The organism is Alphaproteobacteria bacterium (assembly GCA_016722515.1).
GTDB lineage: Bacteria > Pseudomonadota > Alphaproteobacteria > Rickettsiales > JADKJE01 > JADKJE01.
Genome location: JADKJE010000001.1, coordinates 692,057 through 749,727 on the forward strand (window position 1 = coordinate 692,057; position 57,671 = coordinate 749,727).

At 41.8% G+C, this 57,671-nt stretch carries 47 protein-coding genes, 1 tRNA gene and 1 pseudogene (2 of these 49 running past the window's edge); 16 read left to right on the top strand and 33 right to left on the bottom strand.

The annotated features are described in order from the left end of the window. Positions 1 to 1,652: the 3' portion of an ankyrin repeat domain-containing protein gene (locus IPP74_03120; GenBank protein MBL0318284.1), read on the top strand. It extends 838 nt beyond the left edge of the window; only the last 1,652 of its 2,490 coding nucleotides appear in the window; the start codon falls outside the window, past its left edge; the stop codon is at positions 1,650 to 1,652. Between the two features lie 450 nt (positions 1,653 to 2,102). Here the strand turns inward: IPP74_03120 and IPP74_03125 are convergent, their stop codons facing one another. Both IPP74_03125 and uvrA read right to left on the bottom strand, forming a co-directional pair. After that, positions 2,103 to 3,425 carry a DUF1338 family protein gene (locus IPP74_03125; GenBank protein ID MBL0318285.1) on the bottom strand — a complete coding sequence of 441 codons (1,323 nt, stop codon included), beginning with the start codon at positions 3,423 to 3,425 and terminating at the stop codon, positions 2,103 to 2,105. Between the two features lie 35 nt (positions 3,426 to 3,460). After that, a pseudogene (gene uvrA / locus IPP74_03130) lies at positions 3,461 to 6,360 on the bottom strand (excinuclease ABC subunit UvrA). Between the two features lie 179 nt (positions 6,361 to 6,539). On the opposite strand from uvrA, the gene ssb reads away from it, so the two are divergent. Then, a complete protein-coding gene (gene ssb / locus IPP74_03135) occupies positions 6,540 to 7,031 on the top strand; it encodes a single-stranded DNA-binding protein (protein ID MBL0318286.1) in 492 nt (163 codons plus the stop codon). A 45-nt stretch (positions 7,032 to 7,076) separates the two neighbouring features. Here the strand turns inward: ssb and IPP74_03140 are convergent, their stop codons facing one another. From IPP74_03140 to rfbB, 8 genes are all read right to left on the bottom strand, one after another. Next, the gene (locus IPP74_03140; protein MBL0318287.1) at positions 7,077 to 7,262 is read right to left on the bottom strand and encodes a hypothetical protein; all 186 of its coding nucleotides are present in this window, start codon (positions 7,260 to 7,262) and stop codon (positions 7,077 to 7,079) included. A 136-nt stretch (positions 7,263 to 7,398) separates the two neighbouring features. Beyond that, positions 7,399 to 9,201: a hypothetical protein gene (locus tag IPP74_03145; GenBank protein ID MBL0318288.1), complete on the bottom strand. Its 1,803-nt coding sequence runs from the start codon at positions 9,199 to 9,201 to the stop codon at positions 7,399 to 7,401. Between the two features lie 134 nt (positions 9,202 to 9,335). Next, entirely contained in the window at positions 9,336 to 9,779 is a 444-nt protein-coding gene (locus tag IPP74_03150; protein ID MBL0318289.1) for a DedA family protein, read from the bottom strand. After that, on the bottom strand, positions 9,745 to 10,674 hold the full coding sequence (locus IPP74_03155; protein MBL0318290.1) for a glycosyltransferase family 2 protein: 930 nt from the start codon (positions 10,672 to 10,674) through the stop codon (positions 9,745 to 9,747). Before IPP74_03155 ends, IPP74_03150 begins: the two co-directional genes overlap by 35 nt. Before the next feature lie 45 nt (positions 10,675 to 10,719). Continuing rightward, complete coding sequence (gene rfbC, locus IPP74_03160; GenBank protein ID MBL0318291.1) at positions 10,720 to 11,271, bottom strand: dTDP-4-dehydrorhamnose 3,5-epimerase; 552 nt, start codon at positions 11,269 to 11,271, stop codon at positions 10,720 to 10,722. Then, a complete protein-coding gene (rfbD, locus tag IPP74_03165; GenBank protein ID MBL0318292.1) occupies positions 11,268 to 12,140 on the bottom strand; it encodes a dTDP-4-dehydrorhamnose reductase in 873 nt (290 codons plus the stop codon). The genes rfbC and rfbD overlap by 4 nt, the downstream gene beginning before the upstream one ends. 50 nt (positions 12,141 to 12,190) lie before the next feature. Further along, positions 12,191 to 13,075 carry a glucose-1-phosphate thymidylyltransferase RfbA gene (gene rfbA, locus IPP74_03170; GenBank protein ID MBL0318293.1) on the bottom strand — a complete coding sequence of 295 codons (885 nt, stop codon included), beginning with the start codon at positions 13,073 to 13,075 and terminating at the stop codon, positions 12,191 to 12,193. 2 nt (positions 13,076 to 13,077) lie between these two features. Further along, a complete protein-coding gene (gene rfbB / locus IPP74_03175) occupies positions 13,078 to 14,115 on the bottom strand; it encodes a dTDP-glucose 4,6-dehydratase (protein ID MBL0318294.1) in 1,038 nt (345 codons plus the stop codon). Between the two features lie 173 nt (positions 14,116 to 14,288). Here rfbB and IPP74_03180 point away from each other — a divergent pair, with 173 nt between their 5' ends. Then, a complete protein-coding gene (locus IPP74_03180; protein MBL0318295.1) occupies positions 14,289 to 15,218 on the top strand; it encodes a DMT family transporter in 930 nt (309 codons plus the stop codon). Positions 15,219 to 15,298: 80 nt separating this feature from the next. Next, positions 15,299 to 15,454 (top strand): hypothetical protein, encoded by a 156-nt coding sequence (locus IPP74_03185; protein ID MBL0318296.1) that lies wholly within the window; start codon positions 15,299 to 15,301, stop codon positions 15,452 to 15,454. 16 nt (positions 15,455 to 15,470) lie between these two features. Here the strand turns inward: IPP74_03185 and IPP74_03190 are convergent, their stop codons facing one another. Together IPP74_03190 and IPP74_03195 are read right to left on the bottom strand one after the other, a co-directional pair. Next, entirely contained in the window at positions 15,471 to 16,820 is a 1,350-nt protein-coding gene (locus tag IPP74_03190) for a 3-deoxy-7-phosphoheptulonate synthase class II (protein ID MBL0318297.1), read from the bottom strand. 185 nt (positions 16,821 to 17,005) lie between these two features. After that, positions 17,006 to 17,605 (bottom strand): hypothetical protein, encoded by a 600-nt coding sequence (locus tag IPP74_03195; GenBank protein MBL0318298.1) that lies wholly within the window; start codon positions 17,603 to 17,605, stop codon positions 17,006 to 17,008. 387 nt (positions 17,606 to 17,992) lie between these two features. Here IPP74_03195 and IPP74_03200 point away from each other — a divergent pair, with 387 nt between their 5' ends. The 7 genes from IPP74_03200 (at position 17,993) to IPP74_03230 (ending at position 22,603) form a co-directional block, all read left to right on the top strand. Beyond that, positions 17,993 to 18,886 carry a hypothetical protein gene (locus tag IPP74_03200; protein ID MBL0318299.1) on the top strand — a complete coding sequence of 298 codons (894 nt, stop codon included), beginning with the start codon at positions 17,993 to 17,995 and terminating at the stop codon, positions 18,884 to 18,886. Between the two features lie 42 nt (positions 18,887 to 18,928). Next, positions 18,929 to 19,561 carry a hemerythrin domain-containing protein gene (locus IPP74_03205; GenBank protein MBL0318300.1) on the top strand — a complete coding sequence of 211 codons (633 nt, stop codon included), beginning with the start codon at positions 18,929 to 18,931 and terminating at the stop codon, positions 19,559 to 19,561. 236 nt (positions 19,562 to 19,797) lie between these two features. Next, positions 19,798 to 20,007 (top strand): site-specific DNA-methyltransferase, encoded by a 210-nt coding sequence (locus IPP74_03210; protein ID MBL0318301.1) that lies wholly within the window; start codon positions 19,798 to 19,800, stop codon positions 20,005 to 20,007. Between the two features lie 264 nt (positions 20,008 to 20,271). Further along, positions 20,272 to 20,664, top strand: coding sequence for a hypothetical protein (locus tag IPP74_03215; GenBank protein ID MBL0318302.1), 393 nt, complete (start codon positions 20,272 to 20,274; stop codon positions 20,662 to 20,664). A 627-nt stretch (positions 20,665 to 21,291) separates the two neighbouring features. Next, positions 21,292 to 21,486: a hypothetical protein gene (locus tag IPP74_03220; protein ID MBL0318303.1), complete on the top strand. Its 195-nt coding sequence runs from the start codon at positions 21,292 to 21,294 to the stop codon at positions 21,484 to 21,486. 441 nt (positions 21,487 to 21,927) lie between these two features. After that, a complete protein-coding gene (locus IPP74_03225) occupies positions 21,928 to 22,071 on the top strand; it encodes a hypothetical protein (protein ID MBL0318304.1) in 144 nt (47 codons plus the stop codon). 343 nt (positions 22,072 to 22,414) lie between these two features. After that, positions 22,415 to 22,603, top strand: coding sequence for a hypothetical protein (locus tag IPP74_03230; protein ID MBL0318305.1), 189 nt, complete (start codon positions 22,415 to 22,417; stop codon positions 22,601 to 22,603). A 742-nt stretch (positions 22,604 to 23,345) separates the two neighbouring features. Here the strand turns inward: IPP74_03230 and IPP74_03235 are convergent. Next, on the bottom strand, positions 23,346 to 24,545 hold the full coding sequence (locus IPP74_03235) for a cation:proton antiporter (GenBank protein ID MBL0318306.1): 1,200 nt from the start codon (positions 24,543 to 24,545) through the stop codon (positions 23,346 to 23,348). A gap of 220 nt (positions 24,546 to 24,765) precedes the next feature. Next, positions 24,766 to 24,853: transfer RNA gene (locus tag IPP74_03240), tRNA-Leu, on the bottom strand. 119 nt (positions 24,854 to 24,972) lie between these two features. On the opposite strand from IPP74_03240, the gene hisI reads away from it, so the two are divergent. The 5 genes from hisI (at position 24,973) to IPP74_03265 (ending at position 28,113) form a co-directional block, all read left to right on the top strand. After that, positions 24,973 to 25,305 carry a phosphoribosyl-AMP cyclohydrolase gene (gene hisI, locus IPP74_03245; protein MBL0318307.1) on the top strand — a complete coding sequence of 111 codons (333 nt, stop codon included), beginning with the start codon at positions 24,973 to 24,975 and terminating at the stop codon, positions 25,303 to 25,305. Further along, positions 25,305 to 26,102: a molybdate ABC transporter substrate-binding protein gene (gene modA, locus IPP74_03250; protein ID MBL0318308.1), complete on the top strand. Its 798-nt coding sequence runs from the start codon at positions 25,305 to 25,307 to the stop codon at positions 26,100 to 26,102. The genes hisI and modA overlap by 1 nt, the downstream gene beginning before the upstream one ends. 53 nt (positions 26,103 to 26,155) lie before the next feature. Beyond that, on the top strand, positions 26,156 to 26,620 hold the full coding sequence (locus tag IPP74_03255) for a hypothetical protein (protein ID MBL0318309.1): 465 nt from the start codon (positions 26,156 to 26,158) through the stop codon (positions 26,618 to 26,620). Positions 26,621 to 26,744: 124 nt separating this feature from the next. Further along, positions 26,745 to 27,080: a DUF2610 domain-containing protein gene (locus IPP74_03260; GenBank protein ID MBL0318310.1), complete on the top strand. Its 336-nt coding sequence runs from the start codon at positions 26,745 to 26,747 to the stop codon at positions 27,078 to 27,080. Further along, on the top strand, positions 27,073 to 28,113 hold the full coding sequence (locus IPP74_03265) for a hypothetical protein (protein ID MBL0318311.1): 1,041 nt from the start codon (positions 27,073 to 27,075) through the stop codon (positions 28,111 to 28,113). Before IPP74_03260 ends, IPP74_03265 begins: the two co-directional genes overlap by 8 nt. 150 nt (positions 28,114 to 28,263) lie before the next feature. Here the strand turns inward: IPP74_03265 and IPP74_03270 are convergent, their stop codons facing one another. The 19 genes from IPP74_03270 to IPP74_03360 all read right to left on the bottom strand — a co-directional run. Beyond that, entirely contained in the window at positions 28,264 to 29,169 is a 906-nt protein-coding gene (locus IPP74_03270) for a hypothetical protein (protein ID MBL0318312.1), read from the bottom strand. A 48-nt stretch (positions 29,170 to 29,217) separates the two neighbouring features. Next, complete coding sequence (locus IPP74_03275; protein MBL0318313.1) at positions 29,218 to 30,219, bottom strand: M23 family metallopeptidase; 1,002 nt, start codon at positions 30,217 to 30,219, stop codon at positions 29,218 to 29,220. A 20-nt stretch (positions 30,220 to 30,239) separates the two neighbouring features. Then, positions 30,240 to 33,128 (bottom strand): type IV secretion system protein, encoded by a 2,889-nt coding sequence (locus IPP74_03280; protein MBL0318314.1) that lies wholly within the window; start codon positions 33,126 to 33,128, stop codon positions 30,240 to 30,242. A 134-nt stretch (positions 33,129 to 33,262) separates the two neighbouring features. Then, positions 33,263 to 35,833 (bottom strand): type IV secretion system protein, encoded by a 2,571-nt coding sequence (locus IPP74_03285; GenBank protein MBL0318315.1) that lies wholly within the window; start codon positions 35,831 to 35,833, stop codon positions 33,263 to 33,265. A 96-nt stretch (positions 35,834 to 35,929) separates the two neighbouring features. Next, positions 35,930 to 36,721: an indole-3-glycerol phosphate synthase TrpC gene (gene trpC / locus IPP74_03290; GenBank protein ID MBL0318316.1), complete on the bottom strand. Its 792-nt coding sequence runs from the start codon at positions 36,719 to 36,721 to the stop codon at positions 35,930 to 35,932. 323 nt (positions 36,722 to 37,044) lie between these two features. Then, positions 37,045 to 39,105 (bottom strand): type IV secretion system protein, encoded by a 2,061-nt coding sequence (locus IPP74_03295; GenBank protein ID MBL0318317.1) that lies wholly within the window; start codon positions 39,103 to 39,105, stop codon positions 37,045 to 37,047. A 35-nt stretch (positions 39,106 to 39,140) separates the two neighbouring features. Further along, positions 39,141 to 41,663: a type IV secretion system protein gene (locus tag IPP74_03300; protein MBL0318318.1), complete on the bottom strand. Its 2,523-nt coding sequence runs from the start codon at positions 41,661 to 41,663 to the stop codon at positions 39,141 to 39,143. Positions 41,664 to 41,832: 169 nt separating this feature from the next. Continuing rightward, positions 41,833 to 43,722 (bottom strand): type IV secretion system protein, encoded by a 1,890-nt coding sequence (locus IPP74_03305; GenBank protein MBL0318319.1) that lies wholly within the window; start codon positions 43,720 to 43,722, stop codon positions 41,833 to 41,835. A gap of 44 nt (positions 43,723 to 43,766) precedes the next feature. After that, complete coding sequence (locus IPP74_03310) at positions 43,767 to 46,064, bottom strand: type IV secretion system protein (GenBank protein MBL0318320.1); 2,298 nt, start codon at positions 46,062 to 46,064, stop codon at positions 43,767 to 43,769. 8 nt (positions 46,065 to 46,072) lie between these two features. Next, positions 46,073 to 48,277 carry a type IV secretion system protein gene (locus tag IPP74_03315; protein MBL0318321.1) on the bottom strand — a complete coding sequence of 735 codons (2,205 nt, stop codon included), beginning with the start codon at positions 48,275 to 48,277 and terminating at the stop codon, positions 46,073 to 46,075. Further along, complete coding sequence (locus tag IPP74_03320; GenBank protein MBL0318322.1) at positions 48,261 to 50,678, bottom strand: VirB4 family type IV secretion/conjugal transfer ATPase; 2,418 nt, start codon at positions 50,676 to 50,678, stop codon at positions 48,261 to 48,263. The genes IPP74_03315 and IPP74_03320 overlap by 17 nt, the downstream gene beginning before the upstream one ends. Next, positions 50,678 to 50,980, bottom strand: coding sequence for a VirB3 family type IV secretion system protein (locus IPP74_03325; protein ID MBL0318323.1), 303 nt, complete (start codon positions 50,978 to 50,980; stop codon positions 50,678 to 50,680). Before IPP74_03325 ends, IPP74_03320 begins: the two co-directional genes overlap by 1 nt. A gap of 183 nt (positions 50,981 to 51,163) precedes the next feature. Next, entirely contained in the window at positions 51,164 to 52,471 is a 1,308-nt protein-coding gene (locus IPP74_03330) for a replication-associated recombination protein A (GenBank protein MBL0318324.1), read from the bottom strand. A gap of 26 nt (positions 52,472 to 52,497) precedes the next feature. Then, the gene (locus tag IPP74_03335) at positions 52,498 to 53,874 is read right to left on the bottom strand and encodes a Do family serine endopeptidase (protein MBL0318325.1); all 1,377 of its coding nucleotides are present in this window, start codon (positions 53,872 to 53,874) and stop codon (positions 52,498 to 52,500) included. Between the two features lie 71 nt (positions 53,875 to 53,945). After that, entirely contained in the window at positions 53,946 to 54,773 is an 828-nt protein-coding gene (gene lpxI, locus IPP74_03340) for a UDP-2,3-diacylglucosamine diphosphatase LpxI (protein MBL0318326.1), read from the bottom strand. After that, positions 54,770 to 55,573 carry an acyl-ACP--UDP-N-acetylglucosamine O-acyltransferase gene (lpxA, locus tag IPP74_03345; protein ID MBL0318327.1) on the bottom strand — a complete coding sequence of 268 codons (804 nt, stop codon included), beginning with the start codon at positions 55,571 to 55,573 and terminating at the stop codon, positions 54,770 to 54,772. Before lpxA ends, lpxI begins: the two co-directional genes overlap by 4 nt. Before the next feature lie 24 nt (positions 55,574 to 55,597). Then, positions 55,598 to 56,089, bottom strand: coding sequence for a 3-hydroxyacyl-ACP dehydratase FabZ (fabZ, locus tag IPP74_03350; GenBank protein ID MBL0318328.1), 492 nt, complete (start codon positions 56,087 to 56,089; stop codon positions 55,598 to 55,600). Between the two features lie 6 nt (positions 56,090 to 56,095). Then, positions 56,096 to 57,178, bottom strand: a complete 1,083-nt coding sequence (gene lpxD, locus IPP74_03355; GenBank protein MBL0318329.1) for a UDP-3-O-(3-hydroxymyristoyl)glucosamine N-acyltransferase — start codon at positions 57,176 to 57,178, stop codon at positions 56,096 to 56,098. A 2-nt stretch (positions 57,179 to 57,180) separates the two neighbouring features. Next, positions 57,181 to 57,671: the 3' portion of an OmpH family outer membrane protein gene (locus IPP74_03360; protein ID MBL0318330.1), read on the bottom strand. 160 nt of this gene lie beyond the right edge of the window; only the last 491 of its 651 coding nucleotides appear in the window; its start codon lies off the right edge, out of view; the stop codon is at positions 57,181 to 57,183.

The window sequence follows — 57,671 nt, forward strand, 5'->3', positions numbered from 1 at the left end:
GACTAGCATATCAACTGCACTTTTCATATATTGCTCCGTATAAATCATATTTAGATTCTATTAATTTATTAAATGACTATTTATGTATAAATCCAGACTCAGAATTTAAAATTGAAAACAAAGAATACCAATATACCATGCTACATGCCGCAGCGGAAAATGGTGAGATTAACCTTGTTAAAGAACTTATTGGCAAATACAATATTAATGCACAAGATTATAAAGGAAACACCCCATTACATTATGCGGTTGCAAGTGAAAATAAAGATGTTATAAAATTATTAATTGAGGAAGGTGCAGATCAAAACATTGAAAATTTTAAAGGAATAACACCTAGATTCTTTAATCCAACTCTAAAAGATGCCGTAAAAGATTATACCAGAACATGCGTTTTACCCCTTTTGTTACAATCAACGGATTTAAATACAGATCCCAGCACATTAACCAAACAATTATCCCAACAAGTTCGAGACGTTCTCTTATTGAATGTAAATACGTTGCACGTTATGCGCTTTAATCATCACTGGCATGATCCAGCCCAGCAGGCATCACTTAATAAAGTAAAAGACTTAGGTGGAAAAACATGGGAACCTCTTTTTAACGTCTCAAACATTCAAGTGAATGTATCAGGGAAAAACTGGTCCGTAGTCCCTTTAAATACAACCTCTTTATTAAAAGATGAAGAGAAACGATTAGGCCACTGTGTTGGTGGATACACGAATAAATGTTTTAGTGGATATTCCCATATTCTTTCCATTCGTAATGAGAAGGGAGAATCACAATCTACCTTTGAAATATTAACCGAATATGGCAAAAAAACCTATCATCTTCAACAACATTATGGCCCTAAAAACGCTAGCCCCTCATCAGAAAGTGGAATTGTACTTAAATCTATTTTTGATCACCTTGACAAGGGAATATTACAGATTGATTACGATTATCTTAATCAAAAATTAAATGAAAGATTAAAAGAGAATGAGGCTAATAAGTATATTAACGAAGTAGGATATGATTATAAATCCCCCGGTAAAATAGAAGAGGCACAAAATGCCTACCGTGCTTCACTCAAAGGAAAGACAATTATTAATAATTTTAAAAGGTTAACTCTATCAACCTTTGAATGTGGCTCCAGTATGTTTAAATCAACAAACGAAATACAGACTTATAATATTAAATTAATACCAGCACCTATTACTGCTCCTGTCCGAGCACTTCATAAAACAGCCAAACACCCATTAACGGATGAACATGCCGCTTGTTACTATAGCCTGTATTATAAAGTAAAAGATTTCTTTGGTGATAAGTTTGATGACACCAAGACAAAAGTGATCTTTCCGGAACAACCACTTGGGCAAATGCAGTTACATACCACACTTACCAGTGGAGAAACGAAAATCATTAGCTTTACGCATAATAGCGTATTAAGCTACAGCAAAATAATGCCAGCACAAATGGCTAATTTGCCAAAACCAACTGCTTTCCAACAGGATAATAAGTTAGAAGCCAACCCTATTAAAAGTAAGTCAGATATTAGAACGTCACAAAACCTAGGGGGAGAAATACTCAAGTGGGAAGCTGGAAATACAGCAGCAAACCGCATTCTTAACCAACGAAACGCCCCCGCTATTCAGCAAGGTGGAATTGGTGCCTAGTGTATTTTCTTTTTAGTTGTGCACAAAGTATCAACTGTTTAGCGGCCTTTTGATTTAGCAATCAGCACCGTTTTAATTGAGTAACTGATCTGTTCAACAAAAGCGAGATTTAAAATTATAGATCAATATGTTATTGATTTATAAAATTAGATTTGGGTGTCCGGCGTAGATTTGGTATGTTCCTTTGATGTATATACGATCCAAGAAGAACAAGAGTGGTAGCCTTGACCGAGCCCCTTCACACCACCCCAGATTCATGCCAAGGAGGGGTGGCCGAAGGCCGGGGTGGTGTGAAGGCCAAGCACTCTTAAATAGATTAAGTCACACATCCCTGTACGTAAATCATCATTCGATTCAAAAAGCTATGTTTCAATACCCAACACGCCCATTACATTACGTAATGATTCCAGCTCTTCATGTGCATAGATATCATCAGCTTCTGTAATTTTCTTACCCATGATCTCTTCCAGTAATGCTTTTATGATACTGGCGATGGTTGGCATTTTCGCTCTCTGTTCCATATTGATTCAAGTTAGAAGCAAAAATACCTGCTGCACTCACAGGAAGGAAATCTTCATAGCGAATAGGCACATAATGGATTAATTCGGCTGCAATACATGACTCAATGTCACCTGGAACAGATTCCTTTGCGTGGATGGTTTCGTATCCTTTATCGGTCACTTCATAACGGTAAAAAGCCAATTGCCTGTTGCGTAATTCAGTATGAGTTCTTGGAATTTCGGTAAAGCAATCGGCATAAGCCTGCATATAGGCATCATAATCTTTAACCGCCAGCTGTGCATCGATCGCTTCTGCCTTTTTAATTGCCTCATCATAGAGTTTCCGCCCCTTTTGGGTCATCGCCACTCCACGCTGCTCAATCTCGCCAAACCGTGCAGTATGCGTTGCCTGGGTTTCTGAACCATCAACAGGATTCTTGAATATCACTTTTTCGGTCAGAGCCTTATACGAAGTCTGCCTTAAAAAAACCAGAGCGGGCGATGAAGGTGGACCTTCAATACTGTCTTTCATACCTTTATGGTCATACATTTTATACTGATCACCTAAACGCTGTTTCATTTCTTGATATAACCGCTCAATATCTAGTGAATTAGGCGTTAAGTGATTGAGATGCGGATTAGGGAAACAGGCAACATCCGCCGCTATGTTTACTTTTTTAGCAACGAGGTCTTGATAGAGCTGATAGTCCGTTGCTTGCCCCCTCCAACCAAAAAGCGTTTGACCTTCTTCTATAAATTGCTGAGCCTGCTTTTCGTCAAAACCGCCTTGGGATTCGCCAATTTCAATGAGCGCCACCAATGTTTCAGAAAAAATCTCGCGAGCTTCCAACGCGTCTTCAATCCGTTTGCGTATCTCATCCTCAAAGTAATCTGTCATTAATAATGAACAGAAAATGCGATGATCCGCGTGCTTTAAGGGTCTGAATGCCGTAGAAATTACCGGCTGGCTCTTGGCCCCGGCATCCGCGAGATTATAAAAATTAACCGGCTGCATTCCAAGTTGGTTAAAGAACCTGGCCATCATCTTTAATTCAGAAGGTTTACCCAAGCGGATAGCGCCATGACGCTCACTACTGAGATTCCGCAACTGCTCATCAGTGAGGCCCCATTCAGGATGCTGGGATGCTACAAGCTGGTTTATATCCTTTACCGTTTCCAACAATTTGTCGTATAACGGCACTTCTTTAGCATACATCTCCGATAGCTGTTTAAAAAACCGCTTACGCAACGTATTTGCAGAAACCAAGGCCATAGATCCTCCTTTTCCTCAATCAGCAACCAACGATATTAGGCAGTCTCCACTTCACCTGCATACTTACGCGTAAGGTAAGGTTTCAAATACTTTCCTGTAATACTTTCCTTGCACTGAACCACAAGTTCTGGCGTCCCTTCGGCAACGATGTAGCCCCCTTTATCACCGCCTCCTGGACCCACATCGATAATCCAATCTGCTGTTTTAATCACATCCAGATTATGTTCGATGACCAAGACGGTATTCCCGGCTTCCACCAGTTTATGCAGTACTTTAAGCAAGCGGCTTATGTCATGGGTATGCAATCCAGTCGTAGGCTCATCGAGAATATAAAGGGTACGGCCTGTAGAACGCTTCGACAATTCTTTGGCCAATTTCACCCGTTGCGCTTCACCGCCAGAAAGAGTCGTGGCAGACTGGCCTATTTTAATATAGCCAAGCCCCACTTCCTGCAATGCATCGAGCTTTTCTTTAATGAGCGGCATATTCGTGAAGAACGCGGCAGCATCATCCACAGTCATATCCAATACTTGCGCAATGGATTTACCTTTGAAAGTAACTTCTAACGTTTCACGATTATAACGAGCTCCTCCACATGCGTCACAATTAACATAGACATCCGGCAAGAAGTGCATTTCAATCTTGAGCATGCCATCACCCTGACAAGCTTCGCAACGTCCACCTTTGACGTTGAAAGAGAATCTGCCCGATTTATAACCGCGTGCTTTGGATTCTGGCAACGCTGTATACCAATCACGAATCAATGAAAATGCTCCGGTATAGGTAGCAGGATTCGACCTTGGTGTACGACCAATAGGTGATTGGTCAATTTCGATAATTTTGTCGATACGCTCAATCCCGTGAATGGCATCATGCGGTCCAGGAACCGTTTTAGCACCATTCATTAAACGCGCCAGGGTTTTATATAACGTATGGATAACCAAACTGGATTTTCCACCACCGGATACACCCGTCACGCAGGTAAAGGTTCCCAACGGAATATCCACGGATACGTTCTTAAGATTATTAACACGTGCACCTTCAATGCTGATAGCTTTACGCCCATCGGTTTTGCGACGTATTTTAGGTACAGCAATATACTGCGTACCTTTCAAATACTGTCCAGTGATACTTTCGGCCACTTCCTGTACTTCCAGCGGAGTACTTTTGCGCCAACATAACCACCGTGAATACCGGCACCAGGCCCTACGTCAATCAGATGGTCTGCGTTACGAATGGTATCTTCATCATGCTCCACAACAATCACCGAATTTCCTAAATCACGCAATTGTTTGAGGGTATGCAGCAATTTATCATTATCGCGCTGGTGAAGACCAATCGAAGGCTCATCCAGTACATAAATCACACCACTTAATCCCGAACCAATTTGGGACGCCAGACGGATACGCTGGCTTTCACCACCCGAGAGTGTTCCCGATTCACGGCTTAGAGTCAGGTAATCAAGCCCCACATTATAGAGGAATCCCAATCGCTTTTGCAGCTCCTTAATAACCCGCTCTCCAATTTTGTTGTGTGTTTTATTTAATTTGCTAGGCAATTGCTCAAACCATTCAATGGCTTCAGTAATCGTCAAACGGCAGACTTCGCCCACATGTTTATCGGCGATTCGAATACATAAAGCTTCGGGACGCAGACGATAACCATCACAAACGTGGCAACGGGTTGTGCTTTGGTATTTTTCGTTTTCCTCGTGCATATGGTCGGTATTATACTCAGCCGCCAAACGCTTAACATTGGCGATCACCCCTTCAAATTTCTTTTTGACACGGTAATGCTGCACACCATCATTATAATCCATTTGCACTTGTTCTTCGCCCGTGCCATTCAATAGAACGTCCTGTGCTTCCTGGGTCAATTCAGAATAGGGCACATCAACACTGAATCCGTAATGCTTACCAAGACTTTCAAGAATTTGCGTATATAAACGTTGCTGGCTCCCTGTCCATGGCGAAATAGCGCCTTCACGTAGCGTTTTGGTTTTATCTGGGATAATCAACTCGGCGTCATAAACCAGCTCAGTTCCCAAACCATCACATGCAGGGCATGCACCATAGGGGCTGTTGAATGAAAATAAACGCGGCTCAATTTCCGATAACGTGAATCCAGAAATCGGGCAGGCAAATTTTTCAGAGAAAATCATTTTCTCTTCTAAAGTCACACCATCAGGAAGTTTTTTGCCTTCTGGCACTTCCACCAATTCCACATAAACTAACCCACCTGCTAGTTTACAGGCTGTCTCTAAACTATCAGGAAGACGATTGCCCAGTTCCGCATTAATTACCAGGCGGTCAATCACGACTTCGATATTATGTTTCTTGTTTTTATCAATCGGGGGGAAATCATCAATTTCAAAAATTTCATTATCGATTTTGATGCGGGTGTAGCCTTGTTTTTTAAGTTCTAATATTTCACGGCGATGTTCCCCTTTATGACCACGTACGATTGGAGCCAGGATATAAAACTTTGTTCCTTCAGGCAATTTAAGCACTGCATCAACCATCATGCTGATGGTTTGGCTTTCAATAGGTTTACCGGTTGCAGGCGAATATGGCACACCGATACGCGCGTACAACAAACGCATATAGTCATAAATTTCAGTTACTGTTGAAACCGTCGAGCGCGGATTTTTCGATGTGGTTTTTTGATCGATGGCAATGGCGGGTGACAATCCGGTGATTGATTCAACATCCGGTTTGCTCTGTAATTGCAAGAACTGACGGGCATAAGCAGATAAGCTTTCGACATAGCGACGCTGCCCTTCCGCATAGACTGTATCAAAAGCAAGAGACGATTTTCCTGAACCAGACGGGCCAGTGATCACCACCAACTGTTTCGTGGGAATATCAACGTCAATTCCTTTTAGATTATGCTGTTTGGCATTACGTACCCGAATGAATTCCGCTGTATCAGACATAGTGCTCCTTCATAGTTATTCATGTTTCCGATCCCCTATGATATGCGCTCCACAGCCTACACTCAACTAAAAAATCTTTATTTTTCGCAAGCTTCGTACTTGCAGCGGCCTTTGGAAACGGTTAGAATCAGGAAACTGCCCACATTTAATGAAATAGCAGTATTGCAAAAGGAAGCGTTATGGCTGGAAGTTTAAACAAAGTCACCCTCATTGGTAACCTGGGTCGCGACCCAGAAATTCGTAGCACACAAAGTGGCGGCGAAATCGCTAATATCACCATTGCCACCTCTGAATCATGGAAAGATAAAAACACAGGTGAACGTAATGAACGTACCGAATGGCACCGGGTTGTCGTCTTCAATGAAGGCCTCGTTCGCGTCGTTAAAAATTATTTGCGCAAAGGTTCAAAAGTGTATATCGAAGGCCAGTTGCAAACACGCAAATGGACCGATCAAACGAATATCGAGCGCTACACAACTGAAATTGTTTTACAAAATTTCAGCGGCCAATTAATCATGCTTGATGGCCGCAGTGGCGGTTCTGAAGGTGGGGTAGGTGATGAGTCTGCTTATCAAGCACCAGCTCCTTCTGCTGCCCCTTCCCCGTTTGCATCCAGCCCATCCGCTCCCTCTTTTGGCGGAAAAATGATTGATGATGATATTCCGTTTTAGATAAGAAGACAGACCGAAAGATACGACTCCCCCTTTCGTTTTAGTTCATTCTAGGCTGAGCTTGCTGGTCTTGCTGGCTGTACCCCCGCATACATTACTTATACGCTTGGGACCATAACGTTTTACCTTCCATCTCATAGGTACGATAAACAAATCCAGATCCTCTGCATGGAGGAGATATTTTTCATCAATCCCATCTGGATGCCGATACCGCGCAATGGAGGTCATCATAAACACACCTCCTAAACACACCCTACGAGTGCGCCTCTACGGCAATAGTACACGTGCCCGGGGTAACGATAAGACACGTGCAATTCCTCGGTATTTCCTACATAGTCTAAAACGTTAGGTGGTATGGATACCCCTCTTATAGGCCTATGAACTTACCGGGACAACGAACTCTGACATCTTCAGCATGAGTGAGCTTTATTGTATCCGACTTTCTTAGTTTATAGTGTTGCGCCCGATCAAGGTAGAAACCATCAATGGCTTTAATACTACCGATTCTCTCATCGTGAACTTTCAATTGTCCCTTTTCCTGGTGGAAATTAGTGGGCTTTTTGACCGCCAACAGGTTGACTGAACTTTTATATCCTGCAGGACAATTAGTATCTCCGCCAATAATTGTCAGCCGTTTACTCATTGTTTGGCTTTGTGAAAGATATTCATCTATCTGTGGGCTGTGGTCAAACGCATAATCCAAATGGACATTTGTAAGAGCAACCTGTCTATTGGCTGCGTTATAATCAAAACAAGCTTCAAAACCGCGTTTCTTACTAGGTTGCCCTTCAATCTGACTTTCAAAAAGACCGCGCTCGCTACCAGGGATAAGTTTTAGCTTATTATGATTATAAATGGTTACTAGAAATTGCTGATCTTTTGGTCCATTGGGTTTAGATTTGATAAAGGTTATAGAATAGCCAAGCTGTGATAAATCAGCTTTAAACTGCTTGTTAATGGGAGCAAATAATTTACCTCTGCCAAACCAGGTAGCCTCCTGTAACATCAAAAAATCTTCTCTTCCACGAATCAGACACTTTTTAATATAATCGAGTTGTTTGATAAGGCGTGTTTTATATTCGTGGTCTGTTTCATTTATTTTTAAGGGGTTATTACTGAAGTCACTAGTAGTCTTGCATTGCTGCATCATATTCCAGATACCGCCTTTCAGTGCATGCATTCCTTCTCCGACTTTGATTCGCTGCATACCATGGTCTGAACCATACTCAGCATATGAAATTTTTTGAAATTTACTTTCACGAACCGTTGATACGTAAGAAACGTTCTCTGACTCCTCTGACTCCTCTGATTTCTCGGCTTTTCTTTCAGCAGTGCTGTGATTTACAGGGTATTGCGAAGGCAAAGAAACGTTAGTTTGAACGTTAGTTTGAGGTGCCACATCATTTTTTTGAGTCATCCTTCCCCATAACTGGATAGGTTGATATGTCGCTATGGATTCTTTCTCACAATAAACATTGAGCGTTTCTATATCGCTAGGGAGTAACATTATGAAATGTGGTTCTTCCCTCGTTTCACCGTCTTGGATCGTTTTCATATCCTTTGGATTTGTACGACTCATGACTCCGGCATCTTTTAATAAGGCATTAAAATTTTCTGCGTCTTTTTTGTTAGCAAAATAAAATTTCTTGCGCACATCATTTGGGTTTTTTGGATTATAAAGCTTGCTAGCCACAGGGTTAGAAACCACACGTGATGCAGACAAGATCTCTGCTTCCTCTGATTTTTCTGCTTTTCTTTCATCGGCTGTTAGATCTACAGGTACCACATCTAGCGAAGGCAAATGAACTTCAGTTTGAGGTGCCTCATCATTTTTTTGAGTCAGCTTTCCCCATAACTGGATAGGGAGATATGACGCTATCGATTTTTTCTCACAATAAACATTAAACTCCATTATTTCGGCAGGGAGTAACGTTATGAAATATGGTTTTTTCTTCGTTTTGTCCTTCTCGACTGCTTTCTTTTTCCCTGGATTTGCATTGTCCATGACTCCAGCATGTTTTAATAAATCATTAAATTTTTTCGCGTCCTTTCTGGTATCGAAATAAAATTTCTTGCGCTCATCCGTTGGATCACTAGGCTTATAAAGCTGGCTTTCCACACTCATTGCAGTTTTTTTTCGTGACCTTGTTACGCCAAAAAAAGCTTTCATTGTCCGTCCTTTTCTATTTACATCATAGCTTTATATTACAAGAAAAATGCTGTATAAATATGACACAAAGAAAGATATTTCATTATTCATACACAATAATAGAATATAAAACCCAACCACGAAAGCAATTTTACTTAATGAAGCAGAGCCGTTACCACAAAACTATAATAAATAGCATGCCCAATCAGGCTGGCGATGAATATTTCATAGAAGCGTACCCTGAAAACACCCGCACCAAAGGAAATGACATTACCAAAAACCGGAAAACCACTTGTCAGCAAAATAAGCCAGCGAAAGCGGTACAGGCGCAGCATTGAAACTTTGGAATGATCTGAATTGCGCTCCAACCAGCCAGAACGATCAATGGATCTAAATACATGCCCCAATAACCAGTTAATAAGATTCCCGCACACAGCCCCAAGGCTTGCTATGCCAATAATTTGCCACACCGGAAAAACATGAAACAAAACCATGACGTCATGGATAAAAGGCCGATGGATGGGCACCAGCATCGCTCCCATAACCGAATCGCCAAAGAGAAAACTATACGCCTCTGCTAGACTCATTGCGGGATTCATGCTTACTCCTTATAGTTTCAATTAATTGTTGGGTTGATAAAACAACGCAAATCACACCAAAACGAGTCAATAATAACAGATTGGCAATCAATAACCATCCTGGAAAATAGCGGTATTTAAAATGCTTACGAAAATACCGCATAATCCCCCTGGTTTTATGCCACTCAACCTTAAACCTACTTTTTCTACTGGTCTGGCCAATATGGGTCACTTCAACAGCAGGTACAAAAAATATCTTACCTTCCATTTCTTGGACGCGGTAACACAGATCCATATCTTCAACGTGGAGAAAATATTTCTCATCCATCCCTCCCACATGCCGGTACTTTGCCACTGGCATCATCATAAATGCTCCCGATATAGCCTGTACAGGGACCGGATACGCTGGTAAGGATGATAAGCGATAATTGACACCGTCTATTTTGAGAAATCGATACAGCCTAAGAGCTTCAACCACGGCATTAACCGGCGTAATAAGATTACGAATGCACGTTTCCTGGAAAGTACCATCATGATTGCGCAGCAAACACCCAACCATCCACACATGGGAATCGGCTTCAAATGCCTGCAACAAAGGTGCAAATGCATGCGGCGGTAACACTGTATCTGGGTTCAATAACAGAATATATTTTCCGGACGAAAGCTTAACACCCTCATTACAGCCTGCGGCAAAACCAAGGTTTCTTGGCTGGCTCAACCACAGTAGACGTGCATCATGGTTGGTGAGATTTTTGATCCTACCTTGAATTTCATCGGGATTGCCATTATCAACAAGAATAAGTTCTTTAAGGTAATCCTGGGATAAAATTGAAGAAACCGCCTGCGACAGCACTTCCCATCCAGTAAAATAACTTACTACCACCACACTTACGGAAGACAGCCCATCTGGAACCATATTAAAATTTATTTCACTCCATCTTGCATCAAGACTAACCGGGATTTACGCAAATTTAGGATTATTTTTATACTCGGCAAACGATGGAAGCTGTTCATCTCGCTCTGAAATAATTGGATTATTGAGCGGCCATTGAATAGCAAACTCAGGATCATTCCAGCGTATGCCCTTTTCACCATGCGCCTGATAGACAGCCGTTACCTTATAAAAAACATCCGCTATCTCATCACCCACTACACAAAAACCATGGGCGAATCCTGGACTTATCCACAATAAGCGTCCATTCTCAGCGGATAATTCAACACCGTAATATTTTCCAAATGTCGGCGATGATGGGCGAATATCAACCGCCACATCCCAAATGCTTCCGCGAACCACGCCTACCAGTTTTCCCTGTGGCCAATCAAATTGATAATGAAGGCCACGTAACACTCCAGGCTTTGACTGCGAATGGTTATCCTGTGCAAAATACGCAGGAAGTCCAAGTTCCGCAAAACGTTGCTCATTATAGCGTTCCATGAAAAATCCACGGTTATCTTCAAAACGCTTAAGTTCTATGAGTTTTAATCCATCAAAGCCAGTATCGGTAACTTTCATATAACTCTCTCCATGCACAATGTAAGGCCTTCCTGCCATAACGGCAGTGAGACCCCTAATAATTGTTTGGCTTTCGAACAATCCAAACGCGAATTGGCCGGTCGTTTCGCCGGTGTTGGATATTCGGTTGATTTAATCGGATCGAGTGTTTCGATCACTAACGGTATCCCAGCTTGTTTAGCATGATGAAAAATCATATCGGCAAAATGATACCATGTCGTTACCCCACCATGGCACAGATGATACATTCCCCAGGGGAAATTTTCTTCTCCTATTGCATTCATAACGACTTGTAAGGATGCTTGGGCTAAATCACGCGCATAGGTAGGCGCTCCATATTGATCGTTTACGACTTTAAGGTGCAAACGCTCTTTGCCTAAGCGCAGCATCGTGGTCAAAAAATTCTTTCCAACATGGTCATAGACCCATGACGTTCTAAAAATAAGATATTTCCCGCCAACGGCTTCAATCAATTGTTCACCTTTTAACTTGCTGCGCCCATAGGCGTTAAGAGGTTCCGTTACATCGGCTTCAGTCCAGGGTCTTTCACCCTTCCCATTGAAAACATAATCGGTTGAATAATGGATAAATGGGATTGCATGATCGTAACAATAACCGGCAATCAAACCCGGAGTAACGGCATTAATCTGAATAGCCAGGTCTTCTTCCTTTTCAGCCATATCCACATGTGTATAGGCTGCAGCATTGATGACACAACGCGGCTTTATGGTTTCAAGAACCCTAATAACCGAATCAGGCTGGCTAAAATCAGCTTCAAATCTGGTAAAGCCAACACCGCTCACACCTAATATATCAACTAAACTAGCTCCCACCTGACCATTAGCACCGAAGACTAATACCGGCGACATTGCCTCATAACGTGCCATGCTTTTTACTCCCACTCATTGAGCTCTCCCACTTAGGTACTGGTTGGTATAGCCTCAATCGAAACGTCCATCAAATACCTGCCATAATCATTTTTTCCGTATAAAGATGCTAATGCTTTTAATTGGTTTTTATCAATAAATCCGCAACGGTAGGCAACCTCTTCGATAGCGGCAATTTTGAGCCCTTGCCGCTCTTCAACCGTTTGCACAAATACCGAGGCTTTAAGCATAGAATCATGCGTTCCCGCATCCAGCCAGGCAACACCTCGGCCAAGAAACTGTACCTGCAATTCTTTTTGTTCCAAATAACGTTGATTCACATCGGTAATTTCAAGTTCACCACGCTCAGAAGGCGCAAGAGATTTAGCAATTTCAACCACGAGCGGATCATAAAAATAAAGACCAGTCACCGCCCAGGAAGAAATGAATTCCTTAGGTTTTTCAATAATGCGTAATGCTTTACCCTGTGCGTCCAATTCAACCACACCGTATCTTTCTGGATCTTTCACGTGGTACGCAAAAATGCAGCCACCTGTTTTAAGTTTGGCAACTTGCTTAAGCGAATTAACTAAACTCTCACCATAAAAAATATTATCACCTAAAATCAACGCAACGGAACTATCGCCGATAAATGTTTCTGCCAGGATGAACGCTTGGGCAATGCCTTCAGGTTTTAACTGTTCCTGGTAGGTCAGTTTAATACCAAATTGATCTCCATTCCCGAGCATTTCCCTAATAACCGGTAAATCCCGTGGAGTACTTATAATAAGGATATCCCGAATACCTGCCTGCATTAATACTGACAACGGGTAATAGATCATCGGCTTATCATAAATAGGCAAAACCTGTTTACTGACCGATTTGGTAAGAGGCAAAAGCCTGGTTCCGCTCCCACCAGCAAGAATAATTCCTTTCATAGTCACTCTCCGCTGCTTTGAAGAATAGTTCGACACCATTCTTGATTATCTAAATACCATCGCACCGTCTGTTCAAGACCAGCCTCCAGTGACGCATAACGGTTCTGATAGCCCAAATCACGCTCGGCCTTACTACTAGCTAATGCGTACCGTCTGTCATGCCCCAAACGATCATCCACGTGGTGAATAAGCGCAGCGTAACTACTGCCATCTTCGTTGGGTTTGATTCTATCCAACATAGCGCAGATCGCCGACACGACCTGGTTATTCTGCCGTTCACAATTACCGCCAAAACCATAGGTCTCACCCGCCACTCCACGCATCAATGCCAGATAAATACCCTGGCAATGATCCTCAACATGGATCCAATCTCTGATATTTTTACCATCACCATACACGGTTAAGGCTTGCTTGCTGAGTGCGCGTGAAATCATCTTAGGGATCAGTTTCTCAGGATGCTGACGCAAACCATAATTATTACTGCAATGGGTCGTAATAACCGGCATACCATACGTATGAAACCATGCCCTTGCCAGTAAATCGCCACCTGCCTTGGAAGCAGAATACGGGGAATTAGGTTGAATAGGGCTGCTTTCGGTAAAAATTCCAGATTCTCCCAATGAACCAAAGACCTCATCCGTAGAAACATACACCATTCTCAATTGGTCACGCCGCTTATTATCCAATGACAGCCAATATTGCCGGGCACTTTCAAGCATCGTGTAAGTACCAATCATATTCGTTTCGATAAAGGCTGAAGGCGATGAAATTGAATTATCGACATGTGACTCGGCGGCCATATGCACAATTGCATCAATATTATATTCATTCAACAATCGTAACACCAAAGCACCATCGCAGATGTCACCTCTAAAAAAACGATAACCAGGATGATCATTGACGTGGATTAAATTAACCAGGTTACCTGCATAGGTAAGTTTATCCAGGACAAGCACCTGGTGCCCCTGCGATAATGCGTACTCCACAAAACAACTGCCGATAAACCCTGCCCCACCCGTTACGAGGATATGCTTGTTCATATTACCACTGCCCACATGACCTATTTTTGACCAGCACTATAACGGCTTTACTCCCAAAAATAAAGCATAACCTCATGTTGAAGTATCAACCATTTATGGCAAAAATTTGAGTATAGATTCTTAATAAAATAGCTCTATAGTACGTGTAAAAATACAGTTCTATGATCCAACATTTGAAAAAACCCTTTGATTATCTCCAGGGACATACCCCTGAAATTCAAGCCATTGTCTGGAGTGTTTCCAGCTCGTTTTGGTTCGCACTTATGGCTGTGTTCATTCAACATTCCTCAAACTTAATGAACCCTATGGTGATGGTCTTTGGCCGCAATGTGTGCAGCTTATTATTTTTAATGCCTTTTATTCATGGCAATTTTAAAAAATTGATCTTTACCAAACGGCTTCATTTTCACTTTGCACGCTCTTCTATTGGCGCAGTAGGGATGATGTTATGGTTTTACAGTTTAACGATTATGCCGGTCAATAATGCGATAGCCTTGAGTTTTACAGCACCTTTATTTACGACCATTCTAGCTGTCATATTTTTATCTGAAAAAGTGGGGTATCACCGTATGATTGCCCTAGTCATTGGCTTCTTGGGAGCCCTTATCATACTTCGTCCTGGAACAAGCGCTTTTCATGTTCAATCCCTTATCGTCTTGGTTACAACCTGTTTTTGGGCGCTTGCCTCCGTTTTCATGAAAATGCTTTCACGAACAGAAAAACCAATCACAATCGTCTTTTATTTTACGCTTATTATGATTCCCGTTTCGTTTCCTTTTGCGTATATGCACTGGGAAACGTTAACCTTAACCGATATGCTCGTATTACTGGCAATTGGTGTTTCATCGAGCCTGGGACAATTAAGTTTAACCACAGCCATTAGTAAAACAGATACTTCATTTGTGGTTCAATTTGACTTTTTCAGGCTTATTTTTGCTTCCATTTTTGCCTATATTGCCTTTCATCAAACCCTCGATCAACCTGTACTTATCGGGGCTGTCATCATTACCGTCAGCACCATATACATAGCCCGTCGGGAAGCAAAACTATCTCATAGAAAAAAAGCAAAAATCGAATCTATTAAGACAGAAATATTACAGTAAAATACAATAAAATACTTATTAAATTGAATACATTAAATAATTATCGTATAATAGATCGATTAACTTTATATGGATCTCCTATGGTTGTCCGCAAAAAATTCTTATTATCCCTTGCCGTTATCATGTCTGCTATGTTTGTTCTGGAAATCGTAACCTTAATCCATATTGTACGGGACAAAGACGCGATACTTGATCGCCTGGCTGTTTCTTACGGGCATAGCCAACCGAATTCGTAATGAGACGTCCCAATACTTATTGGGCTTTCAATTCTTCAGAAATCAAAAAAGCCAATTCCAAACTTTGCGACCCGTTTAAGCGCGGATCACACAGGGTTTGATATCTGTCTTTTAGATTCACTTCCGAAATAGCCTGGGCACCTCCTGTACATTCAGTAACATCCTGTCCTGTCATTTCAAAGTGAACGCCACCAGCAATAGTGCCTTCTGCTTTATGGATTTCAAAGAAACTCCTGATTTCAGCCAGAATAAGATTGAATGGACGCGTTTTCAAACCGTTAGGAGATTTAATGGTATTACCATGCATTGGATCACATGACCACACTACTTTTTTACCAGCCTGGTGAACGGCTCTTACGAGTGGTGGCAATAAAACACCGACTTTTTCAGCTCCCATCCTTGAAATAAGGACTAACCTGCCAGGGGTATTCTGAGGATTTAATACATCAATCAGTTTCAATAGATTATCGATCTTCATGGAAGGCCCGACTTTCACTCCGATTGGATTTTCAATCCCACGAAAATATTCAACATGGGCACCGTCTAGATCGCGGGTACGATCGCCTATCCACACCATATGCGCCGAACAATCATAATAGCCGCCATCGCTTTCATCCCTGCGTGTCAAGGATTCTTCATAATTGAGCAATAACGCCTCGTGGGATGAATAAAAATCAGCTTCATTAAATTGCTCGATCTGATCTAATTTAAGTCCGCAAGCCTCGATAAAGACCAGGCATTCATTAATACGATTGGCAATATCTTTAAAATGCTTCCCTTGAGGAGAGCGATCGATAAAATCTTTGTTCCATTGAGTCACCGTAGACAATGCAGCATAACCACTTTGCGCCAAAGCTCGCAGATAATTCAGGCTCATAGACGATTGCTGGTAGACGCGGATGAGTCTTTCTGGGTCTGGTACGCGCGCCTCAGCATTAAATTCAACGCCATTAACCATATCCCCGCGATAACTGGGAAGGGTAACTCCGTCAATGGTTTCAATATCTTCGGAACGCGGCTTGGCAAACTGCCCGGCAACCCGTCCCACTTTAACCACAGGACGACCAGTCCCGTACATAAGCGCTACGGTCATTTGGAGCATTACGCGGAAAAAATCCCGAATATTTTGATCACTGAATTCGGCAAAGCTTTCGGCACAATCACCACCTTGTAATAAGAAAGCATTGCCTTCACACACATCGGCAAGCTGTCGTTTCAGCCGACGAATTTCATTAGGTAGAACCAATGGAGGCAACTGTGCTAAACGCTGCTCAACATCCAGCAATTTGACCTGATCTGTATAGATAGGCTGCTGTTTAATAGGCAATCGGCGCCAACCGGATGGAGTCCATGAAGTATTAACCATAAAAATCCTTAACTTAACGAGTGCCCCAGTATAGCACGTCATAATGCTTGTATGCAATGATGGGTTTATAAAGGGGCTTTTTTCGACTCTGGATGGAGAGCATATAATATTATTTGCTCCAAGTTCAAGCCACAACGTTGCTATTAAAAATAGCAAAAGAAGCGTTATCAGACACGTGATAGCCCCTATTGATCAAGACCTTTTTCGCCTTTATCCATAAATTTTATTGTTCGCAATATAATGACCTGCTGATGTTGGTCAAACCACTCGTAAGCGTCTAATAACCGAAATCTTGGCTTAGAGGTAGGCAAATCCAGTGCATAAACCGTGTTAACGTCTGTGGGTGAAAGAAGCAATATATTCCCCTTTGCCAAGGTGCCCAAGGTTTGCAACCTCATGCTTGAATGACTTTCCTTACCATGCAACTCAAGCCATCTGGCACTCTGGACCCCGACAATATTATTATGTAGATCCTTCTTTATTTCGTCGGTTGAATCTCTGCGGCGCAGTGGATTTAAGACAAGCTCCGCGCATTCGTTCATTTTTCCTAAAAAAACCACTACGCTCTGCGATGATGAATCGGTAACATGCAGCGTGCGAAACAATGTGTAAAGCTGACTTGCTGCATATGCGTGCTTAATACTGTTGATTGCCGCATGCGCAAGATTTTTTCTAACCGTTTCTGCCTTTGCCTGAGATTCAAACCAGAGATTACCGCAATAAGCAGTTACAGTCACTAAGGCCATAAGCAAACAGCCAATCAGAATGTATTTTTTCACCTTCATAGCCGCTCATTATAGCGGATAACCCAGGCCAGGTAAAACGTAAACTATCTATAATTCGGCGTTTCTTGGAGAGCAAAGCAATCAACATAAGCGTTTTACACGTTCATTAAAGACTCCTTTACGAAAAAAATATGCTCCGTGGCATTATACAAATCGCATCCTTACGAACAAAGTAATATCATCCATAATAGAGCGGTGATTATAAGTACATTTTAATCATCCTCACAAACACACAAGTATAGAATTTATATATTCTATAAAAGGGAGGTTATTATGGGACGCGGATTATTACTTTGGTTATTAGGTGTACCTATTCCTATCATCATTTTACTCGCTATATTTTGGCATTAAACAACTAATTGATTACCTATTCATAAGGAGTTTGTTATGAAAACAACATCCAATACACATACAGAATTTGTCGGCACCGGCAAAGGCATCTGTGGCGCATCTACTTCGGTCGCATGGTCGGCCGTTTTCGCAGGAGCGTTTACCGCTGCTGCAGTTTCACTTACGCTTCTCTTTCTAGGCTCTGCTTTAGGATTAGCTGCTGTGTCCCCTTGGGCACATGTAGGTATATCGGCAACAACATTTACGGTTAGCACGATCCTATGGCTTATCATCATGCAATGTATTTCTTCCGGCTTAGGTGGCTACCTGACTGGTCGTTTGCGTTGCAAAGTGGTCAATCTTCATACAGATGAAGTCTATTTTCGTGATACCGCTCATGGCTTTCTATCATGGTCGTTAGCTACTGTTATTTCTGCTGGCTTTCTGGGGTCTGCAATTTCTTCCGTCATTGGGGGCGGCGCAACCGCTGTAACCGCTATCTCTGCAGGTACTGCAGCAGGGGCCGGTTATGCACAAACGCAAAAATCAACCAATGGCAATTTTAATATGATAAATGAGTCAACCAATTATATTATCGATAGTTTATTTCGCACCGATCATGTGAACCCCTTAGATTCTGATTCACGTATTGAAGCGATTCGAATCCTTATCGTTGGTATGAAAAATGGAACTATCTCCATTGAGGACAAAGATTATCTAACACAAATCGTCGAATCCCACACCAAACTTAACGAGGCTGACGCGTCTAAAAGAGTCGATGATGTAATTGCCCAACTTAATTCAGCAAAACTACAAGCAAAACAAGAGGCTGATGCAGCACGTAAAACCGCTATGCACACGGCTCTATACGTCTTTTTGTCAACGTTATCCGCTGCATTTATTGCGAGTTCTGCTGCTGCCTTGGGTGGAAAACATCGGGATCAATTTTAGTCGAATTGCCGACAAGTCAAATCATTTGAATAAGGAGTCACTATGTTAGATTTTTTTACAGAAGACCATAAAAATGCAATCAGCATTCTCAAAGACGATCACAAAAAAGTAAAGCGCCTATTCGATAAATTCGATGATACAGATAACAAATTAGAAAAAAGGAAGATAATCGCGCAGGCTATTAAGGAATTAAAAATCCATGCAGCCATCGAAGAAGAAATCTTTTATCCAACTGTCCGTAATGCCATTGACAAAAAAATCATGACTGAAGCGGATGAAGAACATCACGTTGCCAAAATACTTATTGCTGAACTGGAAGATATGAAAAGCAATGAAACTCACTTTGAGGCTAAATTCATCGTACTGGCAGAAAATGTAAGACACCATATTAAAGAAGAAGAAAGGGATATGCTTCCCAAAGCAAGCCACTTAAACATTAATATGAAAGCGTTAGGCTTACAAATGCTAGCCCGCAAACAGGAATTAACCCAAACAGGTGTTGACCGTTTTTCAGAGGAAACATTTATCTCTTCGAATAAAGGCAACATAGACTCCCCTGCGCAGGCAGCAAAAAAGAATAAACCCTCCGCAGTAACCAAGGCTAAAAATCAACTGAGCCTACTATCAAGCCTGGAAAACCTGCTAAAACAGCCAAATCAACTCAAACTAAAATGATGCGCACCGTAAAACACAAGACACATGCCCTGGTATAACTGGAGCAGAATTCCCCTTCTCCATAGACTCTCAATAAAGGAGCGCTTTATGTCTAGTCCTATCAATCAAGATCTCAAGTTTCAAAACAATAATCAGCCTGAAAAACAAATAGCTGAGCACACTTCCTTAAACAACCCTTATCTCACTGAAAACCAACGTCGTGCATGCATCATCGCCGATAACACAAGAGTCAGGACATCGTACTTGATTGTTTCACTGGATCAGGATCGCCCCTCATTGCAGCAGCGAAAACAGGACGCTCTGCACAACTCATGGAACTTGATCCAAAATACTGTGATGTGATCGTTCGCCGATGGCCGGAATTCACGGGCAGAGAGTCAATTCATGAAGAAGAAAAACCGACATTCGCTAACTTACATACAAAAATGCGCCAATCTCCCATTTAACTTTCGGTTGAAAATAATCCCTTGTTTCCAACTTTATACCATGGTATACAATTTCCCCTCTGGGAAATAGCTATTAATTCGCATTCGTTGCGTATGAGAAAATTGGGACAAGAATTGCTAATAATATTACATCATTCTCTTGTACCGCTGCTGTCTGCGCTATTGGTTCTGCAGCCGATGTTAGCACCCATCGTCTAGTCTCTATCAAGGCAAAAGTGGCGGTGGCGGTTTTATGGGTGGCTCGTCTATCCGTGCAGAAAGGGCTTGACCAATAAGCCTTCCGTTTTAACGGCAGGCCACAGCATCAACGCGACAGCGGGCGATAGCATGTTTATTCAAAGCAGTAACCTGACAGCTTCCGATGCCATTAACCTCAGCGCCCATACATTGTTATTTGGTGCGGCCAAAGATGTGGATTACTTAAGCATCCAGTCCACCAAAGATAACGGCATTATGACCACCATGGTGAATCAAGGCCATCATATTGAGACGGTTAAGCAAACCAAACTGCAAGCCAATGCGGTGAACCTCAATGCCACGTCGTTTGCGGTCCAATATGAAGGCCAGGAGGGAGAAAATCTCAGCCAACCATTGACCGTCTCAAACAACAACACGGCTTGGAATGGCTGGGACAACTCCAACAACAAACGAACGTAGGCTGGGAAAAGGTCGATCCTGTGTATCAGGAATGGTACCACAAAACCACCGGCTTTCAGCACCTGCTGCGGCTGTCAATGCCATTGCTGCAGCCGCAGCAACAGGTGGCTGGGCGCTCCCATAGTCGGTGCAGCAGAAGGATCGGTATCAGCCTTTATGGCCAATGCTGCGTTCAGGCCATTGGTCACACAAGCAAGCATTGCGTTGGTCAACAATCAAGGCAATATCCTGTGCACTGGAAGACATGGGATCGTCAGCTAATTTAAAACACCTGGCAATCAGTGTGGTGGGAGTGCTGGTGTCAGTGCGGGTATTGACAACGCATTCAATTTTAATATTGCAGCAGGAACCTCAAGCGTTGCCCAAAAGGCTGGTTATAATCTACCAACGCTGTAGTCAGTAATACGGTTGGCAACATAGTGAATGGGGATGGTTTGTTTAACGGTCTCGATCATTCGATTCTGGTCGCTTGGCAAACACAGCGGGACAAGAGGCAACGGAATATGTAGGTGGGTTGTATCACCAAGATATGATAGACCCATTGACACATATAGTAGCGCATGGGATTATTGGTTGTGGAACCGGGCATTATCCGGTAATTGTGGAGCGGGCGCATTTGGAGCAGTTGTGAGTGAGGGTACAGGAGAATTGGCCTTTGGTGCCGGCATGAGTCAAACAGGTAGTGCAATGTTAGGACAATCTTTAGCGGTAGGAGCTGCATTTGGCCTGGGCATGGGGGCCGGAGCTATTCAAACGGTCAACACGACGGCTGCGCAGGCGATTAATTATAATTATTTGTTACCGGATGAGAAGGTGATTTAATCAATAAATTAAAAGCTTGTGGCGATAATGATGCGTGCAAAGATAAGGTTCAGGAGAGTTAATAAAAATTAGTGATGCAAGGGATGTGGAGTATGATAAGCAATATAAGATTTGTCAAGAAACTGGGAATTGTACAGAATTTTTGAAGATCCACTATGATTTACGTTTGGCGCTCACCCAGAAGGGAAATGAATATTTCCTAACACATAAAGGTGAGTTTGAACCACTGGATGAGTATGAATCTGTGTTCCATAATTTTGTTGTGGATCCAGTAACAGTAAAGGCATCGATGGCCAATTAGGAAATAATGTAAAATATATTGATCCAATACATGGATATGAAGTTGTTCTTGATACCAAAGGACACATAATCACCGATCCACTTAATGAAGGAACATATAATTTTTATAATCCAGGACTTCCTTGGTTTGGAGGAAATTCTTTGATTGAAAATCCATTATCTCATAATCATTTCGATGTGACTCCATATTACCAATTTGGAAATGCTGTTAATGACCCTACAACTCAAAATCAAAGAAATGATCAAAAATGGATGTCACCATTAGTAATTATGGGTATAAAATGAAAAATATAGGTAGATTATTTATACAGTTGAGCTTATTTGTGTTTTCAACTCTTTTTGGATCATATTTCTTGTTCCGTATATCCGAATATATTGCAAGGAAATTCTTTAATTCATTTGATATCATAAATGCATTTTTCATTTATTTTTCCATCATAACATTGCTGTCGTTTTATATATTAACTGTTTATAAAAGAATGAAGATAAAAATTTTATTTTGTTATATTGGCTTCCTAATACTAGGGTGTGGATATGTTTATTTATTTATGATTCAATAAAATGGCTCATGCCAGACAAGATATACCTTAATTCTTAAAAATTCATTATGATTTAAGGAAAAAAACAAATGAAGAAGGGGGTGAATATTTTCTACCATAAAAATGAATTCAAATTATTAAGTGCGTCTGAAAGTGTATTTCATAATTTTCTTATTACTCCCTTAGGCCAGGTAATGGAAGGAGAATTAGATAGTAATATGAAGTATATCCACCCAATCTTAGGATATGAAGTGGTAATTGATACTCAGGAAATATAGTGAATGACCCTATAAATGAAGGAAGCTATAATTTTATAACCCAGGTCTGTTTGGAAATTTCTTGTTAACCAGCAGTGTAAATCATTTTAATTATGATATGTTACCTTATTTTAATTTTGTAATAATCGTGATGATACAACAACAACGGGGCAGAGGATGAGACAGAACATACAAATTATCCAGCCTATATCAGGTAGCATATGAGAACAGTATATATATTATTATTTTGCATAGTTCTAGCATTTTTTCTTGATTCCAATTCCTATTCTTATGTTTACTATGATTATGTCCGTCGTTATTAAATGGCCAGCGTTTGGCATTGGATCCATAATGACAATATATTATTTGCTTGTATCAATATCTCTGTTTTTTGTTTAATATTTTCTCATAAAATAAAAAATAAATATATTGTTTTTTTCTATATGTGACAAATATTTATCTCTTAATTGGAGGGTTTCTATCGTTCTTGATTTTTACTTCTCAGTAGTCTTCTAAATATTTTTAGATCCGGTGCAATGCATATTTAGCGTAGACGGTTATACTAAGTGGATTGAGCCGGATCTAGGCTATGAGGTGGTCTTAGATGCAAGCCATAATATTGTGACAAACAATTTAAATGAATTGCTATTTCTGGCTTTGTGGCCATGTAAAGTCGAACCTTTATCCTTTTGTTTGTTTCTTCATTATCAGTTTTTCCTGTTGCGCTGTTATATACAGCTATTGATGAAACTGACACAGTTATTTAAACACTGCCGGCTGTGGTTTGCTTTTGTAACAGAAAATCATAGAGGCGAAAAAGGAACGGATTAATCACAATCGAAAGCATCGCTCCAGCAATAATAAGATTATATAAACTCTGGGTCAGCAACCCATTGGTTAGAGCAAGTCCACCTAGTATGAATGAAAATTCTCCTATCTGAGCCAAACCGATCGCTACCGTAAAACCGACTGTATAAGGTTGCTTGAACAAACGGGCGATAAGGAGCGCAAAGAAACCTTTTCCAATAATGATAATCATAAGCGTTACCAATACTGCGACTTGCTGATTCATAAGTGTAACTGGTTCAAACAGCATGCCTACAGAAACAAAGAATAATACCGAAAACGCATCACGCATGGGCAATGAATTTTTCGCTGATTTACGGCCAATTTCACTCTCACCTAATACCATACCAGCCAAAAATGCCCCAAGGGCCAGCGAAGCGCCAAACACAAGATAAGCAATAGAAGAAAATCCAAGAGCAATGGCCAATGTACCAAGCGTACTAAGTTCAGATGAATGTATTTTAGCAATCGCACACAATAACCATGGCAAGAACCGGCGTCCAACGATCAGCATAAAAGCAAAAAACGCCCCAATTTTAAGCATCACCACCAGTATCGTAGAAAAAATAATGGGAAGACTAAGTGATTGCTCGCTGTGCATCATATGGGCAATCACTGGAAGCATCACCAACGCAACTACCATGATAATATCTTCGACAACCAACCATCCAATTGCGATTTTCCCACCATCGCTTTTGAGCATTTTTCGTTGCTCCAACGTGCGTAGCAGCACTATCGTACTGGCAACAGAAAGCGAAAAACCAAAAACAACGCCTTGAGCAATACTATACCCCATCAAGCTAACCGCCCATGTGCCCATAAGTGTCGCAGATAGCATTTGCACCATAGCTCCAGGCAAAGCAATTTTTCGAACATTTAATAGATCACGAAACGAAAAATGCAGGCCCACACCGAACATGAGCAATATAATCCCTATCTCTGCCAGTTGCTGAGCCAGTGATACATTCGCAACAAAGCCCGGAGTATGTGGACCAATGGCCACGCCTGCTAACAAATACCCAAATATAGCAGGTAACCGAAGCTTCTTCGCCACCATGCCAAAAATAAAGGCAGTGACAATACTGGCAATGATGGTGTTAATAAGCGCGTGTTCCATATTTTTAATATAGGGGTATATGGCAAATACACAAGGATCGATGGTGATATTATAGGTCTATTGCATCAATGTGCTACTGAGACATTTGTACGAAAACAATTTAGTGAGTAGCTCGCTTCAACAGTCCGTCTTCAACCTTTGGGAGCAAGACAGGGTTCACCCCCAACGAACTTACCAGGGGCTTCTGGCTGCGCCAGGCGAAGCTCGTAACAGCGAAGCCTGGTGCCCTCGGGCGGACTTGAACCGCCACGGCGTTTAAAAGCCCACAGATTTTAAGTCTGTTATGTCTACCATTCCATCACGAGGGCGTAACAAGAATAGGCGGCTAATTTAACGCTATCTTGGCTATTTCGCAAGTCAAAATTGAGACCTTGCACTAAGGTTTTAAAGAAGCCATACTAGAAGCACCTGGTTTAAGGATATTTTTATGCTCTCTGCCTCCCTTACCCATAAGCTCAAATTTAACGAACAAGGCCTGATTCCAGTAGTGGTTCAGGATGCAACGACCCTGCAGGTATTGATGCATGCCTGGATGAATGCGGATACCCTGGCAGAAACACTGCGTAGCAAACGTATGTGTTACTGGTCGCGCTCACGCCAGGCTTTTTGGCGAAAGGGGGATACCTCCGGCCATTCTCAGACCTTGGTCTTACTGTCTGTTGATTGCGATGGGGATACGCTGCTGGCTTTAGTGAACCAAACGGGACCCGCCTGTCATACGGGAGCAATTTCCTGTTTCTTTGAGGAAATTACCCTGTGATGGCCAGGATGTTTGCACTCATAACCTTTTTTGTTAGCCTGTGCATGAGTTATTTCTCAAGTATTGCTTATGCTGGCTTCCAGAACCTGCCCTCCCTGGTTATTATGGCAGAGCCAAGCCTAACCGAAACGATCACTGAAATAGGACGGCGTTATTCCAAAGACCATAGAGTCTCTGTCACTTGTTCCTTTGACAATTCGACTAATCAAATTGATGAAATCAACCTGGGTGAAGCCGTTAATGTCTTCCTAACATCTGATTCTACTTATGTTCAGCAATTAAAAACCCAGGGTGTGATCGATGCCTATACGGTTGTCAACCTGGCTTCCAATAAGCTTGTGCTCGCCATTCCTAAAAACCACGCGCTCAGGCTCCAGCTTAAAGCAAAGAAATCATTTGAAGAGGTGCTGCAGAGCCTTATTGACACACACACTTCCTTTGTAATGACTGATTCCAACAAGACGGATCAAGGCCATAAAATTAGACAATCCATTGAACATTATGCGCTATGGGATACCCTGTCACCCCTGGCAATTACCTCCTTGAACTCCCGTCAAACGGTTCAGCTCATGCTTAAAGAAAACAGGCCTGGTTTTGTCTATCTTACCGATGTCGTCAACTATCATGATCTTGAAATCCTTAAACCCATTCAAGATAACGCCTACGACCCCATTATTTACCAGGCTGTAGTCGTAGCCGGCGATCAAATGGAGATAGGCCGCCAATTTATCGCCACCATTTCAGACCCTAAATACCAACAAATTTTCGCCTATTATGGCTTTGGCCCCCATCCTTAACGTGACCTATCCCAAAAGATGTGGTAAAATAGGTAGGTACAGAGGAATAAACATTGCTTGCAGATATTCTTTATTTTACATTATTAATTCTGCTAATACTGGGCATTATAATTGCCCTTATTTTGATATTTTACCGTCTAAGAACTTATATTCGGAAAAGACCGAAAAAACTAGAACGAGTAGAAAAAAAGCCCTTACCTAAACCGCCAAGTCCTCTAAGACCGCCGATTGAGCGCCTTCAAGACAAAGAGCTAGAACAGCAAAGAAAAGAACAGCTTGATGAAGAGAAAGTCGTAGGCATCCGCGTGCTGGGATTCTGGACTGAGTTAGTCGTACAAGAAAAATCGAAATTTATCCAGGCACTCTTGAATCTCGAAAGTTTAGGGATGAAGGCTTCATCGTGGGTTACCAGGGTTAAAGCACAAGCTAATACCGAAGTCATAGAAAAAGATGACCCTTATTATTTTCGTAAATTAGCTAAGTCTCGTTCTTCCGGCAAAGGTGGGCGAAAATTTTAAGATCAGGCCTTTCTAACTATTTTTTATTTCAATTTGCCATTCTCTGTCATTACGTTTTGACAATCTTTTTTACTGATACTATCCTAGTATAAGAATACCACTGGGCGTTAAGGTTAGGATCACCATGAAGAAATTTACGATACCCTGTAATTTTGGAGGCACTAAATCGCCATTTACTGTCTATATTGGCGAGCCCGAGCAGCGTCACCATCCATTGCATTTTCAGTCGGACTGGTTGAGTAAGGAGCGAGGGGGCAGCATTCCTGGAGATGTCATGGATGCTATTGCCAAACTCAAAGAACTTGCTGATAAAAATGGCGTATCCTTTGAAGATTTATGTGTCTACGCACTCCAGGTAGCGAGTGAAGAGGATGCTAACCTCAATGCGACCAAGCCACAGGAAAATTTTGACGCATTGAATGCAACAACAGAAAATAGCGAGGAGAATAGTGGTGGTTAGAGTTCTTATTGCAGAATCATTAGATATCGAAACCCTTGAGTCTATTGAGGAAACGGAACCAGATCTCTTTATCCATTTTAACGAATTTAAAGAATCCGTTTATACGCGGAATCAGATACATCTTCATTATTGGCCAGATATTACCCCTCAACAAATCGAACAATCTATTTCCGACTATCATGCATTGATCGTGCGACCTAAGATTGTCTCGACCAAAGCGATCCAAGCCGCGCAGCAATTGAAACTTATCATCAGAGGCGGTGCTGGTGTTAATTCTATCGATGTCCATTCCGCGTCACAACATGGTATTTGTGTGGAAAACACACCTGGCCAAAATAGTATTTCAACAGCTGAATATACCTTTGCCTTAATGATGAAACTAGCCGCACGCCGTAACATCGATAAAGCAGCGCAACAAGTGAATGCTAGAAAACCGCAGCCAGTTGATCTTTTTTATGGAAATGAACTAGCCGGACAACATCTCGGATTAGTAGGCTTTGGCAATGTTGCCCAGGCTGTTGCTAAACGGGCTCTGGCATTTGATATGCCGGTAAAGGTCTATAGTCGCAGTCTTACCCCCAATAGGGCACAATCATTTGGAGTAGAATGCGCAGAAAGCCTGGAAGAATTGCTTTATTCAGACTTACATATCCTCAGTTTGCATATTCCGCTGTCTGAAGATACCCACTATTTAATGAATAAAGAAAGTTTTGGCTGGCTATCACACCACGAAAACACCATTTTAATCAATACTGCCCGCCCACAATTAATTGATCCGCAGGCCTTAGCCGATGCCCTGGAAAGCGATACCATTGAATCCTATGCTATTGACGGTGATTTTGAATTACTAACACCTTTTTTGAATATTGATTCGCCCAAACAACGTATCCTTACCCACCACATTGCCGATTGCACCCAAGAAGCACAGACCAAAATCACGGTGAATGCCATACACCAGCTATTAGCTTTCTTCCGTAACCATGAGGTGATCAATGTGGTTAATCCGGGTTTTAAACATAATATCCGGATATGACGAGCCGAAATGAATGAACGTTCACACAGACGTCGTTTCACACATCAATTATTTTTGTTCATTAAACCACAAACATAAGGTCGTACATCCCTCAACCAAACATCCGATTGAACATCACTGCCTTCTTGGAGAGTAGGTGTACCCATTTTACTATTCGTCCTTGTCCCCTTCCCGCATCTTTTTCAATTCGATCATTTTTTCATCCACCATATTATCGCGCAAACTCATCATTTCACGCATCAAGCTTTCTTTGTTCTTCTTAGGGACTCGCCTGAACAACTCGTCTATCTTCGCTTTTTTCTCAGGTTTTACGTGGTTGAGCACCTTCTGTTGAAACTGCTCTACAAGGCTGAGAGACTTTTGTTTGCTTACGACTTCTTGCATCACTATTCTGATAGCCATTGCATCACCGTACGCCGCCGTCAACCGTTGCAATTTTTCGTTCCTTTCCTCCGCAGGTAAATCAGCCAATGCACGTTTAAAATCATTGATCAATCCATCATCTAAACCCTGATTCCCAGACGCCATCTTTCGCAGGAAAGCCCTGGTAATGAGCAAATTCCTTATTTTATCTTTAATGCGCGTAGTAAGGATCAACGGCGTGTTTTCGCCACACAAAGCCTTGGTCATTGTCTCTGCAAGAATTTCTTCTTTGCTTGAAAGCATCTCATAAAATGAAACACCAAAATACTGGTTAATTTCTGGCAGGTCACTGATATGTTTGGTGTCTTGAAATAATTTATCAAGCATTTTGGCCCGGCTAACCAATTTTATCATCATATCTGCTCGCGTAGTGGCTGCGGCAACCCAACTGTCCCTACCACGCACACGTGCCAACGAGGCCGCCTTGTAGTGCCTGAGCGAACCTTTTTCTATGAATTTCTTTGTATCGGCATAGACGGTTGAAACCAAGCGGCAAAATCCATCGTAGGAGCCCCTCCCACCGGTTACTTGCGGCGAATGGACAGCACCAGTCTTAGCATCCTCAGTAGGGAACAAACCATCCGATATTCCATTCTCCTGCATAAATTGGTCATTATCCTGTTTATCCGTCATAGATCTTTCCCCCTTTTGATCTTTGTTACCGATGTACTCTTAAATGGTTTATTCGACCATAAGATTTTTATCACTTTCAAATATGGTTTTGCCGTTACGCGTTAATTTGACTGATCCAACATATTTTCCAAATAACCAAGGCTCGGCTTTTCTGTATTTACCGATAAAATGAAAAAACTGTGCCTTAGGCGAATCAAATGTATGGGTATCTTCAATAATCACTGCTTTTTTCGGATTTCGAATTTCCATATGAAGCACATCTCCTTTTTGTGCCCCAAACAGATCGGTTGCAAACACCAGCAAGGTGGTGTCTGTATTCATTTTGTTGATGGATTGATAGACACCATTACGTGCTTCGTAGGCTTTAGGTACCTCACTGAAGTACCATGCATTTAAAAGCCCTGTTGGAATATAGGTTAATTTTTGCAGAGTTGCCTTATCCCACAATGGATATCGTGCCTTATCACAACCGGCAAAGGGAACATAATCACCAACGAACGGATCGACATCATTTTCCTTATGTCTAAGCGAAAAATGGAGGTGTGGATATTCGGTATCACCTGATAAACCCACATATCCAATAATATCACCTTTTTCTACTTTAGTGTCTTTTTGAACGTTAATGCTACCTTTTTTCATATGGCAATATTGGGTTTCGTACCCATCCTTGTGGGTAATAAGCACGGCATTACCACAATACATTCCATTCAGGCTGTTCACGTCAATACTGGTAACGGTGACATCCTCCATGCCATCTCGCATGGCTTTAACAACGCCAGCTTCGGCCGCAACCACAGGGACATTTTTTTGAAGATCGGTGAAATCCCTTAATCTGAAATCTGTTCCATTATGCCCCTCACTGGATAATGTTCCACACATATAGTCCATATACATATTTTTGCTGGGATTTAAATCCACATATTTTTGGATAAAGCACTCCTTGCCATATTCACATTGTATTGGCATTCCAAATTGTGGCGCTCCGTACGCAGCCGCCGCCATAACAAGTGAAGCTAAGCCTGATAAAATAGACACATAATGCTGTTTCATAATCAATCTCCATTATATCATTATAACCCAAATTTATCTCGAATGGTACCATTGACGCGGTCAGAATATTGATTTGCAAGGGCCGCAACATCCTTATTCTTATGATCATTCCCAAATTGCTCTTCATGTGCTTGCTGGAATAATCCCACGGCTTCATCCATGACTGCATTAGAGACAGTATCAACAACATGGACTAACCTATCTGCAACATCATGAATCGTATCTTCAATGGTATCCAAAATTTTCTGTTCAACCTTTTCTCCTATGTCTTCAATCATGTTTTCAATTTCCTTGCCTGCTGATGAAGTCAGGCTTTCAACATCGCCCAGCAATGATTCAACAATGTTTTCGACCAATGATTCAACGACACTCCTTACGACTGATTCGACAACTTCCTCAACCGTCTGCTCAACGATATCAGCAATCACATTGACTAATTCTTCTACGACATCTCCAACGATATCCACGATCAAGTCAACGATTAGATCGATGATGAGATCAACGATAGCCATAATGACTTCGATAGCAACATCAATAACAATGGTAGCAATCACATCAGCTATGGCAATCACAATATCGGCAACAATATCTGCGACAACGGCAGCAACTTCACCCACCACTGGGAAAATGACACAAACAGCCGTTATCACCAAATCAACAATAGGTGCCACCACTAGACCGACAACGATTCCCACTGGAACCATAACCACGGCAACGGCAACTCCAACAGCAACCATGACGACTTCACTGGCTAATTTCATTACCTTCATCACCCCTTTGGCAACGGTCTGTACGGTTGTCATGACGATCGGCATTCCCGTTTTTACTGCAGCAAAAGCAAGTTGTTTACCAATATTGGTCATCGTACTACCGGTCAATTCACCGGCAAGATTAAGCATTACGTCAAAAAAGCTATAAAACAGGAAGGACACAAATAACAATTCAACCATTCCTACTATCAGACGAATCTGAATATCAAAATCCATCAGCAGATTTATACCTGTCATATAGGCCAGAACACCACCCAACATAGAAATAGGATTGTCGGATAATTCATCTTTGAATTCATGCATAATACAGACAATAGCATGAGGATCGCAGGCACTTGCATCGACATTGCCTTGAGCATCAAACGTATTATTATAGGTTTCCAAATCTCCATACATGAAATGGTCCATGGAAACCATAAACATGCCAATATACACAAAGACAATCATAGGAAACAATGTATGGCCCAATAATTCCTTATACCAAGACTCAAAAATGCTTTTGGTATAACCAAACATGACCATCGGCACAAAAATTGGAGCAAAAAAGAGTAGGATAGTGCTGGCAATCGACGCTAGAATAAAGGTATGGAGTGCCTGCAATGCAACCAACCCGATAAAGGCCACACATATCACCATAATGCACAGCGCAAATAGTCCAATAGGCCCCATAATGACCATGGCAAAGGCAAGGAGCAGTAAAAACCCAAAATCAATTTCACCGTCGGTAAACGACCCAAATCCAACATAGGTCATTAATTTACAATCAAGTTCCGACCATAACGCATATCGGAGTATTTTTTCCAGCTTTTCCGAGTGAGGTAAATGAGCCTGATCTAACATCCCAGTTAGCCCACACATCTTGCCCGCCCCCTGTGATGAAGCATCAACCATTGCTTCCGTTAAACTTCGTGCAGATCCCACCAGATAATCATAAAAATAAGCACAGCCTCCCCCAATAGCAAACCAGGCGACCATGGATAATTTCAGGCATAAAATAAGCAGGTCAGAACCAGTCCCTTCCTCTCCGAGCTGTAATAATCCAGCTTTAATGGCAAATAGAATGACGTAAAGCACCATGGCCGCCAACACCATTTTTTTCATATTTTCTTGAAACGTTTCAAATAAAGTATGAGAATGTGATGGCCTACCCGTGCAATCGGTAAACTCAGACTTAAAAATATTCCTTACAGTCTCTTCCACACACTCTACAATCGGACCAGATATCTGCCACCCTCTCTCCAGATACGATGCAAGTAACGTTCCATCTTCCACAACACCTGCTGTAATAAGCTCTTTACTTCCAGCCAGACCACTGCGAAATCCATCCGTACAACTTTTGGGTATCCAATCTGGAAAACAAACACAATTATCGAGTTTTTCCGTTTCAATAAAGTTATTGAGCGCCTTTAAACACATAGCGCCGTGATATTCATATTTCCCAGCGGAAATGCAGGCATCTTTAAAGGTAGGATTAGGTATAACCCCACCAATATAGGAAAGCGCGCAGATTTGATCCGCATTAAGGGTGGCACACATGGTTGAGCCTTTTAAAACTACGCAATCGCCTAGTTTCATCAACATACATTCTTCAGATATGTCATCCCTGGCACAAACATTGATGGTAGATTCGTCCTTGGAACGTCCTTTCCCTACATTAAATGTTTCTTCCACACAATACGTGAGTAATAATGGAAATCCCATAGCCAGTTTAATATAGTGCTTGCTTCCGTCTCCTGGCATCGAGAGGATAATCCCCTCTCCATTATTTTGAAACCACCATAAATGTTCATAAGCTATATAGGTTTCATCAAAAGAATAATCCATTTGATCGGATAAAATAGTGTAGATATCAATCGGAGAAGGGCAAACAAAATCATCTCCAGGAAGCATATGGAATTTGACCTCTCCACTGATCATGCGGACAGGAGAACTAAAAAAAGCATTCAAATTATTCGTTATCTGATTAGCAACGGGGGATAATAAACTGGCTATCCCGATATCAGTTTCACCTGCAACATCCTGGACTTCATCGACTATCGCTGCCTGGGCACTTTGAATGAATGCCAAGGCAAGCCATAAAACAGCGACCATACATCGCAAAACGGGAAGTCGCTGTTTGAGTATGCCCTTCATCCACATGGAGTTTAAATCCCACCACCCTTATAATCGTACGTTGGAACAATTATCCCCGGCAGACCTTAATATTTGGTTAGACACGCCTAGAAGTCCATTGGAAGAATAATGATAATCCAAAACCGACGTGTCATCGGGCGCTATTGATTTACCCCCGGTGTTGATTTGTTATCCCCCATACCCAAGGAAGGAGAACCAATGTCCGACTCTGCCGTATCAATATCATCGCTCAGTCCTGCACCTGTTTTCGTATCTTTATTTTCATCTGGATTTTCATTATCAGAATTACCTCCAACCGTTTTTTCAGCCAGGTCTGCTGTATCTTTAACGCCATCATCACTTTGCTCTTCTTGCTGCTGTTCACGTTTGACTTCCTGGTCACCGCCTTCTTGGCTTCCTGATTTATCATCTTCCGTAAATGAGTCCGCAGTCTCCTGCTTGAATGCCCCTGTCACACTCGCTATATCCCTTAATTGGGTTGACTGCGTATACCCTTCAATATCAGCAGCCGATTGAAGTTCTCCTATACCTTCTCCCACTCCCGAATCACGCATAACTTGATTACCAATCTTCCCTACCGGATTCTTGGATAACACTCCCATCGCTTTGCCAATTACCGCCTTAGCCGCATCCAAACCAATCTTGATTAGATCAATCGCCCCCTTGGCAAGCCCTGTTAAACTGGTATTTCCTGAAGCTTCTGCTGCCAATCCCACCACAATCCCTAAAAAGATATAAAACAAGACCCCCACGAGCGAAGCTTTCAGCATGGCAGCAAGCAGTTTATTATAAATGGCAACATTGGGACTATTGAATACCAGGGAAAAAATAAGAATAGCTCCAATGTAGCCTGTAATGAGGATAAAGCCTATAATATCGGTCATAAAGGGTGCCAATGCGCCAGATGTGGCAACGGTTCCATCTTGGATGGCTTGTGCATAATCCTCTGCCTGATTCATTACAATGACGGCCAAACAACCAAGCGCATGGTCATCGCACATGTATTTATCGTCATCATCCGGATCTGGATCGGCATTGATGGTTCCATCCGCATTAAACATGTTGGGATATTCAGTGATATCGCCATAAACAACTTGATCCATTGCATTCATAAACATGGATATGAATGCAAATAAAACAAGCGGCATCAAAATAAATGAAAAAACCTGTGACAACCATGCATCAAAATAACCTCTGGTGGCCTGAAACAACGACAAAGGAACAAATATAGGAGCAAAGAAAATAATAAATGTAGCTCCAATAACGGTTAAAATATAGATATGAACAAACCGAACAAAAATAGACAACAATACAACCGCAAATAAAATAAACATTAATAGCAATAAAATACCCACCACAACATACATAGCAATCACGAGGATTACTGACAAAATAATAAACATGAAGGAACTGTCTTGAAAAATCGATTCAAACAGATTGCCGCCAAAATAATTAAACACTTTGCAATCCAATTCTACCCATATCGCATAGTCACGAATGGTACTATCTGTAATAAAACTATATTGCCCACCTGGTTTCAACGCATCGGTAAATGCACACATCTGGCTATTAAATCTTCCTCCTGAACTGAGGATCATACCTGCCAGTTTTTGGCCTATTTCAATAAACGCGTCATAAAATGTTTCAACTCCGTTGCCAACGGCAAACCAGGTTACCAACGCAATTTTAACGACATAGAGCAACGCATCACCGGGGCTCTTTCCGCCTTTGATAAGCATATCCATAAAATAGAGAATAACGGAAAGCGTAAGCGCAGCAATCACCGCTTTCCGTAAAGCTTCTTTAATTTGATAAAACATCGTAAAGCCAGTTATCTGCCTGCCAACACACCCTTTTTGTTCTTTATAAAACAACGTTCTTACTGTGTCATGGACGCACTGCACGACAGGTCCTGAAAAGAAGAATTTTCCTGTCACATATTTTCCAAGTGGAGTGCGGTCATCTACCTTACCATCCCCTGTACCAACATAATCTTTCATCCCTGGTATGCCATTATACCAACTCCCATAACAGGCTGGCGAAACCCAGGTTGGAAAGCAGACACAATTATCCAGCTTCTGCCCCTTATCCAAATTGTCCTTTGCCTCTCGGCACATGGCCCCCGGCCATGCCGTCTTGCCTAAATCAATACATCCTTGTTTTCCAACCATAATAGGAAGCCCAAGCAAGCTTGCATCAATACACAGCTGATCACCCGTTTGTTTTACACAAAAATTGAGTGCCATAACCACAGCACAATCACCATTTTTAATGGTTTCGCATTCTTCATGCTCCCTGCGATAGCAAATGCGCATGGTTGAATCTTCAGCGGACCGTTTATTAGCAATGTTGGCTGTATCCTGAAGGCACCAAGAATAGGTTCCATCCCAATCAACCATTTTAATCTTAAATTCCGACCCATCCCCATGAGCCCAGATAGGATCAGGAAAAGCTCCAACGCCAGCACCATCATTATTCCAGGTAAAGAAACTTTTTTCACTCTGCGTGTACGTATCTTCATCCAATTGAACTTGCTGTTTTAAGACCTCTTCAACATCCCTGGCATACGGACAAACATAGGGTGCGTATGCGTTCATGTGCGTATCAACCGCATAGGCATTTCGCGAGTGGAAACCGACCATCCACCCCAAAATAACCAATCCAATCATGAAGAGGCGCAAATGCGCACTTTTCCCAGCAGTGATAATCATCGTTTGTCATACACCTTTGACGATACACACTGATTATTGTTTAGGTATATTAAATTTCTATGAAGCTTTTAGGGAATTAGGCGACTCCAGCCCCTGTCAATATGAGTGAAGCAACGCCCGCAATGCCTGCTCTAGATTGTTCTGGCGCATGAGCGATTCTCCTATTAGAAACCCGTAGACACCCCCAGTTTCAATATAGCGAATATCGTCTGCTGTATAAATACCACTCTCACAGATAATTGAACATTGACGAGGTACGTGTCTGGCGATACGGAGAGTGGTTTCAATATCAACCTCAAATGTTTTAAGGCTCCTGTTATTAATCCCTAAAAGGTCTGGTTCCAAACGTAAAGCCCGTTCACATTCAGCTTCATCATGAACCTCAACTAGGACATCCATCCCATACTCTTTGGCCGCTTGATAGCATTCATGTGCTTGGTTATCCTCCAATGCCGCCATAATCAGCAGAATGCAGTCAGCACTTAACGCGCGTGATTCCAAGACCTGGTAGGGGTCAAGAATGAAATCCTTACGGATAACGGGAAGCCCAGTTACCGCCTTAGCTTGACGCACATAGTCGTCTTTTCCCTGAAAATAGGGCTCGTCCGTTAAAACGGACAGGCAGGTTGCCCCCCCTTTTTCATAGGCGATAGCCAAATCCGAAATATTAAAATCTTCTCGAATCAACCCCTTGCTAGGCGAGGCCTTTTTTAATTCAGCGATAATGGCGGTTTGTTTAGCCGCTATTTTTGTTTTAAGTGCACCAGCAAAAGGGCGCACCGGCAGGCATAATACAATTTCTTCATGCAACCGCGCTTCCGGCAGCAATCTCTTTTGCCGAGCGATATGCTCGCGTTTGTCATGACAGATACGATCAAGAATATTCATCTAGAAACCTAAGGCAGTATCCAATACTAACCATTCAGCCATGAATCATTAATCCTGCGTTTTGAGCCACATGGATCTTGTGCATCTTTAGAACCGGTATCCGCAGACACATGGGCTCTTTAATTCCTGAACCGGCTCACGGGCACAGCCTGCGATTGCCACCAATCCAAAAACCAGCATACAACTTATTAATATTGGGCGCATAGACTCCTCCACTTAAACTCTTTCAATCATAAGCATGTCTTCGGGTAAATACAAGCAGAACAAGAAAAATTTGCACTGAGGCAATCTTATCTATTGGCTTGGGGGGTTTAGGAGCCCCCTCACCCTTTCGACGAATTCCCTCCACCGGGAATAGAACGGACTTTTCCTTTGTTTTTAGCCCCAGCCCCTCCCTTAGCATTTTTGTTTTTATTATTATTATTGCTAGATCCAGAATTTTTGCTGCCGCTGTTTTGCGAGTCTTGGTCACGTTCGCTACTTGCAAACGGGTTAGCCCCACTGCCCGCTGAATCGCCAGCACCTTTCATAAAGTCTCCCGCCGCTTTACCTAGATCCTGAGCACTAACTTGTGCGGTAATGCTTTTGGTGACTTCCACAATTTGATTACCAAATTTAAAGATCAGATAGGCAACGAACACAAACACCAGCACCTCGAAAATGCCTATATATTCTCCTCCCATCATATCTTTAATTTGCTGACAATCTTTAGGATCCGTTGGATCAAAATAGGGATATTCTTTACCAACCTGTTTGAGCACCGATTCAGAAGAATGATCGCAATCGAATGAGCCATATTTATTAATGCGATCAGCAGCCCCCTTATCGAATAAAAAATATTTAAAATTATAGATGGGCAAAAACAAACCCAGGCTTGGAATCGAAATGCCGGTTAAGGCATTGACGATATCAGACAGGGAAATCTGTAAATCCCACCAGGATTGCCAACAGACCCGATAGCCCATGGTCCGGTGCATATAAAAGAACACAATAGCGGTCATCATCCCCATCAATGCAAATAATAATACTGGCTGTAAGGCATAGGTTATAAGCGTCCTTAGGTAGCTGTTAAATACCTGCTGCGTTATTTTAAATAATGAAAAACAGATAAAAACAGGAAAAACCATAATCAATAAACTTAATGCAAAATAGGCAAGGCAATACGCAATAATTGATTTAACAATCGCAAGAACCCAAATAAGTATGGCAACGACCAAACCAAACACAAAAACAATGCCCCATGTGCTGCTGAATAGAACAGCAAGCACTTTGTGCAGCGTTTCCTGCGATAGCATGTAATGGAATATCTGATCGAAAAAATCTGCCGGATATAATGGATCATAATTGAGATTGGTTATATATTTTGAACCGACTACAAATCCAGCTCCTGCCGTCATAAATTCGGCAATCAACGTTAAGCTTCCGTTGGTGAAAAAACTAAAGAAATACCGATTAAAGAAATCCCAACTTGAGTCCGAGATTAAAATAGCGATAAGAGCACATTTCCACAGCCGCGAAATTAATTCGGTAATAGGTTCTTTTGACATACCCAGCATAAATACCACACTGGAAGTGATGACATACAGAACCAGTAATGCAATAAGCGATTTTTTCCATGTGGAATCATGAACCAGATCATTATAAACACTAACCGTGCTGGCATCAGCTATACCTTTAATAAAGTTAAACATCGTTAACGCTGGGCCAATATCAGGATCAATAGCACCATCTTTCATACGCACAATATAATAACCGGCATTGTCATTATAATAACTATCCATAATTTTAAAATACAGCCTGCCGCGCGGAGGGCTTGCCAATTCATAAAACTCTTTTCCCCGATACCCCACATGCTGAACCGTAAACGGAGGTGAAGGTGGGTCTTCCGCAGTGTCCAGCTTTTTAAGATCGGGCATCCCTCTCACTAGTTTCGTACGATTTTCATCCTGAACAGGGGCAATCAGTAAATAAAGCCCACACCCATATTTAAACCAACACGGTGCATCTTTTGCCTTTAATTTATTGGGGCATGTTTTTTCGCAATCGCACTCTTTATCTTTATTATCTCCCATAAATTCTGATCTTCCCTCAAACCAGGAAGTCCAGCTGTCGGAGCCTTCAACCGTTTCAGTTGTAATAATAAGAGACCGGCTTCCGGTAGAAATATAACCAGAATATTTCCAGGAAGCCACCATATCGTCACGATCTTTCTCGCGATCCGGAGCATCCCTATAATTGATAACATCAAGCTCTTCCCGATCAGCAAATACCTTAAATTTAGGATAGCCAAAATCATCGGCTTCAATACATTTCATCTGCGGATCAGAACAACCTGTCAGCCAGAGCAACATCACTATAAAAAAGGACGAGATAGAATGTTTCATTTCTCAATCATAACCTTATTAACCTTGTAGTCGCTCTATATATCCAAATCTTCAGCATCACCACCGCCATGTGGAATGTCACCACGAGAAGCACCAGGAGGCCCTTTTTTCCAGGCATCCGATGCAGCTCTCATTTTACCTGATAGATTTTGTAATCGCTGTGCCCCATTAGGTCTGGAACTCTGATTATTGCTGCTATTTTTGCTACTTGAGGCGTTATTATTGCCACGGGGCTTACCTGAATTCGTTTTACTTGAAGAATTATCAGACTGTCCTTCCCCTGGTTTTTTATTGCCACCTCCAGCGTTTTTGGACACAGGGGAATTGGTACCTGTTGATCTTGAAGATCCAGTATTACCCCCTCCACTATCTCTCAGCGAACCTGGACCGCCACCACCGCCTCCGCCTTTATCAGAGCCACCACCGCCTCCGCCTCCGCCTTTATCAGAGCCGCCACCACCACTGCTTTGGCTTTTTCCGCCCCCTGTTGCTGCACCCCACATTTTTCCGCCTGCGCTACCTGCTCCTTTCATCATCGAGTTGGCGGCACTCATCAAGGACGTACTACCCATGGTTTGCGATAAAGCCTGTGCTGTCTGGACAGCAAAATTACCAAATTCTTTCATTCCATAGGCAAAGATGATGAAAACAATCGCGTCAAACAAAATAGCTGGCAGGGCATTTACTAAATAAGAAAGCCCATCAGGTGATAAACTTAATTGCGTTTGAATGTCATATTCATTATTAAACCCTTCTGGCATCCAAAAGCTGAATAAGCACACAATCAATTTTGGTAAGCCAATAACGTCAGTAGGCAATTCGATACTGAACGTACATTTCCAGCAAATTCCAAACCCGAGGATTTTCGTTAAAATAGCATAAATCCAGTAATTGAATAAAATCAAAGCGCCAATCACAAGCATGGGCTGCAGCGTAAAATTGACTAATTGCTTAATCCAGCCATCAAATAAATTTTTTGTATCCTGAAACAACACCATTGGAATAAAAATCGGCGCAACGACAAACAATAATCCAAGGCCAATAAACGACATTAAATATAAAATGACAGCTCGAATAAGCGCCATTAGATAAAAAATGACACCCACAATAATGAAAATCAAATAGACCCAACCTACAGGGCCAGCAAATAATAATCCCAAAAATTTAAGCCAGGTTGTTTCTCTAAATAACATATCCAGCAGCGGCGTTGCGAAGGAGAAGTCCTTACTGGTAGCAAAATTTTCGTCATCATAGAGGGCAAAGAGTGAATCGACCACATACATCATCCCTCCCACAAAAAAATTGAACAAATACGTATTAAAGAAATCCCAGCTATTAGGACTCAACAAACTAGCCACAATCGATAGTTTAACCACCCTTACCACCAACTCTGCCTGCGATGTCTGCACGATTCCAAACATAAAGCCAATACATGAAAAGATAACATATAAAACCAATAAGGCGACAATCGCTTTAACAACTGGTTTTGATGGACCGCCCACAATGGTATTGAACATTGTCTTCGTAATATCCATGATCAACGTACGAACCGGCTCAACAATGTCATGAATCAGGTTAACCATCCAATTGGTATTGTCTGTATCCCTGGAATTAGTCCCCACATAAACGGTATAGGCACCAATATTATTGGTATAATCCTTATCCGAAATATCAATAACACGTAACCATAAACGGCCATTAGATGGCGATCGCTGAAAGGATCCCTCTCCAGATTCAAAATGATTAGCAATCAGGAAAACTCCTGGGGATTCTTCAAAATCATAGGTAGTATCCGGTGGATTATTGCCAATATATCCATAGAGCGCTAGTCCCCCAGAATAAACGCAATTTGATTTTTTGACATAAACCGCATAGCCTCCACTGTTATTACTATAGGTTCCTGTCGTAATTCTAGTGTTGGGTGCCGCAACATTATCATCATGGTCAGCATGTTTAAACTGTATATACCCGTCTTCAGGAACCTTATAATCACTGGTGCCAAGCTGAATATTATAATCGAATAATTCGCTATAATTTAGGTCGGTATTATTCGATTCGGACGTGGCAACCTGAACAAGCAACCCTCGGTACTCAGAACTTTGGCACGTTGCATCCCACCTGGCATTGGTTCGCCCCGACGTGGCTGAACAATTTCTTTCACTGCCCCACATGGAATAAGATCCCGTAGCTACGATCTTAATCATATCATCCTTGACTACTGGAAAATTCTTGATGGTTGTCCATTTACTGGTAGAGCCGACCATTCCGGTTGGATAATATTTAGCATTACCGCATAAATCCACACTACCACTTGATTGAATCAACATCGATTTATCTTGTTCTAAGTCCATGCCAGAATCGACCCACCCCGGATCTGCCTTATTTGGGGCATCGCCACTATGATACAAAGGATTGACCGAATTCACTGTCTTGCTGGTATCTTCAATCGAGTTAAAATCCCAGTCATACTTGCACACGCCATCGTTAGGGGAATTGCACGCAGACAGTCCCACTAATAACAGTAACGTAGAAAGAAAATAAATACCCTTACGCATCATGCAGTTACACAGCTTTTCGGGTAAGTCTAAATCAAGGGCATTAAGGATGGGTTAACTTAGCCATTTTCATGCCGACACCACCTTATGGATAAAAGTAGCTGCCCCCCCCCCCACACACAGGTCTGTCTATACACGCTCCACTGGGAGGTAGGAAAAAGCAGCCTTATCCCTATTTAGCTAACCAATTCCTAACGGCACTTGTCCCGGTTAAGAAGGTATCTTTGACAGGAGCAATAAAGGCTTTAGAGAATTTATAAAGATCCTGGGTAAAGAATTGGGACGTAATCGCTCTTACGATTCCCACAACCGAGTCTATAAATTTAACCATCAAATAGGCAAATAGCATAAAGAGTAGCACATTCCAGAAATTGACATATTTGCCATTCATGCCATCTTTAATCCGTTTGCAGCCATCTTGCTTTCTAGGATTCCAGTATGGAAATTCTTTAGCTGCCTGTGCTAAAACCGCTGAATTAGAATTTTCACAGTTAAAATCACCATATTTTTCAATACGATCACCGGCATTATGATCAATTGCGTAATAATTTAAATTAAGAATCATTAGGTTTTGCGGAATATATTCAGTCAAATCAACACTAAAGAAATCCTCAACCGTATCACTTATGTCCCATTCAATATCAAGCCATGATTGCCAACAAGCCCTAAAGCCCAAATTGGTATAGAGGGTTAAAAAGGTCATCCCCGTAAACAGACTGATAAACGCAAACAGGAAAACCGTCTGTAAGGCATACGCAATCCACGATTTAATGTACGACTTGAATATCTCACGTGTAATCTGGAACAACGAAAAACAAACAAAGAGCGGAAACAAAATAATAATGAATGACATAACCATAATGGCGATAACATACGTAACGGTCGCCTTGATGATCGCTAAAACGAAAAGGATAATCCCAATGTACATCCCAATAGCCAGGATGATTCCCCAAAAATCATCAAATACAACAGCTAGGATTTTCTGTAGTGTTTCAGGCGACAGAATGGTTTGCAATAAACCATCAAAAAATTCCATCGGATAGGCCGGGTCAAAATTGACTGGCGCAAAATAATTGCCAAAGCTGGTGGTATGGGAACCGGCAGTCGCATAAAGAGCCGTTAAAAAATAGCTTCCTTTGGTAAAAATACTAAAAAAGTAAAAATTGAAAAAATCCCAACTCTTGTCAGAAATAACCAGTGAAACCAAGGTCAATTTTATAATACGAATTAACAACTCTCCTTGAGTCATATCGATGAGACCAAGCATAAACATGATACTGGTGAAAATAATATACAGCACCAAGCACGCCTGGATAACTTTCTTAATTTCGCTATCTCTGACTAATTGTTTATATATACCAACAGTTACATTATCGAGAAAATCCTGAATAAAAGTCACCAGACGTTCAATGATAAAAAACTGGGGCTTCATAACCCCATCTTTTATGCGTGCTACATAATTTCCGGCATTATCTTCATAATGATCATCCATGATTTTAAAATATAGCCGGCCTCGTGGCGGCGACCCGATCTTGAATCCATTATCTCCGTGATAGGAAACATGGAAAACAATAAAGGGAGGTGGAGGATTTTTAGCAACCTCTAGCTTTTTCAAATCAGGCAAATTTCTAAGCAGATTAGTCCTATCATCATCTTGTATAGGAGCAATGAGGGCAAATAGGCCACAGCCTTTTTCAAACCAGCATACACCATTGCCAGTCCCCTGGTATGAAGTACCCGAATACACTGAATTGCAATCACAGGTACCCTGTACCTTATCTTTGTCACCCTTTTCCCAGGATGTCCACTGATCCGACCCTTCAACAGTTTCGGTCGAAATAACGAGTGGCCGCGATCCGGTAACGATGTAACCCGAATCCTCCCATTCGATCACTTCATTACTATCATTATTGTTAATAATATTAACACGATCACGCTCAGAAAACACTGTTACTTTAGGATAACCAAAATCATCTGGCTCAATACACTTAGATTGAGGATCGCCGCATCCGAAGAGCGGCAACCAAATCAATACTAATATTATCCTTCTGATCCACTGCATTTCACGCTAAACCTATAATCCTACGCTGGTTTCTATCATACTTGTTACCCGTTTTCTCCGCCTTCTTGGTCATTTTTTGCTAGGTATCTACTGTGCTTCTCTGCTTCTGAGAGAGGTCGTTTTTTGGAATCACTCCCCTTTTTCTCAGCATTAGCGGGATTTGTGGTACCTCCCATAAGACCTCTCTTCACAAAACCGGTAGTCTTATCTTTGGTAAAGTCAAACCCTTTGGTATAAATACCCTTGATTGGAGCAAATGCAGAACCAGTTGGGGTTGCAGCGGATCCACCCAAGGCAGATGTCGTAGCCAGACCTGAGACAGCATGAGCAACCATCACCATGAAATCGACAAACTTCTTCATTGCGTAGGCCACAATAATAAACATGAGCAAACTGAAGAAAATAAACGGTAAGCTCGCCGCCATATTACTCAGATTATCGACCGCGTCGTTTGATAAATAGAACGATATATCATGGTCGTTGGTAAATCCTTCCGGCAACCAATAATAAAAGAAACAGACCGTATAGCTGATAACTGGAATTTTAACCGGAATCACACATTTCCAACAGACACCAAAGCCCAGTATTTTGGTTAAAATAGCATATATCCAATAATGGAAAATAACCACAGAAGACATCACAAATATAGCGGTAAGGCTGTAGGTTACCATCTGCTTGTACCACCCGTCAAAGAGTGATTTTGTCTCCTGGAACAGCATGAAACAGAAAAAGAGCGGCGATACGATAAATAATAAGGTAAGCCCAATAATAGCCATAAGATAGGCGATAACCGCCTTAATGATCGCCCAAATATAGAAATAAATGCCCAATAAGAACAGCGCCAGATAAACCCATCCAATCGGCCCTGCAAACAACAGTCCTAGCAATTTATTCCAGGTATCTTGGTCAAATAATAAATTCAACGAATCCGACATAAAGGCAAAGTGCTTAACTTGTGTATGGGTATCAGAAAAGATCGAAAACACATGATCAATCACGGCAATCATGCCATCCATAAACAACTTAAATAAATACTGATTGAAATAATGCCAGCTTTGAGGTGAAATCAACGCCGCAACGATAGAAATCTTAATGATTCTAATTAACAAATCTGTCTGAGTAGCTGAAATCAAGCCAAACATATAGCCTATGCAGCTAAAGATCACGAATAAAACCAATAAAGATTGAACAATCTTTACCAGCGGCAAGTCAGGGCCACCCATCAAATTATTGAAAATGCCCTTACCTACATCATGCATGGTGCTTTCCACCGGATCGACAAGATTATCGATAACATTCACCACAAAATTATTATCATTTTCATGGCCATTGGATGCAATAGTCACGGTATATGAACCTTTATTATTCGTATAATCATGATCCTTTGCATCAATGATCGCTAGCCATAGGTTACCTTCGCTGGACGCATGAACCCTAGCTTGATTATTTTCATCAAAACCATACTGTTGACCCACTTCAAAAATACCGGGAGTTTGCTCAAATTGATAGGTGGCATCAGGATGATTTTGACCAATATAGCCATAGAGATATTCACCATTTCGGAAAGAACATCCTCCCGTAGCAATCGTGACTTTATAACCGTCCTTATTGTTAGAATAATCACCACCAGTCAGATCATCCGGCCTCGCTTGTACATTATGATCCTGGTCTGCATGCTTAATCTGCAAATAACCATCCTTGGGTGCCTGATACGAACCAATGGGTTTATTGATGCTATAATCAAAAAGTTCTGCATAGTCTTCATCGTTGGTATTATCAGCCGAGTTTGCCACCTGTACTAATAAACCGCGTCCTTCAAACGACTGGCAACCCGTATTCCAACGTTGGCTTCCCCGCCCGGATTCAGCGGTACAATCAGTCTCATTACCCCACATAGAATAAGAATTTAAAGCTGATATATCAATAATATCGCCTCTGTTTACTTTAACGCCTGGCACAGTATACCAATGACCATTTTGGGCGTTGAAGCCGTCATTGCCACTGCCCACGGTTGTGGTTCCACCACCACACAGGTTTATTAAGCCAGCCGGCAAAATAATAAGATCGTCCCCTGACTTTAACTTAACACCTGCCTTTACCCAATCTGGCTGAGCCCTCCTGGGGTCCGAACCGGCTCTATAAGATGGATTTTTGGAATAGACCGTTTTTTCACTTTGGTCAATATTAGAATAATCCCAATTATAAATACATTGATCCGAATGATCCTTATTGCATGCCGCTAATAAAAGCAATGTCATCGGCAGAAGCATGACCAGCGAGCGCGAAACGACTCGTTTCACGGACATTTGATTTAGAATATGTTGTATGTAACGTTTCTTCATACTAAACCCTATGTACTTTCTCCGCCACCAGCACCGCCACCAGCACCGCCACCAGCAACATCACCAGCGCCACTAGCACCAAGATTTTTCATATCTTGGGTTATACCTCTTGCAACATCAGCAGCCCCAGTGGCCTCAGCTGCAGTCTTAGCCGTTCCAGCAGCTCCACCCGAAACCTGTTTAGCAATACCTTCAAATGCCATTTTGCCCAAAACGACTCCGCTACTTACTGCTTTCCCGGCATATTTTTGTCCATAGGCTACGGCAGGAACACTGGAACTAGCGATATTACTTCTGATGTTTCCAGTTAATTCGGCTGCAAGACCCTTCAGGATTGAAAAGAAATGATAGAATAAGTAACTAAGCAACAGTAACTTTAATAATGCATAAAGAAGGTATTTCTGTTGTTTGAACAGGTCCCCATAGTCGTCAAAACCAGTAATGGCTATAAAATCAACATCCATGAGTTTCAACGGCTGCTCATTTAGATAATCAACCATTTGATTCATAATACATATAGGTGATTCAGGATCGCAATGATCGATATCAAGCGCTCCATCTTCGTTAAATGAGCGATCATATTTTTCAAGATCACCATACATAATCATATCAAAAGTCGTAAACATCATGGCTACATACGTGAATAAAACGAATGGAGTGATGATAAATGACAGAATCTCCTTAAACCATCCGTCAAAGAAAGGTTTGGTAACTTTGAATAAAACCATAGGAATCATCAACGGAGCAAAAAAGAGTAAAATCGAAGCCGCCATCACCGTCAAGATATACGTATGAATAATCTCGACAATCACCAAAATAAGGAAAAGCAGGAAGATGATCGCAAATATTAGTATCAATATGCCAAAAGGACCAGTAATCAGAGTAGCAAACGCAATCAGTATCAGTTTAAAGAAGTCTGCATAATTTCCGTTAAAGACGCCAAATCCCAAGTAATGAAGCACCTTACAATCTAGCTCAACCCACATTGCATAACGATGAATGCTTTCATCCGTCATAAACGAATACTGTCCGGATGGGCTGATCGCCTTCACAAAGCTGCAGACATTATTTAATTGAGCCGCCGTATGCTCAGCATAACTATAACCACCCGCAGCAATCATCGACGCCGTTAGCGATTGTTCGAGACCTATAATATTAAAGTACCATGCCTCAAGCCCTGTACCGATAGCAAACCAGCCAACCAGTGATAATTTTAAGACTAACCATAAAATTTCACCCTTCCCTTTATCTAATCCACCCAATTGTCCCAGCATGACTTTATAGCAAAACAAAATCACATAAAGCACCATAGCCGCCACCACACTTCCTCTCATCAACTCACGGAATTGCTGGAATGGTGTTTGGGTTGTCGCTATCCCTCGACAATTATACTGACCACTATAGAAAAGCGTTTGGACCGTTTCTTGGACACACTGTACAACCGGAGCCGTAAACTGGAAATCATGGGTAATAAACTTGCCAAGAGTCGTGTCTGTATTTATCTGATCTTTATATTTATTAATACCTGGAACCCCATCGGTCCACCAGGTATAGCAACTCTTAGGTATCCACGACGGGAAACACACACAGTTGGCATCTGCTGGAGAGAGATTGTCATTGATAATATAACCCAATGCTTCTGGACACATCGCTCCAGGCCATATGGTTCTTCCAACATCAACACATCCCCTATTACCCCAATCAACATCGGTAATTAAGACGTTTGCTTGTGCACAAAGTTGATCACCCCTTCTAAAGGCCTCAACATTGGTTACACCCAATATAGTCGACTCACCATCGTACATGGTTGAACAAAATTCAGTGATACCATCGTTCAAACAAACCTTAATGGTAGAGGTTTCTGGTGGACGGCCTTTGATCACATTTTTCGTGTCTTCAATGCACATAACCACCAATGGCTGCAGGCCCTGCTCAATCAATTTGATATGATGTACCTCTTCTCCACTATCATATTTATGGAATTGTTTATAAACAAGATCTGCATCGTTTCCAGATAAATTAAGGTCTGCAATCCAGGCATCAACTTCACTTGGAAGTGGACATACATGATCTGAACCTAATCCACCTGGTAAAATATCAACACCTTCTGGAAGAATAGATGAAGAGGCGTGAGCAATGGCTGGGCTCATCAGCAGAATGAGCCTTAATAAAAACCACAACATAATTTTAGTCAACTTACTTTGACTGTTCATTTTGTTTTACCCGCTGCAAAAATAAAGATAACCATTTATTAGGATGGTCACCCACTTCTGCTCGTATTTCATCAAGCATAATAACCGTATCAGCCCTTCCAGACAGTACATTGATCGCATTGACCATACCACCCAAATTGAGCCTCGCCACAACTGAACTCATGCCTTGTTTTATTAAAAAACAACGGCTTCCTGGATCAGTGTTTTTTACGATGACAAACTCTCGGTCTGACAACATAAAGGACTTTTTGTATTCCTGCGTCGCCTTAAGATTTGGCAAAAAGATCTGCGTTGCTGTCTGCTGTACCAGGGTATCACTGATACTGCTTTTACTTGCATCTTCAACGCTTTGCGTGGCAAATACCACCATTGCATTCAATTTCCGCATCACTTTAAGCCAGTCTTTAATTTTCGGAGCAAACACCGGATTATCAATCAATGCCCATGCTTCATCAAGCACGATCATGGTCGGCGTTCCATCCAAAGACAAGCTAATACGATGGAAAAGATATAATAAAATGGGAGATAAAGCCAGCTTATCTTTTAATACATGCCCCATTTCAAACCCGTAAACCGCAGCTTTACCAAAATCAACCATGTCTTTTTCATTGTCAAAAATATGGGCATGCGATCCTTTGTTATGCCAGATTGCAAGCCTTCCAGCAAGGCTTCCCGGTGTTTCCACGCCTAGGAATGGCGCAATATTCCGCAAACGCCTGTCTTTAAACTCAAGCTTATAATTACCATTTATTGCAGAATTTAATATCTCAACTTCATGGGCCGTCACAACCTCACCGTGGGCACTTACCAGAGCCTGGAGCCACTCCTGGAGGAAAGTTCTGTTTTCAGATGTATCTGGAAGTTGCAACGGATTAAAACCACACGGTCTTCCAGGATCCAAAATATTATAACTACCCTCAATCGCCCTTAAGAAAATCTCTGCACCGCGATCTTTATCAAAAAAGAACATCCGTGGTTTATATTTCAGTGCCTGGGTACATAAAAAATTCATCAATACGGTTTTACCCGAACCGGTAGGCCCGATAATGGTGGTATGGCCAACATCGCGAACATGGAAATTGAAATAATAAGGAGTGCCGGAAGTGGTATCAAATACGGTTACCGCATCTCCCCAGTGATTGCCCTTTGCTTTTCCCGAGGGAAAATTATGCATCGATGAAAATCCTGCCAAATTCATGGTATTAACCACCGCTTTACGTGCAAGATAATCATAATTTCCAGGCAGTTGCCCCCAGAAACAGGCTTCCATATTTACTTCTTCACGTACACCAATGGCTCCCATATTCGTGACTTCTACCGTTACCATTGACATTGCCTGATCTAGTTTACGCGTCGAATCCTCCAGTGCAAGCACTGTTAAATGATGATCACCGAAACCAATTTCACCACTCATAGCCATATCAAGGGCACTGGTAATCTCAGCAATTTGTGAAATAGCTTTATCGCCCGCTTGAATCATTCGATTTTGTTGAAGACGCATTTTATTAATCGCATTTTGACGATTAGTAAATACAAATGACTGGCTAACAATCAACTCAAATGGCATCTGCAAGAACCCATCCAGCATCCCCGCATGGGTGTGAGGTGGGTATTCCTTCACGCTGACAATTCCAGCAAATCGGCTCATTGTCGGGCCTTTAACTTCAATGGCTTTATGCCCAAAATAAAGTCTGTGAGTGGGTAAGTAATGGCTCAAATCCATATTTGGAACCAATTTCTCACTGGTTTCACCGCAATTAACCAACGCCGACAGAAACTTCAAAATATCACAGGTAGGACCATCTGGGGTTTCTTTAACTCCCAAGACTTCAGGACCGTAATCCCTTAAGGTATTCAAGAGTTGCATTGTGGCTTCTTGAAGATCTTCTTCAAGCTCACGCATACCTCTTTCCCAGGCACCTTTATCGGTTTGGTATTCAAGTTTTTTTAACAAATGCTCAAAATAGGCCACACCTGCCGTGTCCGGCTTTCTGATAACCGTTACATAGATATCATTGACGAAACATTGTTCACGCATATGTTTCTGGTGCCATACTTTGGCCAATTGATTGGCAAAAAAACTGGGCACTTCATATTCTGGCTCCGATGTATCAAATACATTTTGCCGCCTTCGTATCACATGAAAATAAAGCGCAAACTCGCCCGAAGCCATGCTCTTGAACAAGAGATTACGTACATTCTTACAGATATCGACGTTTTCATCATCCATGGTTTGAAACGGCAAACCATCTATTTTAATCACTTTGACCAACTCGTTACGTTTTGTCAAAATAGTTTCCTGATTCCAGTGGCATAAATAAGGAATAAATTCAGCCCCAGAAAGTTCTTTCTCTTCTACATGCTGCGTTGGAAGTGCATTAGTTTTTAAAATGTGGAACATTAGAATGCATCATATGAGTTAGTGCCATTATGAAAAGAGCGATTTCTGCATTTCATACATTTTTGACCGCGGATCATGTAAAGCTGGATAAATAAAGGCTCGTGACGTGTTAACAGGAAGCCTATTGCGTGGATCACACAGATACACAATACCATCCCGATAATGTTGGAGCTATTGATCATATAGACCATATTAGCCAGCAGATTAAGGGCAAAGAACATATAACTCACCCCAAACATCATGGGGGGACGCGTAAGTCCAAGAAAGAGTGGATCGGTCTTCAATCGCCCTGTTTCTGCCATAAAACACCTAACTCGTTGATATTACCCTATTCTACCTTCGCAAACATCTGAACGCAAGTCCCATGCTGTAATGCGCTTTCTGGTAGTATAACGCATTATTATTAAGAGTATTTTACCAGATAAACGTGAAGAAAACATGACACCCCATCCGCAGAACAACTTATTTTCTTATATTTCAATACGTTAATCACCTTTTTCTTTTCTTAACTTTTGCCAATAAGCCAGTCTTTTAACAATTTCACGCTCAAAACCTCGCTCCTGCGGCTCATATAGAACCTGCCTTCCCATCCCTTCAGGAAAATAATGCTGCCCTGAAAAACCATCGGGGTCATCGTGATCATAATGATAGCCATCGGAGTAACCTTCTTCTTTCATAAAAGAAGTAGGTGCATTAAGGATATGCTTTGGCGGCATTACCGATCCTGTTTTTGCCGCTAAGGAATAGGATGCCTTATAAGCGAGATAATTACGGTTGGATTTTGGAGCAGTAGCGAGATACAAGACAGCCTGAGATAATGCAAGTTCTCCCTCTGGTGATCCCAAAAAATGGTAGGCGTCCTTGGCCGCTACAGCCTGAGTTAATGCCTGTGGATCTGCCAACCCAATATCTTCCACTGCAAAACGGATTAATCTTCTGGCTATAAAGAGTGGATCTTCTCCCCCCTGCAACATCCGTTGCATCCAATAAAGCGCAGCATCGGGATCCGATCCACGTAACGATTTATGGAAGGCACTGATAAGATTATAATGCCCTTCTTTATTTTTATCGTAAATTGGCCGTCTCTTTTGCAAAAGTGCTTTAATCTGGGTAGCTGACAACGTGCCTCTTGGATTAAAAGCCAATAAATCTTCAAACAATGCCAATGCGTATCTGCCATCACCATCGGCTAATTCCCCCAGGTATTCTATGGCATCTTCTGTTAAATTAAATGAAGGATGCGTAAAATTAGTAGCCCGGGCAAAGAGTTGCTTAAGATCATCGCGTTCAAGCCGCTTAAGTGTCAACACTCGACAACGCGATAGCAACGCCGAATTAATTTCAAAAGACGGGTTTTCGGTAGTCGCCCCTACAAAAATAACCGTTCCTTTCTCAACAACAGGCAAAAGATAATCCTGCTGCGAACGATTAAAACGATGCAATTCATCAACAAACAAAATCGTATGTTTCCCACAATCTCGATGTGCCTCGGCTTCACGGAATGCTGATTTTAAATCCTGAATCCCACCTTCTACCGCAGAGACTGCCCTAAATTCATAACCAACTTCCTTTGCTAATAACCGCGCTATTGTGGTTTTACCGCAGCCAGGAGGCCCCCACAAAACCATCGAAAAAAGTTGGCGGTTAGCCACCATTTGCGAAACCAAACCCTGTTCACCCAAGATATGCTGCTGGCCAATAACTTCAGTCAGCGAATGCGGGCGTAATCGCTCAGCCAATGGCTCTTTTTGAGAATCAGCGGCTGACGAGAGGCCTGATAATTCTTTAAACAATGATTGAGAATCACTCACAGATTATCCTATCGAATCAGCAATGATGCTGTTTCTCCATTGCGTTCAATAACCACTTTCCATGAAGATGCTGGCTGACTGATAAGCGCATTAAACTGCTTAACAGACTCAATTTTAATACCATTAATCTCTTTGATGATATCGCCTTTCTTCAAGACATAACGTGCCTTGTTAGGGGCATTATAGACAACAACTCCCTTTTTAAATGGGTCAGCCTCAATCTCTAAAGCAAGTTTGGGAGAAAGATTGGCAATGGTTATCCCCGAAAATAATGCACCGGTTTGATAGCTACGCTTATCCGCAGCTGGCTCTTCCTTAGCTTCTTGTAAGAGCATTTTAGACTTAATTTTTTCCTGACCTCTCACGACATCTAATAGGACTGTTTTACCGATTTTTTCAGTAGCCATACGATAATTAAGCGCCTGATAATCTTCAATGTTCAAACCATCCAGTGCCATAATAATATCACCTTTTTGCAACCCCGCTTTTTCAGCTGAGCTTGCCGGATATATATTAGAAATAAGCGCTCCGGCAGGAGATGATAATCCTAATTTATTGGCAATATCACTGGTTAAAGGTTGAAAAGCCGCACCTAACCATGGTCTTCTTACTTGCCCGCCCTGCTCGTAACTACGAATCACATAATCCACCATATTAGCGGGGATAGCAAACCCAATACCATGTGAACCACCCGAGCGTGAAAAGATTGCGGTGTTGACCCCGGCTAATTTTCCATCCATGGTAACGAGAGCACCACCCGAATTTCCAGGATTAATCGGTGCGTCGGTCTGAATAAAAAACTGATAATCCGTGATGCCAACATTGGTACGCGACAACGCCGAAATTATACCATTAGTTACTGTCTGGCCTACACCAAAAGGATTACCGATAGCAAGCACAATATCACCCACTTCAAGCGCATCCGAATTGATCAGCTCAAGCGCAGATAAGGTTTCATTTTTTGTATCAATTTTAAGCAATGCCAAATCAGCTTTTTCATCGGTTAAAACCACCTTCGCATCAAATTCCCTGCGATCCTGCAATACCACAGTTACTTCCTGTGAGTCTTTGATGACATGGTTACTGGTGATAATCAAACCATTAGGCCTTATAATCACACCCGACCCCAAGGATCGCTCTATCTTTTGTTTAACATAGGGCGCAAATAGTTGCTGGCCAAATAACTCTCTAAGGGCTGGATCATTTAATAATGGCGCATACCCTTTCTCAAGAACTTTACGTTTCGTATAAATATTAACAACAGCAGGAACGGTCCTTTTGACAACCGGTGCATAGGAATATTGAATCTGAGCTTTATTATCAGGTACTGTTTTTTGAATCAATTGTGCATTTGCCGGAACCGCAGATACTACCAGGGCAATCATCCCTACGAACCGAATGCTTCTTAACATCATACGCGCATTTTTCATGCTCAATCTCCTACTACCTTTTATTTCTAAATCCCCACTAAGACAATTCCCAGCGAATCCGCTTGTTCTACGACAGCTTCCTTTTCAACAACAAGGCACTCGCCTGCTTCAACAACAATACCCACCAGACCAGCCTCATGAGCATGAATGATTGTTGATACGCCAATGGTTGGCAAGTCCACTCGTCTTTCTTGTAAACGCTTCTTCATCTTGATAAGTATACCACCCTTTGATTCTTTGCGGTAGAGTGCGCATCGATGGATTAATTGATCCGTTCCTTCGGGACCCTCTATCCCCAAAACCTGCCCCTGGTAGACAATAACTGCCTGTCCGATATCAAAAGGACTTAAGTTCAATAAAACGTTCTTTCCAAGATCAATATCAGAAGTGAGTGAGGATGAAAGTTCGATATTACCCCAGACCCCCTTGGGTGCAACGAGGTCTTTCAAGATCGTATCAACCCCAACCACACGAATATGATGCTGCTCTAAAAAATGAACAACTGTGCTTAAAACAGTATCGTCTCCCAGTACTTTTTTAGTAATTATTTTAGCCAGCAGCTTCATACCCAGGCTGTCAGGAACTAATTCTTTCCAAACAGGGCGTTTAATATGCCCGACCATAACCACTTCTTCTACGTTGTGCGCACGCATGACTTCAAGAAAATGCCCTACCTTCGCGATGGGGATTTCGACATGGGAATAGTGCTGATACTGGCTCGCATTTGCCTCTTCCGAAAGAGTAATAACCAGAAAAGGCCTTTGTTGTTGCTGGCAAGCAGTCATGACTCGTTGCGGGATGTCCCCTTGTCCAGCTATAATTCCTAAACACCCGGTATGGGTAGTTTCCGTCAAGCACTAATCTCCGATGGTTGACAAAGAGGCCTAGATGTATCCGAACGTATAAAATCAATGATTTCCATCACTAATTCATTATCCTTAAAGCGCGAGATGACATCATCCACACGTTCACTGAGCGTACCTTCAGGCGAAAAAAGCAGGCGATAGGCGCTGCGCAATGTATGTATATCATCCCGCGAAAAATTACGTCTTTTAAGCCCAATGATATTTAAACCCGACAAAAAAGCCCTATCACCAATCGTCGAACCATAAGGAATCACATCGCTTTCAACGGCAGACATTCCACCTATCATCGCATGCGATCCTATTCTTACTCGCTGTAACACGCCGGAGAGTCCACCAATGATAGCAAAATCACCAACAGAAACATGCCCTGCCAGAGTGGCATTATTGGCCATAATGACGCTATCGCCGACCACGCAATCATGGGCAACATGTGTCGAAGCCATAAATAAACAATTATGTCCAACGGTTGTTTTTAAACCACCACCTTCAGTACCAGGATTCATCGTGACATACTCACGGATCATATTATTGTCGCCAATAATTAATTGAGAGGCTTCACCTTTGAATTTTAGATCCTGCGGACGATGACCCAGCGATGCAAATGGAAAAATATGACACCCTTTGCCGATCGTGGTGTTTCCGACAATCACTACATGCGATTCTACCCGACAATTATCTCCAATTGAGACATCTGGCCCAATGTAAGAAAAAGGTCCTACATAACAACCTGATCCTATCTTGGCTCCAGGCTCTAGAATCGCACTCGAATGTATTTCTGTTTTCTGCATAAATTCCTGTCTTTTGAAATAGGCCTATTCCTGTGGAGTAGGTGATTTATCGGCAATCATGGCTGTAAACTCAGCTTCAGCCACATCAACGCCGTCAACACGCGCAATTCCTTTGAACTTCCATACACTGCGACGATGCTGAAGATTAATGGTTTCTATAATCATGGTATCTCCTGGTCGCACAGGCTTACGAAATTTTGCTTCAGAGATCGACATAAAATAGACCGCTTTCTTATCTTCATCGGCTTTCATATTCAGGCTTTTGAGCACCAAAGCTGCCGCGGTTTGTGCCATCGCTTCCACGATGAGAACTCCTGGCATGATCGGATCATCTGGAAAATGCCCCACAAAATGAGGCTCATTAAAGGTAACATTTTTAATACCTTTAGCACTTTTAAATTCAACGACATCTATAATTTTGTCTACAAGCAAAAAGGGGTAACGATGCGGCAATAATGTTAATATTTCACTATATAAAATGGTTTTACTTTCGACATGCGCTTCCATTAGTAACATCCTAATTTATTGATACCTATCGTCATAATTATTATAATTATCATAATCTTCTTCATCGTTATGATAACTACCTGGACGCTTGCGAATGAGCTTTTTGATGGCCATCACCTGCTGTAACCATTCTTTCATAGGTACGGCAGGAATACCACCCATTTTTTCACCAGGCCTAATATCATCGCTAACACCACTTTTAGCAGCGATTTGTACGCCATCACCGATTCTGAGATGTCCAGCGATACCAACCTGACCACCACATACAACGTAATTTCCAAGTTTAGTACTTCCGGCAATCCCCACTTGTGACACAATCACGCAGCCTTTACCCATTTCAACATTATGACCTATCTGCACCAGATTATCGATCTGCGACCCCTCACCAATAATAGTATCGGGACCAGATCCTCTATCAATAGTGGTATTAGCTCCAATCTCCACATAACTATGGATAATCACGCGCCCCAATTGAGGGACTTTAACATGCACCCCCTTGTGGGTTGCAAAACCAAAACCATCCTGCCCGATTCTGACTCCGGGGTGAAGCACAACAAAGTCGCCGATGATGGAGCAAAATACCGTACAATTAGCATGGATAACCGAATCGTGGCCAATAACCACATTCCTGCCAATAATAACATTGGGACCAATGTAACATCTCTCACCAATTTTTGCCCCGTCTTGAACATGCGCACCTGGTTCAACACACGTTCCACCACCAATGGTCGCTGAAGGTGAAATAAACGCTTGAGGCGAAAGGCCCGGGCTAAAAACAATCTGTGGATAGAACGAATTCGAAATCTTTGCAAATGAATAATAAGGATTTTCCGACACCAATGGAATAACGGTGTCAGGAATAAGATCCAAATTGCGCGGATGTATAATACATGCCGTAGCTAGACATTTTTGCAATACGGTCATGTATTTAGGATTACTGAAGAACGTAATATCCTTGCTTCCTGCACGATCCAAAGGCTTCACATCTTCAATAATAACACCTTGAGGGGTGCCCTCAACAAGCTGGCACTCCCCAATTTTTGCTATATCTTCAATCGACTTAGGACCTGAATACTGGAAAAACGCTCTATCCACCATAATTAGTTACCTTTTTTTGAGTCCTGTTTAGAGGTTTTCTTGGCATCACCAGATTTTTTATCTGATGAATCAGAGACAACGATGGTTACTTTTGGCAATTTAGCGTCCAATTGTTTTTTAACATCATCGGTAATATCGAAACTAGGATTGGTATAGAAAGTATTATTTAACGGCATAACCAAATCAATACCTTGTTGTTTGGCCAGGTTATTAATAATATCTTTAACCGCATTTTGAATTTTGTTATTGGCATCAGCAAGTGATTTATCCAATTTTTCACGGTCATCCTGCACCTTATGTTGCGCAGCAATATACTGATCTTTAAATTCTTTTCTTTTTTGTTCAAAAGCATCTGCAGACAATACATTTTTCTGAGTGCCCAGTTCCTTCTCTTTTTTGCCCAGCTCTTCTTCCTGCTTGGCTACATCTTTACGATATTTATCAGTCAGGGCTTCCAGCTGACGTTTAGCATCTTGAGCAGCCAGCGATTCTT

What these genes read in the sequence shown, in the direction of transcription:
- IPP74_03125 (MBL0318285.1), bottom strand. Translation starts at nt 3,425, where the DNA reads ATGGCCTTGGTTTCTGCAAATACGTTGCGTAAGCGGTTTTTTAAACAG.
- ssb (MBL0318286.1), top strand. Translation starts at nt 6,540, where the DNA reads ATGGCTGGAAGTTTAAACAAAGTCACCCTCATTGGTAACCTGGGTCGC.
- IPP74_03140 (MBL0318287.1), bottom strand. Translation starts at nt 7,262, where the DNA reads ATGATGACCTCCATTGCGCGGTATCGGCATCCAGATGGGATTGATGAA.
- IPP74_03145 (MBL0318288.1), bottom strand. Translation starts at nt 9,201, where the DNA reads ATGAAAGCTTTTTTTGGCGTAACAAGGTCACGAAAAAAAACTGCAATG.
- IPP74_03150 (MBL0318289.1), bottom strand. Translation starts at nt 9,779, where the DNA reads ATGAATCCCGCAATGAGTCTAGCAGAGGCGTATAGTTTTCTCTTTGGC.
- IPP74_03155 (MBL0318290.1), bottom strand. Translation starts at nt 10,674, where the DNA reads ATGGTTCCAGATGGGCTGTCTTCCGTAAGTGTGGTGGTAGTAAGTTAT.
- rfbC (MBL0318291.1), bottom strand. Translation starts at nt 11,271, where the DNA reads ATGAAAGTTACCGATACTGGCTTTGATGGATTAAAACTCATAGAACTT.
- rfbD (MBL0318292.1), bottom strand. Translation starts at nt 12,140, where the DNA reads ATGTCGCCGGTATTAGTCTTCGGTGCTAATGGTCAGGTGGGAGCTAGT.
- rfbA (MBL0318293.1), bottom strand. Translation starts at nt 13,075, where the DNA reads ATGAAAGGAATTATTCTTGCTGGTGGGAGCGGAACCAGGCTTTTGCCT.
- rfbB (MBL0318294.1), bottom strand. Translation starts at nt 14,115, where the DNA reads ATGAACAAGCATATCCTCGTAACGGGTGGGGCAGGGTTTATCGGCAGT.
- IPP74_03185 (MBL0318296.1), top strand. Translation starts at nt 15,299, where the DNA reads ATGGTTGTCCGCAAAAAATTCTTATTATCCCTTGCCGTTATCATGTCT.
- IPP74_03190 (MBL0318297.1), bottom strand. Translation starts at nt 16,820, where the DNA reads ATGGTTAATACTTCATGGACTCCATCCGGTTGGCGCCGATTGCCTATT.
- IPP74_03195 (MBL0318298.1), bottom strand. Translation starts at nt 17,605, where the DNA reads ATGAAGGTGAAAAAATACATTCTGATTGGCTGTTTGCTTATGGCCTTA.
- IPP74_03200 (MBL0318299.1), top strand. Translation starts at nt 17,993, where the DNA reads ATGAAAACAACATCCAATACACATACAGAATTTGTCGGCACCGGCAAA.
- IPP74_03205 (MBL0318300.1), top strand. Translation starts at nt 18,929, where the DNA reads ATGTTAGATTTTTTTACAGAAGACCATAAAAATGCAATCAGCATTCTC.
- IPP74_03230 (MBL0318305.1), top strand. Translation starts at nt 22,415, where the DNA reads ATGAAGAAGGGGGTGAATATTTTCTACCATAAAAATGAATTCAAATTA.
- IPP74_03235 (MBL0318306.1), bottom strand. Translation starts at nt 24,545, where the DNA reads ATGGAACACGCGCTTATTAACACCATCATTGCCAGTATTGTCACTGCC.
- hisI (MBL0318307.1), top strand. Translation starts at nt 24,973, where the DNA reads ATGCTCTCTGCCTCCCTTACCCATAAGCTCAAATTTAACGAACAAGGC.
- modA (MBL0318308.1), top strand. Translation starts at nt 25,305, where the DNA reads ATGGCCAGGATGTTTGCACTCATAACCTTTTTTGTTAGCCTGTGCATG.
- IPP74_03260 (MBL0318310.1), top strand. Translation starts at nt 26,745, where the DNA reads ATGAAGAAATTTACGATACCCTGTAATTTTGGAGGCACTAAATCGCCA.
- IPP74_03270 (MBL0318312.1), bottom strand. Translation starts at nt 29,169, where the DNA reads ATGACGGATAAACAGGATAATGACCAATTTATGCAGGAGAATGGAATA.
- IPP74_03275 (MBL0318313.1), bottom strand. Translation starts at nt 30,219, where the DNA reads ATGAAACAGCATTATGTGTCTATTTTATCAGGCTTAGCTTCACTTGTT.
- IPP74_03280 (MBL0318314.1), bottom strand. Translation starts at nt 33,128, where the DNA reads ATGTGGATGAAGGGCATACTCAAACAGCGACTTCCCGTTTTGCGATGT.
- IPP74_03285 (MBL0318315.1), bottom strand. Translation starts at nt 35,833, where the DNA reads ATGATTATCACTGCTGGGAAAAGTGCGCATTTGCGCCTCTTCATGATT.
- trpC (MBL0318316.1), bottom strand. Translation starts at nt 36,721, where the DNA reads ATGAATATTCTTGATCGTATCTGTCATGACAAACGCGAGCATATCGCT.
- IPP74_03295 (MBL0318317.1), bottom strand. Translation starts at nt 39,105, where the DNA reads ATGAAACATTCTATCTCGTCCTTTTTTATAGTGATGTTGCTCTGGCTG.
- IPP74_03300 (MBL0318318.1), bottom strand. Translation starts at nt 41,663, where the DNA reads ATGATGCGTAAGGGTATTTATTTTCTTTCTACGTTACTGTTATTAGTG.
- IPP74_03305 (MBL0318319.1), bottom strand. Translation starts at nt 43,722, where the DNA reads ATGCAGTGGATCAGAAGGATAATATTAGTATTGATTTGGTTGCCGCTC.
- IPP74_03310 (MBL0318320.1), bottom strand. Translation starts at nt 46,064, where the DNA reads ATGAAGAAACGTTACATACAACATATTCTAAATCAAATGTCCGTGAAA.
- IPP74_03315 (MBL0318321.1), bottom strand. Translation starts at nt 48,277, where the DNA reads ATGAACAGTCAAAGTAAGTTGACTAAAATTATGTTGTGGTTTTTATTA.
- IPP74_03320 (MBL0318322.1), bottom strand. Translation starts at nt 50,678, where the DNA reads ATGTTCCACATTTTAAAAACTAATGCACTTCCAACGCAGCATGTAGAA.
- IPP74_03325 (MBL0318323.1), bottom strand. Translation starts at nt 50,980, where the DNA reads ATGGCAGAAACAGGGCGATTGAAGACCGATCCACTCTTTCTTGGACTT.
- IPP74_03335 (MBL0318325.1), bottom strand. Translation starts at nt 53,874, where the DNA reads ATGATTGCCCTGGTAGTATCTGCGGTTCCGGCAAATGCACAATTGATT.
- lpxA (MBL0318327.1), bottom strand. Translation starts at nt 55,573, where the DNA reads ATGCAGAAAACAGAAATACATTCGAGTGCGATTCTAGAGCCTGGAGCC.
- fabZ (MBL0318328.1), bottom strand. Translation starts at nt 56,089, where the DNA reads ATGTTACTAATGGAAGCGCATGTCGAAAGTAAAACCATTTTATATAGT.
- lpxD (MBL0318329.1), bottom strand. Translation starts at nt 57,178, where the DNA reads ATGGTGGATAGAGCGTTTTTCCAGTATTCAGGTCCTAAGTCGATTGAA.